Origin of the sequence: Microbacterium sp. 1.5R (assembly GCF_001889265.1) — a bacterium.
GTDB lineage: Bacteria > Actinomycetota > Actinomycetes > Actinomycetales > Microbacteriaceae > Microbacterium.
On sequence record NZ_CP018151.1, the window covers coordinates 1,535,178 to 1,590,482 of the forward strand.

The window sequence follows — 55,305 nt, forward strand, 5'->3', positions numbered from 1 at the left end:
TGACATGCGTCGAGAATACGGGCGATCCGGCACCGCCCGGGCCGATATGTCGCATCGTGACGATCCGACTCGACAGCCCCCAGGGCGGGTAGTCTGGCACACATGAGCGCAGCCGTCCCGACGCCGTACGAAGACCTTCTCCGAGACGTGCTGGAGTCCGGCACTCACAAGTCCGATCGAACAGGAACCGGCACCACCAGCGTCTTCGGGCGGCAGATCCGCTTCGATCTCTCCGAGGGCTTCCCGCTCATCACCACGAAGCGGGTGCACTTCAAGTCGATCGCCTACGAGCTCCTCTGGTTCCTCAGGGGCGACTCGAATGTGAAGTGGCTGCAGGAGCATGGCGTCACCATCTGGGACGAATGGGCGGATGCCGACGGCGATCTGGGTCCGGTCTACGGAGTGCAGTGGCGCAGCTGGCCGACGCCGGAGGGTGAGAGCATCGATCAGCTCGCTCAGGTGATCGAGCAGATCCGGCAGACGCCCGACTCCCGGCGACTCATCGTGTCTGCCTGGAACCCGGCGGACATCCCCGACATGGCGCTTGCTCCCTGTCACGCCCTGTTCCAGTTCTACGTGGCGGACGGCAAGCTCTCCTGCCAGCTCTATCAGCGCAGCGCCGACCTGTTCCTCGGCGTCCCGTTCAACATCGCGTCCTACGCCCTGCTGACGTTGATGGTCGCCCAGCAGGTGGGACTCGAGCCGGGTGACTTCGTCTGGACCGGGGGTGACTGCCACATCTACGACAATCACCTCGACCAGGTGAATGAACAGCTCACGCGCGAACCGTATCCATACCCGACGCTGAGGTTCGCCCGGACGCCCGAGTCGATCCTCGACTACGACTACGAGGACTTCGTCGTCGAGGATTACCAGCACCACGCTCCGATCAGGGCGGCGGTCGCGGTATGACCTGGGTCGGGCTGATCTGGGCAGAGGCGCACGGCGGCGTCATCGGAGCAGAGGGCGGCATGCCCTGGAACGTCCCCGAGGATCTCGCTCACTTCAAGGAAGTCACCCTCGGCGCTCCCGTGATCATGGGTCGCAAGACGTGGGACTCGCTCCCTGAGCGCTTCCGCCCGCTTCCAGGGCGAGAGAACATCGTCATCACCCGCCAGCAGGACTGGTCCGCGGACGGCGCCCGTCGTGCCGCGACCGTCACGGACGCGGTGCGGGGCCACGAGAAGGTATGGATCATCGGCGGCGCCGAGATCTTCCGCCTGGTGATCGCCGACGCCGACCGCCTCGAAGTCACCGAGCTCGACATCGAGGTCTCCGGCGACGCGTATGCGCCGTCCAAAGCCGGGTGGAGGCTCGTGAACGAGGGGGAGTGGCAGACGTCGCGCTCCGGCATCCGGTTCCGCTTCCTGGGATACGAGCGCTGATGCCCACCGCACTGATCACCGGAGCGAGCGCCGGCCTCGGCGCAGAGTTCGCGCGCCAGTTGGCCCGGCGCCGAGCCGATCTGATCCTCGTCGCACGTTCCGCCGGCGATCTCGAGGTCGTGGCGGCCGAGTTGCGCAGCGAGCACGGTGTCGCGGTCGAGGTGCTTCCCGCCGACCTGTCGATCGATGAGGATGTCGAGCGCGTCGCCGACCGTCTCCGTGATGCCTCCGATCCGGTCGACCTTCTCATCAACAATGCAGGCTTCGGCCTCCCGCTGCAGTTCGCCGACAACGACATCGACGACGAGGTGCGCCATCTGCGCGTTCACGTCGAGGCGTCGATGCGGCTCATGCACGCGGCGCTTCAGACGATGCGCGGCCGTGGGGGCCGGATCATCAACGTCGCGTCCGTCGCAGGGTTCATCTCGCGCTCCACGTATTCCGCGTGCAAGAGCTGGTTGATCGGATTCAGCCGCTGGGCGAATGTCGAGTACGCACCCGACGGAGTGACGGTCACCGCCGTCTGCCCGGGTTTCACGCACACGACCTTCCACGAGCGGATGGGACTCGAACCGGGGCACGAGGGCGTTCCCGGCTTCATGTGGCTCGACGCGCGGAATGTGGTCCGCGAGGCGCTCCGTGACGCGGCGCGCGGAAGGGCCGTCTCGATCCCGTCGCTGCGTTACAAGGCGATCGTCGCTGTCGCGTCCCTGCTTCCGAGCGCGCTGACCTCCGGCGTCGCACGTCGCGGCCGCGTCTGATCTGAACGTCGACCGCGTCCCGCTGCGGGCGCGCCGTGCGCGAATGAGGGCGCTAGGAGATCAGCGGAATCTGCCCAGACGGATACCGGCGTATCCGATCGCCGCCACGGTCTCTCCATCGGTGATGCGGCCATCGGAGATCATGCCGAGGACGTCGGAGAACGGTACCCAGGTGACGGCGTCGATGCCCTCCTCCGCCTGCGTGCGAGTGGAGTCGTCGGACGGAGTCAGACCCCGAGCGAGGAACACGTGCTCGGGGGCGTGGGCGATCCCGTTCAGGGCGTTCATCGTTCCGAGTTCCGTCCAGTCCTCGGCGACGAAGCCCGTCTCCTCGAGCAGCTCGCGCTGCGCTGCCGCGAGCGGTTCTTCGCCGTCGCTTCCTCCGGCAGGAATCTCGATCGAGACTCCGGTCGTGTAGCGCTCGAGAGTGATGAGGCAGACGCGGTCCTCGTCATCGAGTGCGACGACGAAGACTGCCGGATGCCGCATGGTCACCACGCCGTAGATGCCATCGCCCCCTGGCCCCGTGACCTGGTCCTCCCGAACCTCGATCCACCGGTTCTCGTACACCGTCGACGATTCGCGTGTGACCCATGCCATGGAGTCGAGCCTATGTGGATCCCAATCAAGATGATGGTCGCGATCGTCCGGGGAGATGTCATCCGCCGTCCCTCGTCTGGGTGAGCGGCATTCGAACCGATACGCTGGGGGCATGACGCACTCGGGCAACCCCTTCGGACAGGTTCTCGTCGCGCTCGTCACTCCGATGACGGCCGACGGCGAAGTCGATTGGCCCGCCGTCGAGAAGCACATCGATGACGTCATCACCGCCGGTGCTGACGGAATCGTCGTGACGGGAACGACCGGCGAGACCTCGACCCTGACGGACCCTGAGAAGCTCAAGCTCGTCGAGGTCGGAAAGTCGGTCTCGGCCGGACGCGCCAAGATCATCACCGGCGGTGGATCCAACGAGACCGCGCACGCGATCGAGCTCTACAAGGCGAGCGAGAAGGCCGGCGCAGACGCCATCATGATCGTCACGCCGTACTACAACAAGCCGACCCAGGCCGGGATCCTCACGCATTTCCGCCTGGTGGCCGACGCCACCGACCTGCCGGTGATCCTCTACGACATCCCCGGTCGCACCGGCGTGCCGATCAAGTACGAGACCATCCTGCGCCTCGCCAAGCACCCGAACATCCTCGCCGTGAAGGACGCCAAGGGCGACTTCTCCGAGGTGAGCCGCGTCCTGAACCAGACCGACCTCATGTACTTCTCGGGAGACGACGCGAATGTTCTGCCGCATCTCGCCATCGGCGCGACCGGCCTGATCGGCGTGACCGCCAACGTCGCGGCGGCTCCGTACCGCACCATCATCGACGCCGTCAACCGAGGCGATCTGACGACGGCCACGGCAGAGCACAAGAGGCTCGAGCCGCTCGTGCGCGCGGTCATGACGCATGTCCCGGGAACCGTCGCCGCGAAGTACATCCTGCACGGCCTGGGCCGGATCTCCAGCCCCCGCGTGCGTCTGCCCCTGGTGGGTCCCGAAGAGTGGGAGGCCGCGCTCATCGAGGACGAGCTCGATCTCGTGAGGGACGTTCCGGGAGCAGACTTCTCCAACTTCCGCCCCGACCGCAACGCGGCCGCGGGCGGCGCGCTGCCGAAGGTGCACGGCACGACCCGCTGAGAACGCACGCGCCGAGGCGCGTCACCATGAACGAACGGACGCGTGGAGTGTCCGACTGAGGAGACAGCATGTCCATCCCGCTCGCAGAACCCGCAGCTCTCGACGAGGGGACGCTGCGGGTCACTCCGCTCGGCGGACTCGGTGAGATCGGTCGCAACATGACCATCTTCGAGTTCGACGGCAAGATCCTGATCGTCGACTGCGGAGTGCTCTTCCCGGAGGAGCACCAGCCCGGAGTCGACCTGATCCTGCCGGACTTCGAGCCGATCAAGAGTCGCCTCGACGACATCGTCGGAGTCGTCCTCACCCACGGGCACGAGGACCACATCGGTGCCGTTCCCTACCTGCTGCGCCTGAAGAGCGACATCCCCGTGATCGGATCGGGCCTCACGCTCGCGCTGGTCGAGGCGAAGCTCAAGGAGCACCGCATCAAGGCCTACACCCTCACGGTGAAGGAGGGCCAGCGGGAGCAGGTCGGACCGTTCGACCTCGAGTTCGTCGCGGTCAACCACTCGATCCCGGACGCACTCGCCGTGGCGATCCGCACTCCCGCGGGCCTCGTGCTGGCGACCGGCGACTTCAAGATGGACCAGCTTCCGCTCGACGGACGCATCACCGACCTCCGCGCGTTCGCCCGCCTCGGCGAGGAAGGGGTCGACCTGTTCCTCGTCGACTCGACGAACGCCGACGTGCCCGGGTTCACTCCCACGGAGCGCTCGATCGGCCCCGTGCTCGATCAGGTCATCGGCAAGGCGCCTCGCCGGGTCATCGTCGCGAGCTTCTCGAGTCACGTGCACCGCGTGCAGCAGGTTCTCGACGCCGCGCATGCGCACGGCCGACGGGTCGCGCTGCTCGGACGCAGCATGCTGCGCAACATGACGATCGCCGAGGACCTCGGATACCTGAAGGTGCCGAGCGGTCTTCTCATCGACTACAAGAAGGCCCGCGACCTTCCGGACGACAAGATCGTCTACATGTCCACCGGCTCGCAGGGCGAGCCCATGGCCGTTCTGAGTCGCATGGCCAACCTCGACCATGCGATCGAGCCCGGACCGGGTGACACCGTCATCCTGGCCTCGAGCCTCATCCCCGGCAACGAGAATGCCGTGTACCGCGTGATCGACGGTCTGACCAAGCTCGGCGCGAACGTGGTGCACAAGGCGAACGCCAAGGTGCACGTCTCGGGCCATGCTGCAGCGGGTGAGCTCATCTACTGCTACAACATCCTGCGACCCAAGAACGTGCTGCCGGTGCACGGCGAGTACCGCCATCTGATCGCCAACGCCAAGCTGGCGCAGGACACGGGCATCGAGGCCGAGCGCACGATCATCGCCTCGAACGGCACGGTCATCGACCTGAAGGGCGGCGACGCCCGAGTGGTCGGCCAGCTCGATCTCGGTTTCGTGTACGTCGACGGCTCGACCGTCGGCGCGATCACGGACGCAGACCTCAAGGATCGTCGGATCCTGGCTGAAGAGGGCTTCGTCTCCGTGATCGTCGTGGTCGATGCCGCCACCGGTCGCATCATCTCCGGTCCGGAAATCCACGCGCGCGGCATCGCCGAAGACGATTCCGTCTTCGATGACGTCACCCCGAAGATCATCGCCGCCCTCAAGGAGGCCTCCGGCAACGGCGTGCGCGACACGCATGCGCTCTCGCAGGTCATCCGTCGGACCATCGGGCGCTGGGTCAACCAGAAGCTCCGTCGTCGTCCGATGATCGTCCCGCTGGTCATCGAAGCGTGATCGGAGCCCGGTGGTTCGCGGGTTCCCAGTCGACCGACACTCGGCTGTAACGCGAACGGCCTAGGCTCACTCCATGCCGGACGTCTTCTCGATTCGACCCGCCGACCAGGCGGACGGGAGCTTCCTCGGCGACATGGTCGTCGAGGCGGCGAACTGGCGCTCGGGCGGGGCACGCGCTCGGCATGAGATTCTCAGCGCCGTCGAGCACCGGCGCTACATCGCGGGGTGGATGCGGCCGGCGGATGCCGGTTTCATCGCGCTCGACTCCGATCTGCGACCCATCGGTGCGGCGTGGTATCGGATGCTCGCACCGGACGACGCAGGCTTCGGTTTCGTCGGAACCGCGGTGCCCGAGCTCATCATCGGAGTGCAGCCGATCTGGCGGGCGCACGGAGTCGGACGGACCCTGCTTCGACGCCTCGTCACCCACGCGCGCGAGCAGGGGCACCCTCGGATCAGCCTCAGCGTCGAACGGGACAACTTCGCGCACGCCCTGTATCGGTCGGAGGGCTTCGTGGTCACCGACGCGGGGGATCTCCGTGACACGATGGTGCATCGCACGTCCTGATCTCCCTTCGCGGGCCCGGGAACCGGCCGGAATGCCGCGTCATTACGGGTGAATGTCGGCCTCTGGCCGTAACGTGAGAGCATGGCCAGGAGTACCACGAAGTCCGCGCGCGCGTCCGAGAGCGCCACGCCTCGCCCGAAGCGGCAGGCTGCGCCGAAGGCCCAGGCTGCGCCGAAGAAGTACATCGACGAGATCGACAAGCCTCCGGTGGCGGTACGAGCGTGGAACGGGCTCGCCCACGGCGTCGGTGGTCTGTTCCGGGCATTCGGCCCGGAGACGCTCGAAAAGGATGACCGGCGCGACGGATTCCCCTTCCTGCTGGTGCTTCTGGCGATCGCCGGAGCGGTCAACGAATGGTTCTTCATCGGCAACGAGGTCGCGTCGAACATCAGCGCCTACTCGGTGGGGCTTCTGGTCGGGCGCGTGGCTTTCGTCATGCCCGTGCTGCTGCTGCTGCTGGCAGGGTGGCTGTTCCGCCATCCCTCGTCCGTCCACGACAACGGGCGCATCGGCATCGGCTTCGGACTCTTCGTGCTCACCCTGGCTGGCTTCTGCCACATCGCAGCGGGTCGAGTCGACTCCGCCGGACTGCTCGTTCGTGCGCAGCCCCGGGACGGCATGCCTGCGCTCAGCGAAGCGGGCGGTCTCTTCGGCTGGATGATCGGTGAGCCGCTCTCGTATCTCACTCCGGTGGGTGCCTATATCGTCCTGGCCCTGCTGGCGGGACTCAGCATCCTGATCCTGACCAAGACTCCGCCGAACCGTATCGGGCAGCGCCTGGGCGACCTCTACGCGTGGATGTTCGACGCTGAGCGCACCGAGAAGCCTGCGAAGGAAGCCGCGGCGATCGACGAGTCCGACAAGGTCGACGACCCCGACGTCCTTCCCTGGTGGCGGCGGAACAAGACCGGCCGTGAGGAAGACCCCGACGAGGGGACGCTGGGCTCCGACGACATCACCGCGCTGCTGACGACCTCCGAGCCGACTCCGGCTTACGATCAGGCCGTCGTCGTGGAAGATCCGTATGACGCGGCGACCGAGGTGCTGACGGACGTGCGGTCCGTGACGGAATCCCTGGCAGGGCAGCAGACCACCGCACTGCTAGACGACGAGTCCGACACCGGAGAGATGCCGGAGCTTCCGGGTCTCGACGGCTTCGGCACGGCCGGGCCGGGGGAGCGAGGCCCCCAGGCCCCCGTCGCCCCGTACGTGCTGCCGTCGCCAGGTCTTCTGGTCGAAGGGCCTCCACCGGTCGCGCGCTCCGAGGCGACCGACAAGGTGATCGAGCAGATCACGAGCGTGCTGACACAGTTCAAGGTCGACGCGAAGGTCACTGGTTTCTCGCGTGGCCCCACGGTCACCCAGTACGAGGTCGAGGTGGGGCACGGCGTCAAGGTCGAGAAGATCCTCCAGCTGAGCAACAACTTCGCGTATGCGGTCGCATCGAACGATGTGCGGATCCTCTCGCCGATACCCGGAAAGAGCGCGATCGGAATCGAGATCCCGAACGCCGACAAGGAGATGGTCGCGCTCGGCGATGTGCTCAGGTCTCCGGCAGCGCACAAGAGCACCCACCCGATGACGATCGGCGTCGGAAAGGACGTCGGTGGGAACATCGTCATCGCCAACCTCGCGAAGATGCCTCACCTGCTTGTCGCCGGTTCCACCGGCTCCGGAAAGTCGAGCTTCGTCAACTCGATGATCACGAGTCTGCTCATGCGCGCCCGACCCACGGATGTGCGGATGGTCCTGATCGACCCCAAGCGCGTGGAGCTGACGAGCTACGCCGGGGTGCCGCACCTGATCACACCCATCATCACGAACCCCAAGAAGGCGGCGGAAGCGCTGCAGTGGGTCGTGAAGGAGATGGACATGCGGTACGACGACCTCGCGTCGTTCGGGTTCCGTCACATCGACGACTTCAACCGTGCCGTCCGCGCCGGCGAGGTGGAGCTTCCCGTGGGAAGCGAACGCGTGCTCAAGCCCTACCCGTACCTCCTCGTCGTCGTCGACGAATTGGCGGACCTGATGATGGTCGCCCCGCGCGACGTCGAGGACTCGATCGTCCGCATCACCCAGCTCGCACGCGCGTCCGGTATCCACCTCGTGCTAGCGACGCAGCGACCCAGCGTCGATGTCGTGACCGGTCTGATCAAGGCGAATGTCCCCTCGCGCCTCGCGTTCGCCGTCACGAGCGTCACAGACAGTCGCGTGATCCTCGACAGCCCCGGCGCCGACAAGCTGATCGGACAGGGCGATGCGCTGTTCTCGCCCATGGGGTCGTCCAAGCCGTTCCGACTGCAGGGTGCGTGGGTCGATGAGAAGGAGATCGACGCGGTCGTCAAGCACGTGACGCGTCAGGCCCGTCCGGACTACCGCGCCGACGTCCAGGAAGCGCTGGAGCCCACGAAGAAGAAGGAGGTCGACGAGGACATCGGCGACGATCTCGAGCTTCTTCTCGCCGCGGCCGAACTCATCGTGTCGTCGCAGTTCGGGTCGACGTCGATGCTGCAGCGCAAGCTCCGCGTCGGGTTCGCGAAGGCCGGTCGCCTGATGGACCTCCTCGAGTCGCGAGAGATCGTCGGCCCGTCAGAAGGATCGAAGGCGCGCGATGTGCTGGCGACGGCCGAACAGCTGCCCCAGGTCATGGCGAAGCTGCGAGGCGACGACACTCCGCCGAAGCCGCCTGCCCCCTCCTCGGCCGCGACTGCTGCCGGGACGCCGCACGACCCGGTCGAGGCGCAGTTCCAGGGACTTCCTGTGGTCGAGGCTGAAGACGATGGCGACGAAGACGCCTGGGGACTGACGGGACGCGACTGATGGCCATTCCACGGCAGCTTCCCAACGCGATCACGGTCGCGCGCATACCGCTCGCGGTGATCTTCTTCGTCCTCCTGCTGATCGGTGGAACGTTCGGACTCGACGACATCGCTGTCCGCTGGATCGCCGCCGTTCTCTTCATCGTCGCGATCTCGACCGATTGGGTCGATGGCTATCTGGCCCGCCGCTACGAGATCGTCAGCGACTTCGGAAAGCTCTGGGACCCGATCGCCGACAAGCTGCTCACCGGCGCGGGATTCATCGGTCTCGCGATACTGGGCGAGCTGAACTGGTGGCTGGTGATCATCATCCTCATCCGGGAGTGGGGCATCACGATCCACCGTCTTATTGTCGCGAAGGAGCACGTCGTGGCTGCGGCCTGGATGGGCAAGATCAAGACTGCCGTGCAGGCGGTGGCCCTGTCCTGGGCGCTGCTTCCGTTGCACGTCGTGATCGGGCTGGAGCCGTGGCTGCTCGTGACCGCCATCCTGATGGTGCTCGTGCTGATCCTCACCGTGGCGAGCGGAATCGACTACATCGTCGCGCAGGTACGAGGCGCGCGGCAGCCCTCGTGACATCTGCGTCGGCCGTGCTCGCCGCGCTGGTCGAGCGTGGCTGGACGCTCGGTGTCGCGGAGTCGTTGACGGGCGGTGCTCTCGCTGCCGAGTTCGTCTCCGTGCCGGGGGCGTCGGCCTCCCTCCGCGGAGCGATCGTCGCGTACGCCACTCCGGTGAAGCACACGCTGCTGGGCGTCGACGACGCGCTGCTCGACGCGCACGGTCCCGTGCACCCCGACGTCGCTCTTCAGATGGCGGCGGGGGTGCGCGGTGCGTTGAACGTCGACGGGGCCCCTGCCGACGTCGGCGTCTCGACCACGGGTATCGCGGGGCCGGACTCACCTGACGGTCAGCCGGTCGGCACGGTGCATGTGGCCGTGGTGACGCCGGATTCGTCGGTGACCGAGTTGTTTCGATTCGACGGTGATCGTGCCGAGGTGCGGGCGCAGGCGGTCGATGCGGCGATCGATATGCTCGCTCGGGTTCTGCGGGAATAGGGGATGGGTGCGCTCCGTTATGTCCTATGTGCTCACACCGAAAGCACAGCGTGCGAAGGTAGATTTTGTGAAGGTCGGTAGGACTAGACTGGCGGTCTCTTCGAGGGAGACCTCGAGAAGGCGATCTGGGAGGAGGTTCCGATGATTCTTGTACGACAGGAAATCGGCGATGTGCTGAGGGACTTCCGCCTGCAGAAGGGGCGGACGCTCCGGCAGGTTGCAAGCAAGGCTTCTGTGGCGCTGGGCTATCTCAGCGAGGTCGAGCGGGGCCAGAAGGAAGCATCGAGTGAGATTCTCGCCTCGGTGGCTGACGCTCTGGATGTTCCCATCTCGATCATCATGCGCGAGGTCGGCGACCGGATCTCGGTCCTCGAAGGTATTCAGGTCTTCCCTGATGTCGTTCCGGACGACCTCGTGGCTTCTGTCGAGCCCGAGCTGTCGCTCCACTGAACGTCGGACTCTCATAGCCTCTGATGCGACGTAGTGAGTTCCTCCGCGCAGTCGACGCGGAATTCGGCGGTCGCGGGTCATCTCTGATCAGCGACCTCGTTCTGACTCAGCTCGCCGGGCGCACTGCCGACGAAGCGCTGGACGCTGGCGTCGCACCGCGCGAGATCTGGCTGGCGCTGTGCGCCGAGACGGATGTCCCCGTGGAGCGGCGACACGGTGCAGGTCGTCTGGAGCCGCGCAAGCGATGACCCTCTGAGGCGTTCGCGGCGAGGGCCGCGTTCGAGGCGGTTTCGATTTGCGACACGCCGCGACGGCGTGTCGTCGAATATGTGTTCGAAACGGGCGTAGTCTTCTGCACAAGTGGTTCAGAGACGTTTCTCTCCCTGTTTCGCGGTGCTGACGACGCAATGTCGGAGGCTCCTCCTACGGTGAAGAACAAGCCGAAGAGCCATACGCCTTGTCGGAGAGTTCCGCCCAGCCGGGAGGACCGCGACAGCCTACAGGCGGCACCACGCGAGCATAAGGAGCACGTCATGCCATCACCCGCTGACCGCGAGAAGTCCCTCGAGACCGCCCTCGCCCAGATCGATCGTCAGTTCGGAAAGGGCTCGGTCATGAGACTGGGCAGCGACGAGCGTGCGCCTGTCGCCGTCATTCCGACCGGTTCCATCGCTCTCGATGTCGCCCTCGGCGTCGGAGGACTGCCGCGTGGGCGAATCGTCGAGATCTACGGTCCTGAGTCGTCGGGTAAGACGACGCTCACCCTCCACGCGATCGCCAACGCTCAGCGCGCCGGCGGAATCGCTGCCTTCATCGACGCCGAGCACGCGCTCGACCCTGACTACGCCGCGAAGCTCGGTGTCGACATCGACGCCCTTCTCGTCTCGCAGCCCGACACGGGTGAGCAGGCGCTCGAGATCGCGGACATGCTCGTCCGCTCCGGGGCGATCGACCTGATCGTCATCGACTCCGTGGCCGCGCTCGTGCCTCGAGCCGAGATCGAGGGCGAGATGGGTGACTCCCACGTGGGTCTGCAGGCTCGTCTGATGTCTCAGGCGCTGCGAAAGCTCACCGGTGGGCTCAACCAGACGAACACCACGATGATCTTCATCAACCAGCTGCGAGAGAAGATCGGTGTCTTCTTCGGCTCGCCGGAGACCACCGCGGGTGGAAAGGCGCTGAAGTTCTACGCGTCCGTCCGAATGGACATCCGCCGAATCGAGACTCTGAAGGACGGCACCGACGCAGTCGGAAACCGTACGAGGGTCAAGGTCGTGAAGAACAAGATGGCTCCGCCGTTCAAGCAGGCTGAGTTCGACATCCTCTACGGCGTCGGCATCTCCCGTGAGGGCAGCCTGATCGACTTCGGTGTGGAGCACGGCATCGTCAAGAAGTCCGGGTCCTGGTACACCTATGACGGTGACCAGCTGGGACAGGGCAAGGAGAACGCGCGAACGTTCCTGCTGAAGAACCCCGACATCGCGCTGGCGATCGAGACCCAGATCAAGCAGAAGCTCGGCATCGGAGGAGCCACCGAGGCACCTGCTGACGAGCTCGCCGAGCGCCGCCCGGCATGATCGTGATGGTTCGCGGTTGTGGCGCAACCGGAGTGAACCATGAGTGATGGCGGGGGCGAGCCTCAGGAGCTCGCCCCCATCATCCCTCTGTTCGGCCGCGATTCCGCGCGGATGAAGCCGGTCGATCGAAGTACTGCCGGGTCCGATGCAGTCACCCCCCGCGCCGCGGAAGACGCAGGCCTCGTGGAATCGACGGCGGCAGGAGTCGCATCCACCGGCGACTCGGCTCCAGCTCCACTCGTCGACTCTCGTGGGCCCAGCGAACGGCATCCAGCTCGTGGCGCTGCGGCTCGGTCTGCTCCCCGATTGCGTGCACTGCAGCCGCACGAAGACTCAGCAGATGAGAGCGGAGTCGATCCGTCGAAGCTGCGTGTCGACGCCGAGGAGCTTCTCGTGCGCAAGCTGAGGGCTCGATCGCTCTCTTTGTCCGAGGCGCGGATGGTGCTCAGGGGCTACGAAGAGAACGGCGTCCGGCTCGACTCCGGATCGATCGACGACGTGATCGACGACTTCTGTCGCCGTGGCTACCTCGATGACGCGGTTCTCGCCGATCAGCTCGTGATGTCGGGAATCGAGCGAAAAGGACAGGGGCGGGTCGCTCTGTCGCGAGCGCTCTCGCAGCGGGGGATTCCCCGCGATGTGATCGACACGGCATTGGGCGACGTTCCCGACGACGACGCGGAGCGTGCACTCGAGTACGCTCGCTCGAAAGCACGATCGATGTCCCGTCTTGACCCGGATACTGCTCTGAGACGCCTCGTCGGTCAGCTATCACGTCGCGGGTACAACGGTTCCATCGCGATGACGGCTGCGAAGACGGCCCTCGCCGAGGGATCTTCCGGCTCGTCGTCGTCGCGGGTCCGATTCGTCGATTCGGACTGATACCGGGGAGGGCGCGCACCTGCCCGGTAGCCGGCCGGTCAGCGGCAGCGGCAGCGAGGGGGGAACCGCTCGTACAATGGGGAGATCATGACTATCCCGCGCAGTGAACCGACGATCATCGCGTCGTCGTCAGCCGCAATCGACCGTGACGGGCGCCAGCGTTCGTACGAGGTCCGCACCTTCGGCTGCCAGATGAACGTCCACGATTCCGAACGTCTCTCGGGCTCGCTCGAAAGTGCGGGATACGTCCGAGCCACGGACGGCGCCGAGGCCGATGTCGTCATCATCAACACGTGCGCAGTTCGCGACAATGCCGCGGGCAAGCTCTACGGGACCCTCGGCCAGCTCGCTTCGGTGAAGCGCCGCAAGGACGGCATGCAGATCGCCGTCGGGGGCTGTCTCGCCCAGATGGACAAGCAAGCCGTTCTCGACAAGGCCCCATGGGTCGATGTGGTCTTCGGCACGCACAACATGGGGTCGCTTCCCGGCCTCCTCGAGAGAGCGCGACACAACGGTGACGCCGAGCTGGAGATCCTCGAGTCGCTCGAGGTGTTTCCCTCGACGCTCCCGACCAAGCGCGACTCTGCGCACAGCGGGTGGGTGTCCATCTCGGTCGGATGCAACAACACGTGCACCTTCTGCATCGTTCCGAGCCTTCGCGGCAAGGAGAAGGACCGCCGTCCGGGTGACATCCTGAACGAGATCCGCCTCCTCGTGGAGGACGGTGCCATCGAGGTCACCCTGCTCGGACAGAACGTCAACTCCTACGGCGTGGAGTTCGGCGATCGCCAGGCATTCGGCAAGCTCCTGCGCGCGGCGGGCGAGATCGAAGGACTCGAGCGCATTCGCTTCACGAGTCCTCACCCGGCTGCGTTCACCGACGACGTGATCGACGCGATGGCTGAGACTCCCACTGTGATGCCGCAGCTTCACATGCCGCTGCAGTCCGGCAGCGATCGCATCCTCAAGTCCATGCGTCGTTCCTATCGCAGTGAGAGGTTCCTCGGAATCCTCGACCGCGTCCGTGATCGCATTCCGCATGCCGCGATCACCACCGACATCATCGTCGGGTTCCCCGGTGAGACCGAGGCGGACTTCGAGGACACGATGCGGGTGGTCGAACAGGCCCGCTTCTCGAGCGCCTTCACCTTCCAGTACTCGATCCGCGAGGGCACACCGGCGGCGACCATGGAAGACCAGGTTCCGAAGGCCGTCGTGCAGGAACGCTACAACCGGCTCATCGCGCTGCAGGAGCGCATCTCGCTCGAAGAGAACCAGAAGCAGATCGGCCGCGAGGTCGAGGTCCTCGTCTCGACAGGCGAGGGCAAGAAGGACGCCGAGACGCATAGGCTGACCGGCCGGGGAGAGGACAACCGCCTCGTGCACTTCGAGGTGACCCCGGGGTCGGCTGTTCCCCGGCCCGGTGACGTCGTCTCGGTGACCATCACCCATGCGGCTCCGTTCCACCTGCTCGCCGATGACCCGACGGGCTCCCCGCTCAAGATCCGTCGCACGCGCGGCGGGGACGCGTGGGATCGCGCCCAGGCGGAATCGTGCGCCGTGCCGGCGCCTGCGGCGCCCGACGGCACGCGGGCGGTGTCTCTCGGCCTGCCGACGCTGCGCGTCGGCAGGTGACCGCTGCTCGCGACGAAGCCGGTATCCAAGGGATGACGGGTACGGCGCCGGGCGGCACGCACGATGCGCCGCGGCTCTGGGCAGTCGTCGGCGCGACGGGGACGGGCAAGAGCGATCTCGCGCTCGATCTCGCCGAGGCGCTGCGCCGGCGGGGCAACGCAGCCGAGATCGTGAACGCCGATGCGATGCAGCTCTACCGCGGAATGGACATCGGCACGGCGAAGCTCGCCGCCGCAGACCGACGCGGCATTCCGCACCACCTCTTCGACGTGCGCGAGGTCGACGAGGAAGCGGCGGTCGCCTGGTATCAGCCTCTTGCGCGCTCGGTGATCATCGATATCCAGCGCCGTGGTGCTGACGCCATCCTCGTCGGCGGCTCCGGGCTCTACGTCTCCAGCGTCGTCTTCGACTTCGCCTTCCCGCCGCGCGACCCGGTCATCCGCGCTCGGCTCGAACGCGAGCTCGAGGACGAGGGTGCGGGGGCGATGCTCGACCGGCTGAGAGCGCTCGATCCGGCCACGGCGGCGCGCGTCGACCCCCACAACGGGAGACGGGTGATCCGCGCCCTCGAGGTGCTCGAACAGGGCAGCGCCACGCACGGTGCCGCTCTGCCGGAACAGCCGTCGCTCTGGCAGGCGGACACCCGACTGATCGGTCTCCATGTCGAGCGCAGCGTCCTCGTCGAACGGCTCGACGCACGGGTCGAACAGATGTGGCGTGCAGGCCTCGTCGACGAGGTGGCGGGGCTCCGGCGGCAAGGGCTCGAGGATGGCGTCACTGCGCAGCGTGCCATCGGCTACTCCCAGGCTCTGGGGCAGATCGACGGGCGGCTCAGTCAAGACGAGGCGATCGCCGAGACGCAGGCCCTCACGCGTCGGTATGCCCGACGTCAGGTGTCCTGGTTCAAGCGGTATCCGGGTCTCACCTGGCACGAACCCCCGGTCGACGCGACGGCACTCGTCGAGTCCTGAGTCGACATCTCCCTCACCGCCATCGCGCGATGTCGGTGACCGATGAGAAGGTGGATGCATGGCCACCCACTTCTACACGGCGAGCAGCCTCGACGGTTTCATCGCGACTGACCAGCACTCCCTCGATTGGCTCCTCAAGCAGGACATCGACGCCGAAGGACCGATGTCCTATGGGGCGTTCGAGAAGACGATCGGGGCGCTGGCCATGGGGGCATCGACCTACAACTGGGTCATGCAGCACGAAGAAGGGCGCTGGGGCTACGAGCAGCCGACCTGGGTGTTCACGCACAGGGAGCTCGAGATTCCCGTCGGCGCCGACGTCCGCAAGGCGCAGGGCGATGTGACCGCCGTTCACTCCGAGATGGTCACTGCCGCCGGCGGCAAGGATCTGTGGGTCGTCGGCGGCGGAGACCTGGCCGGGCAGTTCGCGGATGCGGGTCTTCTCGATGAGGTGTGGGTGCAGTACGCGCCGGTCACTCTCGGATCCGGGGCGCCCCTGTTGCCGCGGATGCTGGACCTCGAGCTTCTCGAGGTGGCTCGCAACCGCAACTTCATGTGCGGGCGTTACCGCGTGCGCCGTGGCTGAGGCGTCAGCTCCTCGGCGCGCAGTCGAGAGCTGGCCGGTCCGGGCGTTCGACCGGGCGGACACCGAGGCGGTTGTCGCGCTCTGGGACGAGGTCGGGCTCACGCGCCCGTGGAACGACCCGCGGCTCGACATCGAGCGCAAGCTCACGGTGCAGCCGGAGCTGTTTCTGGTCGTCGAGAGCACCGAGCCCGAATCGAGCTCAGCATCGATCCTCGGGACGGTCATGGCCGGCTACGACGGACACCGCGGCTGGCTCTACTACCTGGCGACCGCCAAGTCGCACCGCCAACGAGGGATCGCGCGAGCACTCGTGCGCGAGGCCGAACGGCTTCTCGTCGCCATGGGCTGCCCGAAGGTGCAGCTCATGGTCAGGGAGGGGAACGAAGGCGTCCTCGGTTTCTACGACGACCTGGGCTACGAACGATTCTCCGTGTCGAACACGGGCAGACGCCTGATCGTCGACGCCTAGCCGAGATCTCTAGACTGGACGAATGGTCGCATTCACCAAAGGGCACGGTACGGGCAACGATTTCGTGATCATCGCCGACCCCGACGGCTCACTGGAACTCAGCTCGGAACAGGTCGCAGTGCTCTGTGACCGGCACCGCGGCATCGGAGCCGACGGCATCCTTCGTGTCGTGCGCTCTGCAGCGATCGTGGACGGGCGGGCGTCACTCGCTGAGGAGCCGGCAGCTGAATGGTTCATGGACTACCGCAACGCCGACGGATCGATCGCCGAGATGTGCGGCAACGGCATCCGCGTCTTCGCGCACTATCTCGTGCGTTCCGGGCTCGCCACGATCCAGCCCGGCTCGACGCTCCCGATCGGAACCCGAGCGGGCGTGCGCGACGTGACCCGCAGTGAGACGGGATATCAGGTGGATCTCGGCCTGTGGAAGCTCTCCGGCGACGACCCTCTTGTCACGGCGGACGGGCTCCCCGTCACGCGCCCGGGGCTGGGCATCGACGTCGGGAATCCTCATGTGGTGGTCGCCCTCGCATCCGAGGCGGAACTCGCCTCACTCGAACTCCACCGTGCTCCGGTGCTCGAACCCACCCCGCCCGCGGGTGCGAACGTCGAGTTCGTCGTCCCGGGTGAGCCGCTTGTGCGGGACGGGATCGGGCACGTCTCGATGCGCGTCTCCGAGCGCGGTGTGGGGGAGACCCTCAGCTGTGGCACGGGTGTGGCGGCCACAGCTCTGGCGGTGCGCTACTGGGCAGGTGCGAAGGCGCCCGACAACTGGCGGGTCGAGGTGCCGGGTGGCACGCTCGGCGTGCGCATGTTCCCCGCGGAGGACGGCGAGCACGTCGCGCTGTCCGGCCCCGCGCAGCTCGTGTTCAGCGGCGAGGTCGACCTGATCTGATGGGCGCGACCGGTCCGATCGATCTGGTCATCTTCGACTGCGACGGAGTCCTCGTCGACAGCGAGCGGCTCTCGATCGAGGTGGACCGGCGGGTACTCGCCGATCTCGGGTGGGAACTGTCCTCGGACGAGATCGTGCACCGGTTCGTCGGACGTTCTGCCGCCTACTTCCGCTCGGAGATCGAGTCGTTCCTCGGGAGCCCGCTTCGCGATGACTGGGAGGCGACCTATCAGCCGTGGTACGTCGCTGCCTTCGCTGAGCTGATCGCGGTGGACGGCGTCGAGCGCGCACTCGACGAGATCGTGACGGCCACGTGCGTGGCTTCGAGCGGTACCCATGCGAAGATCCGGAGAACGCTCGGGATGACCGGTCTCCTTCCGCGATTCGAGGGAAGGATCTTCAGCGTGGATGACGTGGTCGTCGGTAAGCCCGCCCCGGATCTCTTTCTGCACGCCGCAGATCGGCTCGGGGTGCACCCCGAACACTGCGCGGTCGTCGAGGACAGCCGGTTCGGCGTCCGCGCCGCTCGAGCCGCCGGGATGCGGGTATACGGCTACGCCGGCGGGCTCACCCCAGCCGAGTGGCTCGAACAGGAAGGAGCCGTCGTGTTCGCCGACATGCGCGACCTTCCCGACCTTCTCGGTCGCTGATGTCGCTGCGGCGAGACGTCAGACGAGAGCGATCGGCTCGGTGGGTGGGGTGCCGTGCTTGCGCACCTTGAGGATGCGATAGCCCTTGGAGGTCGCGGTGCGGTGCACGCTGAAACCAGGATGGAACGTCGAGCCGATCCACCGTTGCAGCGAATCCGCGCCGAGGTTGCGCTGCACGACGAGCCACGCGTCGCTGCGCTCGTCGAGGCGGGGGATCCACTTCTCGAGCAGGCCGTGAAGCTCGTTCTTGCCGACGCGGATCGGAGGATTCGAGCGGATCGAGCGGAAAGTCACGTCAGCGGGAACATCCTCGGGCAGTGAGGCGTTGACATTCTTGAGACCATGAGCTGCGGCGTTGCGACGCACGAGATCCAGAGCCCGCTCGTTCACATCGACCGCCCATACGGTCGCATGGGGCGCGGCCAATGCCATCGACAGCGTGACCGGTCCCCACCCGCTTCCGAGGTCGAGAAGATGGCCTCCCGGCGGAACCGGAGGCGTGTTTGCGAGAAGGACGGCAGTACCGGCATCCAGCCGATCCGGGCTGAAGACGCCGCCAGCAGTGGTGACGTCCAGCTCTCGGCCTGCGAGCGTCACACGGATCGATCGCAGGTTCTCGGGGCTTGCCGGGGCCGCGGTGAAGTAATGGTCGGACCCCATACCGTGAGCGTAGCGGACAGCGCGGGCTAAGGTTAAGGCTCGCAACAAAACCCAGAGATAAGGGACGGATGACGGAGACCAGCACACACTCCACAGGTGACGAAGCAGTCGATCGCGTTCTCGCGAATGCGGAGAAGCGGACGGAGGCACGAGTCTTCGGCGCCGCTCAGGCGCTGCAGGACCAGTCCACCGCGTCACACGCGTTCTCGGACGGCGACCAGTGGGACCTCGAGGATCGTCATGCGCTGCGGCGCGTCGGCGGTCTCTCCACAGAACTCGAAGACGTCACGGAGGTCGAGTACCGCCAGCTCCGGCTCGAGAACGTGGTGCTGGTCGGCGTGTATCCGCAGGGCGCTCAGGAAGACGCGGAGAACTCGCTCCGCGAACTCGCAGCCCTCGCGGAGACCGCAGGAGCCGTCGTCCTCGATGGCGTTCTGCAGAGGCGACCGCACCCGGACGCCGCGACCTACATCGGGCGCGGCAAGGCGCAGGAGCTGAAGGACATCGTGGCGGCCACGGGCGCGGACACCGTGATCGCCGACACGGAACTCGCCCCCAGCCAGCGACGAGCTCTCGAGGACGTGGTCAAGGTCAAGGTCATCGACCGCACCACCGTCATCCTCGATATCTTCAGCCAGCACGCCAAGAGCCGTGAGGGCAAAGCCCAGGTCGAACTCGCGCAGCTCGAGTACCTCCTGCCGCGCCTGCGCGGCTGGGGTGACTCGATGAGCCGTCAGGCGGGTGGCCAGGTCGGTGCCGGTGGTGCCGGAATGGGCTCCCGTGGCCCCGGTGAGACGAAGATCGAGCTCGACCGTCGCCGCATCCGCACCAAGATGGCGCTCCTTCGTCGGCAGATCCGTGACTTCGGCCCGGCGCGAGAGGCCAAGCGCGCCGAGCGCAAGCGCAACACGATTCCTTCCGTGGCCATCGCCGGATACACCAACGCCGGCAAGTCGAGCCTCCTCAACGCTCTCACGAGCGCAGGGGTGCTCGTGGAGAACGCACTGTTCGCGACGCTGGATGCGACGGTCCGCCGCTCGGAGACGTCGGACGGGCGTGTGTACACGCTGACGGACACCGTCGGCTTCGTCCGCAACCTTCCGCACCAGCTCGTCGAGGCTTTCCGATCCACGTTGGAAGAGGTCGGCGACGCCGACGTCGTGCTGCACGTCGTTGACGGATCTCACCCCGACCCCGCCGGTCAACTGCAGACCGTGCGGGACGTCATGGGCGATGTCGGTGTGCGTGATATGCCCGAGCTCGTGGTGTTCAACAAGGCCGATCTGATCGACGACGACGAGCGTCTCGTGCTGCGAGGCCTCGAGCCCACGGCGCATTTCGTCTCATCCCGGTCGGGCGAGGGCATCGAAGAGCTTCGAGCGGCGATCGAAGAGGCGCTTCCGAAGCCGGCCGTGGAGGTGCACGCGGTCGTTCCCTATGACAGGGGTGATCTGGTCGCGGCGATCCACGAGACCGGGATGCTGCTGGCGGTGGACCACAGCGAGCAGGGCACAGTCGTGCACGCGCGTGTGTCGGAGCGACTCGCCGCCGATCTGGCGCCGTTCGCGATCGACGCCTGACCGCTTTGCGGTGCGGGGCGCGGTTCAGCGCGCGACGAATCGCGCCTCGACCGTTGCGGAGATGACGATCTCGTCGGGTTCGTAGTCCATTGACGGCCCGCCCACGTCCTGGGACTCCTGCATCATCGCCCCGCGCATCTTGGGCATGCCCGCGAGCGGCTGAACGGGTGCGGGGGCGATCAGCCCGACATCGGCGATCTCGACGGGAACGACGGAACCGAGTCCGAGCGCTGTGGCGTATGCCTGCGCGCGAGTCACGGCCGCTCCGACGGCCTGCGCCGCGACCTCCCGTTCGACCCGGGACCTCGTCTCGGCGGTGAGGTGCCAGTCGACCCAGCCGACCTCGACACCGTCCCATGCCGAGACCTCGGACACCCAGAGCGAGAGCGCCGAGGCCTCGGCGAACGTCGCAGTCAGATCCACGGCGGCGTAGTGAACGGGCGCGAGCTGCGTGCCCTCCGAGTTCCACGGGCGCTCGGCGCGGACGGACAACCGCTTGCTGGACCAGTCGACGACGATGCCCGTGTCCAGCCGCGCGGTGATGCTCTCGCGCACCGGCTCGGTGAGATGCATCACGCTATCGACCACTCCTGCGCGGTCGGCGCCGTCTGCGCGGACACTGACGTGGATGGTGGCGCGCTCGGGCGCAACTCGCGCCTCGTGCTCGCCGCGGACGGTGACGGTGACTTCGCTCATGTCGTGACTCTACGCCAGGGCATGGAATGGCGAAGGCCTCGCGAACGTTGTAGTCTGTGAGGCTCGGGGACTCCGGTTCCCGGGATGATAAGTACAAAGAGTGACAGCGGCTCCTTCGAGAGAAGGACCACGGGGCTGATCGGTTTCGACAGCGCCTGTGAATCCACGAGAAGCGGGCCGAGGATGCAGAGTTATCTCGTAAACGCTCTCTGCAAAAAAATAGTTGCCGAAACCAAGCGCAACGACTTCGCCCTCGCTGCATAAGCGAGCCCGATAGTCCGTCAGGCCGTATGTGATTCCGATACGGATCCTGGCGTCATTTAGGAATCTTGCTGCGTGATGGCGTCTGGACGTCACGTGGGACTCTTCCCAGGCTGGGCTCGTCGACTTAGGTGTCTGTGACAAAGGTCGGAGCCGAGCAGAACGTCTTCACAGACTGCGCCCGGAGAAGGCGTGGAGACTCAGCGTTGGACGGGGGTTCGATTCCCCCCAGCTCCACCACGTCGCTGTCACAAGCAAGAAGGCCCGCCTGCCTAGTGATGATCACTAGGGAGGCGGGTCTTTTGTGTGCGTGATCGGGAATCGACGCGGCTCAGGCTCGGCCTACGGCGCGCCAGGCAGGGTCTCGCAGGGGATGCCGTCGTTGTCGAAGTCGAGCTTTGCGACGTCGCCGTAGTAGGGGTAGAACCGGTCGAACCATTCCTTCGCTGCAGCGTAGTTCGCGAAGTCCGTGCAATTCCGCGTGTCCCCGGGGTTCCCCGGTTGCTGAGGCGGTTGAGGTTGCTGAGGCGGCTGAGGGACGGGGATGCCTGAGGACGGTACTCGGAAGTTGTCGCCTTCGTAGATCCACACCCGCCACCACTTGGCGAGGACTGCATCTCGTTCGGCCGCGTCCGCGGTGTAGAAGTGATGAGCCGCGGAGTTCGACCAGAACCGCGCGACGGGAACGGTGCCGGCCTGCGTGGAGTCGGCCGGGTAGACGTAGTACGCGATCCCTTCGTCTTTCCAGATGTTCGGCCACTTGGCGATGACAGCCGCGCGCTCGGCGGGGTCTGCGGTGTAGAAATGCCCCGAGTACGTGCTGCTCCAGAACCTGTAGAGCGGGATGGTTCCGGCGACCTGAGTCGTGAACGCGGTGTACCGCTGCCCCTCGTAGGTCCAGACGTTCGGCCAACGGGCGATGATCTGATCGCGCTCCGTCGGGTCAGTGGTGAAGAAGTGCCCCTGGTGGACGGGGCTCCAGAACCGGTACACGCCGACGGGGTCTGGCATCGGCGGCGCGGAGGGCCGTCCGACGGTGGGCGTCGCCGGCATCCAGGCGTCCCACTGGGGGCCGCATTCTTGGAGGAGCGTCTGGATGGCACTCTTCTCGACGGGGTCGACGGACAGGTTCCACCGCCACTTCACCGCGACCCACTCGGAGACATAGGTGCACCGCATCGGCCGGTATGGAGGCAACCACGATGCCGGATCCTTGTCGGCCTTCGCGGTGTTCACGGCGGCGGTGACCATGGTCAGGGTGCGCTGGTCGTCGAGGTCGTTGGAGTAGCTCTGTCGTTGCGCGTCGGTCCAGGCCCACGCGCCGGACGCCCACGCTTCCTTGAGCGCGACAAGGTGATCCATCTCGATCGCGGCGGGGTCGATGTGCGTGACGTTGTCGTAGTAGGAGAACCACTGACCTCCAGTGACGGTGCACGCGCCGGTGACGGTCGTCGGAATGTCGGACTCCTCGAGCAGCACCTCCTGACGGGTGCGGCATCCGTCCCCGTCGAGATCCGCGCCTTCGAAGAAGAGGTCGCGGTTGTACTTCACGGTGGACGGAGCCTCGACACGCAGCTGATCGAGGAGCGTGCCGACGGGTACCCTTTCCGTCGATGGCGGAGGCGCTGCCACCGCCGCTGACGGAGTGAGCGAGCCTGCGACGACCGCGGTCGCGACGAGAATGGCACTCAGGAACCGATTGCGCATGCCACTCCCTGTGAAATCGGCTCCGCCGTGGAGCCTCGCGCTCAGGATACACACAGAATACCGGTACGCTGTCGAGGTCGTTCGACGGCGCGTGCGTCCGCTGACACGTCCTCCCGCGTCGGTGGTCAGCCGGTGGTGAGCCGGTCGAGAGCGTCCTCTGCGGTGCGGAGATGCTCTTCCGACTCCCGCACTCGCTGCGCGAGCGATTCCTGTTCGGCCTTCGCCTCCTCGGCGTCTTCTCGCGCGCGCTTCGTTTCATGTCGGACCTTCGCCAGGTCAGCTTCGAGTTCACGCTCACGACGTGTGAGGGCTTCGATCCTCACCGCAGCATCGCGGAGTGCTCGGTCGGCCGTCGCCGCTTCGCGTGCCGCCGTGTCGTGAGCCTTCTGGGCTTCTCTGACGGCCCGTTCCGCGTCCCGTCGCTCTCTGCGTGACCGCACCTCGTCGACGGGTGTGGGCGAGATCGCGGGTGGTGCGGGTGCGCCTCCACCCACGAGGGTGTCGGCGATGTCGGCGAACGTGCCGGCCGGTTCCAGCTCGCGCACGAGCCTCGCCGAGGAGACGGCGGCGGCCGCAGTCGGATCGAAGAAGGCCGCGCTGATGGTCTGCTGAACCGCCTCTCTCGTCGAAGCCGTGACGCGCTGTCCGCGCGCTTCAGCGAGCGCAGCGGCATCTGCCGCGAGTCGGCTCGTGAGGGCGCGGCGGTCGCGACCGAGCTGCGCGAGCGCGCGAGCATCCAGGTCCGCCTGAGCTTCGCGGAGCTCTTCGGCGAGTTGAAGCGCTTCTCCGAGTTGCGCGGCGCGCTCGTGTGCGAAGACGTTGACCACCCAGGCGGCGACCGACGGCTTCTTCAGATCGCGAATCTGCGCGGCGAGGCCCGCGTCGTCGGCCTCGACGGCGCGCGCGTTGCGTGCGCTCACGAACTCTGCAGGTGACCCCGTGTACAGCTCCACTGCGATGTCAGCGAGCGGGGAGTCCATGCGTGCGACGATACACCGCGCAGGATGAGCTCCTCCCTGCCTCTTCAGATGCGCAGTCCGTGCCACCTGTGCCAGTATTCTGGTTCGCATGGCAACGCTGTTCTATGGCGCGTCGGACGTTCCGATCCACATCGAGGATCGATCACTCGCGCATCTGAAGATCGTCATCGCGACCAAGCTCCGCCGTCAGGAGAGCTTCACCCTGTCATGGCGTCATCCCGAGGGAGAGCCCGGCGGACGATCCACCATCTGGATCCATCCGTCCATCCCGCTGCGCTTCACCTTCGACGAGCCGGAGCAGCCTCAGTTGAACCCGCGGTGGATCGACGATCTGATGCAGTCGGTGAACTCGACAGGCGGCATCCTCCTCGTCGACGAAGTGATCGATTCTCCGGTCGAGTGAGCGTCAGCTGGCCCACTCGATCAGGATGAGGCCCTGGCGCGTGTCCGCGAACTTCACCCAGCCGTCGCCGAACAGATACGTCATGCCGTAGCCGTCTTCGTCGGTGCCCATCGCGAACTGCGGGTTCTCGGTGATGTAGATGCCGTCGGGGCCGTCCTCGCGGGTCCAGCCCTCTCCGAGGAGGGAGGTCTGTGCAGCAGTGGCGTCTTCAGCGCTGATCGTCGACCACCCGTAGAGCTGACCGTGATCTGAGGCGACGCTGTAGTCGGCCCAGAAGCAGAGGAGCCCGTCGGCGAGCGTCACGCCACCCACCACGAACTCCTTCTCCTCGAAGGTCCAGCCCTGATCGGTGAGTGCCTGCACGGTTCCGGCCGAGACGATCGTGTCGCAGGCTGGCTCCACCGCCGCGGAGGGTGTGGGAGTGGCTGCCGGCTCCGCAGTCGCCGTGGGGGAGGGCTTCGGCGAGTCGGGCGTGGGCGACGGCGCTCCCTCGGGCGTCGCTGCGCAGGAGACGAGCGCGACGGTGAGCAGGAGCGCACCGAGTGCGGCGGAGGTGAAGCGGTTCATCGCGCGTGCCTTCATCGGGGGTCAGTCGTGCAGAAGTGCGAGGAACGCGTCGTGGAGGATGCCGTTGGTGGCGAGCGCCGAGAGGTCGGAGATCGTCTCTGCGCCGTCGAAACCGGTCATCCGACCGCCCGCCTCGCGCACGATCGGGACTGCGGCCGCGACGTCGTACTCCTTGACGCCGAATTCCGCGACCATGTCGATCCGCCCCTCGGCCAGGAGCATGTAGGCGTAGATGTCTCCGTAGGCACGGTCGCGCCATACCCGGTCGGCCAGCTTCAGCAGTTGGTCGAGGTGACCGGACTCAGCCCATTGGGTGATGCTCTGGAAGCTCACGCTCGCGTCATCGAGAGACGACACGGAGGATGCCGAGACGCGGCGCGGTTCGGCATCCGTCGCCGTCCATGCCCCTGACCCTGACGCCGCCCACCAGCGGCGTCCGATCGCGGGCATGCTGACCACTCCGACCTGCGGTACGCCGTCGACCGCGAGGGCGATCATCGTGCCCCACAGCGGCACTCCGCGGAGGAAGTTCGCGGTGCCGTCGATGGGATCGATGATCCACTGCCGATGGGTGCTGCCCTCAGCGCCGAACTCCTCGCCGAAGATGCCGTCATCGGACCGTTCGGTCGACAGGATGGCGCGGATCGCCCGCTCGGTGGCGAGGTCCGCATCGGTGACATGAGAATTGTCCGCTTTGGTCGAGATCTCCAGGTCAGAGCTGTCGAACCGGGGGAGCGACTGCGCATCTGCGGCGTCGGCGAGTCGAAGGGCGAGTGCGAGGTCGCGAGAGAAGTCGTCGACGCGGGGGGAGGCGGTCACATCTCCAGGATAACCGCCCCGCCCGGGGACCCGAGGGCTCGTGACACGGGGCGACACGCGCGGCGAACACGTGGGACCCGACTCGATTTCGCACCGCGGCGATCGGCTGGTAATGTAATTCCTCGGCCGGGGAATACCGCGCCACGCACCTCTAGCTCAATCGGCAGAGCAACTGACTCTTAATCAGTGGGTTCTCGGTTCAAGTCCGAGGGGGTGCACGGATCAGCCCCGATGACTCTCGCCAGTCATCGGGGCTTTTCTGCGTCGCGGTGATGCCGCCGACATCGCTTTCCGTGCGCTAGTTTGATGCAAACGCTAAGGGGTGGCGATGCGCGCACGGGTGAAGAGATTCGCAGTCGGAGCGATCGTGGCCGTCTGCAGTCTTCCGCTCACCGCATGCTCGGCTGGGCTCGAGACGAGCATCGCCTATACGGCCTCCTCGGTGACGCTGGCCCCCGACGAGGCGCTCGTGGTCGACTTCGGTGACATCAATCCCACCGTCGGTGAGGAGTGGGTGCTGACGCGGGAGCCCGATCCGGCGGTTCTCGGACCGGGCGACGAGCGGTCGCGGTACCTGGGCGAGGAGGGTGAGACCGGAGCGCCGAGCGCGCTCACCTACCGCTTCGCGCCCGTGGGTGAGGGAACCACCGTGATCCAGTTCGAGTACCGATTCCGCGGCGCCGTTCCCGAGGACCTCGACGACCAGAAGACCGCGGAGATCACGGTCACCGTCAAGTAGGTCGATCAGGCGACTGCGATGACAGCGCCGCCGGTGGGCCTGCTGCGCTCTGAGAGCTCGCTCATCGCCCCACGGCATCGAACGCAGCAGGCTGGCGTGTCACCCGGCGTCGCCGAGCAGGATGGCCTGCGCGTCCTCGATCGCGGCGTCGTCGGGCTCGTCGTCGATGTGCGCGAGGATCTTCCTGCCGCAGAAGATCGTCGCCGCTGCGATGAGCACGGCGAGAGCGGCGACCAGATACGGGATCGTCGCGTTGAACGCGTGCCAGAGAGCCGCTGCGAGGGGCGGCGCGATGGCTCCGCCGAGGAACCTCACCGACGAGTACGCCGACGATGCGACCGAGCGGGGCAGGTCCGTCGCCTCCATCACCGCTTCGGTGAGCACGGTGTTCATCACACCCAGCAGCAGTCCGCCGATGACGATGCACACGACCAGCGCAGTGGCGGATTCGACCAGCAGGCCGGCGATGATCAGATCCACGGCGAGAAGCGGCAGGACGGTGAGGATCACGCTCGTGCGGGACATCCGGCGCATGAGCAGGGGAGCCACCCAGACGCTCGTGATGGCGAGGGCGAGGCCCCAGCCGAAGAACGTGAAGCCGATCCCCATGGCCCCGAAGCCCAGAGGGAACGGCGAGAACGCGAGCAGGATGAAGAAGCCGATGTTGTAGAAGAAGGCCGCGATCGCGAGAATCGCGAGCGCAGGACGACCCAGGGCCCTGAAGGGTGCCGAGAACGGGATGGGCGCGCGCTTGTCCTCGGGTCCGCGCAGAAGCACGAGCACGGCGAGGAAGGCGATCGCCATGAGCACCACCACTCCGAAGAACGGGGCGCGCCAGCTCTGCTCGCCCAGCAGGCCGCCCAGAAGCGGACCGATGGCGATACCGAGCCCGAGGGCTGCCTCGTAGAGGACGATCGCAGCTGAGCCGCCCCCCGATGCCGCGCCCACGATCGTCGCGAGAGCGGTGGAGATGAACAGCGCGTTGCCCAGACCCCATCCTGCGCGGAAGCCGATGACCGCGTCGACGCTGCCGCTGAGCGCGCAGAGCAGGGCGAACACCACGATGAGCGCCAGCCCGATCAGAAGCGTCTTCTTGGCGCCGATGCGGCTCGAGATCCAGCTGGTCACGAGCATCGCGAGACCGGTGACCGCGAGATAGCTCGTGAACAGGAGCTCCGTCTCGAACGGGGTCGCCTGCAGGGATTCCGCGATCGCGGGGAGGATGGGATCCACGAGTCCGATGCCCATGAATGCGACGACGCACGCGAAGGCGACGGCCCAGACCTGGGCTGGTTGCTTCCACACTGAGGTGGCGGGGGTGTTCACGCTGCTGCTCCTGTCGAGTCGGTGGTGGTGTGCGCCGCGAGGATCTCGGCGGCGCGCGTCAGGATGCTCCATTCGTCGCCGTCGAGGTCGGCGAAGCGAGGGGCGAGCGTGTCACGGAACTCTTCGCGCCATGACTGCAGCGCGTGGGACCCGGCCGCGGTGATGGCGACGGCCGTCGCGCGAGAGTCCTCGGCGACGGGGGAGCGAAGGACCAATCCCTCGCGCTCGAGATTCCCGATGAGCCGGGTCATCCCGGGCTGGGTCGTGCGTGCGGCTGCCGCGAGCTCTCCGACCCGCTTAGGGCCGGACTGCTCGAGCAGACTCAGCACCCGCCACTGCGCGGCAGGCGCATCATTGCCGGCGTCCTGTGCGGCGATCCGGCCGAGCGCATACCCGGAGAGCACGAGCGAGGGGATGACATCCTGACGATTCATACCAGAAAGTATATACCCACTGGTATGTATAAGTCCGGGTCAGCGCCGAGCCCCCGCGATCCGAGCCGAGAGCTGGTGCGCATGGGCGAGGAGCGTCCTGCCCAGCTCGCCGATCCGATCAGGGCCGAAGCGGAATCCCACGCCGGTCAGGCTCAAGGCCCATTCCGGTCGACCCGAGCGATCGAAGACCGCCGCGCCGAGACCCCAGCTGCCCTCCACGATCAGCCCCGGATTCACCGCATAGCCTCTCTCCTTCGTCTCGGCCAGCCGTGTTCGCAGAGGTGCGGCGCCGTGAGATCTGCCCCAATTGGCCTCGAGCTCCGGATGACGTTCCAGATAGGCGTCCACATCGTGGTCAGGGAGGAATGCCAGGATGGCGAGCCCGGCGCTTGCTACGCCGAGCGGAAACCGCACGCCCTCGCTCAGCACGAATGACCGGATCGGGAAGGAGCCCTCCTCGCGGACGAGGCACACCGTCTCATCGGCACGGCGCACCGAGAGGAAGGCGCTCTCCTCGGTCTTGACCGCGAGCGAGCGGACGATATCACGCCCCAGGGCAGTCACGTCGTAACGGGCTGCGGCGACGGATCCCATGAGATAGAGCTCCGGCCCGGGCATCCAGCGAGTGGAGGACTCGTCGCGGTCGACCAGACCCTCGGCGCGAAGTGCGGAGAGCAGGCGATGCGCGGTCGAGCGGGACAACCCGGCGGACGCGGACAGCTCCTGGAGCGACGCACCGTCGTGGCCGCTGGAGGTCACGAGCCTCAAGAGCTTCGCGGCGCGCGCGATCGCCTGCGTTCCGGGGATCGAGGCGGAGGGTTCCATAATGTGGACGTTATTCGTTGATGTGTCCACATCGCAAGAGTGTTCTTCCCTCGGGGATGCCGGAGAGCGGATGCTGAAGAAACGGGCGTCATTCGAAGGAGCATGCGTGATCGACAAACAGTGGGCGAGCGCCGAAGAAGCGGTCGCAGACATCGAGGACGGTGCGTCTCTCGCCGTCGGAGGATTCGGGCTCTCCGGGAATCCGACTTCGCTCATCGACGCACTGCTCGCCCGGGGCACGAGCGGGCTCAGCATCGTCAGCAACAACTGCGGAGTGGACGACTGGGGGCTCGGCATCCTGCTCGCCGCTCGCCGGATCCGCAAGATGACCTCGTCCTACGTCGGGGAGAACAAGGAGTTCGAACGGCAGTTCCTCTCCGGCGAACTCGAGCTCGAGCTGACACCGCAGGGAACCCTCGCCGAGAAGCTCAGGGCGGGAGGGTCTGGGATCGCCGCATTCTTCACCCAGACCGGCGTCGGCACGCAGGTCGCCGAGGGTGGGCTCCCGCGACGCTACAACCCCGACGGCAGCATCGCGGTGGCGTCTCCGGCGAAGGATGTTCGTACCTTCGACACCGCGGCAGGGCCGCGTGAGTATGTGCTCGAAGAGGCCATCACCACCGATTTCGCGCTGGTGCATGCGCTGGCGGGGGACAGGCACGGGAATCTGATCTTCAACAAGGCGGCGCGCAACTTCAACCCGCTCGCGGGGATGGCCGGACGAATCTGCATCGCGCAGGTGGAGCAGCTCGTCGAACCGGGGGAGCTGGATCCGGACCGCGTCCATCTGCCGGGTGTCTTCGTGCACCGCGTCGTCGAGGTCGGCACCGACATCCCGAAGCGCATCGAACGTCGAACCGTCACGCCGGAAGGAGTCTGACATGGCGCTCACACGCGATGAGATGGCCGCTCGCGCTGCCGCAGAGCTGCGGGACGGCTCCTATGTCAACCTCGGCATCGGGCTGCCCACGCTCGTGCCGAACCACGTGCCCGACGGCGTGACCGTCGTGCTGCAATCCGAGAACGGCATCCTCGGCGTCGGACCGTACCCGCACGAGGGCGCGGTGGATCCGGACCTGATCAACGCCGGCAAGGAGACCGTCACGGTGCTGGCCGGTGCCGCGTACTTCGACTCCGCGACGAGTTTCGGCATGATCAGAGGCGGCAAGATCGACGCGGCGATTCTCGGCGCCATGCAGGTGTCCGCCACCGGAGACCTCGCGAACTGGATGATCCCGGGCAAGATGGTGAAGGGACCCGGCGGCGCGATGGATCTCGTGCACGGTGCCGCGCGCGTCATCGTGCTGATGGAGCACACCGCGAAGGACGGATCGGCGAAGATCGTGCACGACTGCTCGCTTCCACTCACAGGCCGCGGGGTCGTCGATCGCATCATCACCGACCTGGCGGTGATCGACGTGACACCGGACGGTCTCTCGCTCGTCGAGCTCGCACCGGGCGTGACGGTGGAGCAGGTCGTGGCGGCGACGGAGCCGACACTCACGGTCCCCGAAGAACTGCACGACCGATGAACGCACAGAACGGAGAGGCGGAGATGAACGCCCCAGACCACTCGAGCGACGCGGACGTCGTGATCGTCGCCGCGGCACGCACTCCCCAGGGCCGCCTCAAGGGACAGCTGGCGAGCTTCAGCGCGCCGGAGCTCGGCGCATTCGCGATCCGAGGTGCCCTGGAACAGGGGTCCATCGATCCCTCGGACGTGGACGCCGTGATCGTCGGCCAGGTCCTCGCGGCCGGCTCGGGACAGAACGCAGCGAGACAGGCGGCGATCGGAGCCGGTATCGGCTGGGACGTTCCCGCCCATTCCGTGAACAAGGTGTGCCTCTCAGGTCTCACGGCGATCATCGACGCGGCTCGGATGATCCGGACGGGAGACGCGGCGGTCGTCGTCGCGGCGGGCATGGAATCCATGACCAGGGCTCCGCACCTGCTCATGGGGTCGCGGGACGGATGGACGTACGGCAGCGTGGAGGTGCTCGATCACATGGCCCACGACGGCCTCACCGACGCGTACGACAAAGAGAGCATGGGCGCGTCCACCGAGCGCCACAACGCCCGCTACGAGCTGACGCGCGGGGCTCAGGATCAGGTGGCGGCGCTGTCGCATCAGCGTGCTTCGGCGGCTCAGGCCGCCGGCGTCTTCGACGATGAGATCGTGTCCGTCGCCGTTCCCCAGCGGCGGGGGGAGCCGACGCTCGTCACCGCCGATGAGGGCATCAGGCCCGACACGACCGTCGAGTCCCTCGCGGGCCTTCGGGCGGCGTTCGCCGAGGGCGGCTCGATCACGGCCGGCAATTCGTCTCAGATCTCCGACGGAGCGTCGGCGGTCGTCGTGACGACCCGCGCCACGGCGGCGACCAGAGGCTGGCCGGTGCTCGTCACCGTCGGCGCCAGCGGGCAGACCGCAGGGCCGGACAACTCGCTGCAGGCGCAGCCCGCGCGGGCCATCGAACGCGCGTGCGAGAAGCAGGGCATCACGGCCGCAGACCTCGATGTCGTCGAGATCAACGAGGCCTTCGGAGCGGTCGTCGCCCGATCGCAGCTCGAGCTCGGGCTCTCCAGCGACATCGTGAACGTCCACGGCGGCGGCATCGCGATCGGTCATCCGATCGGCGCGTCAGGCACACGTCTGGTCGTCCACATGGCACACGAACTCGCTCGCAGAGGAAGCGGCGTCGCGGCTGTGGGGCTGTGCGGAGGAGGCGGTCAGGGCGAGGCGCTGATCCTCACCCGCTGAGACTCAGCGCTTGATCGGCTTGACGCCCTCGGAGCGCTGCTTCTTGGCTTCCTTCTCGCGCTCCTTCTGCTGCTTGGCATAGACCGGCGAATCGGGCGACACGGGGCGACCCTGCTTCGCGCGGCGGGTGTCGATGACAGCGCCGATCGACAGCGCGAGCGTGATTCCCCAGCTCACCCACGCGAGGGCGGAGCGCCAGGTGATCTTGGTGTCGCGGGATCCGCGGAGCAGAGTGACGCCCGTCATGATCGCGCCGACGATTCCGGTGCCCGAGAGGTAGTTCATGACTTCACGCTACCTGTCGACGGCTGCGTCGCGCCCCGCCTTGACAACTCGGCGGGGAATCTGTCAGAGCCGTTCGCCGATGAGGCGGCCCGGGAACCCAGGCGTCGTCCCGCCGACCGCGATACCATGGAAGGGTCGCGGCTGGTCCGCGGCCGCAATCCGTGTATCTACCGGCCGCCGGCTTCCCGGCGGACAGCGGCGGCACCCGACCCCGCGTCCGTGGACGCGCGAGAGCCCATGACACACGCAACTCCCATTCCCGAGCACCCTGCCCCGATCCCCGCGGCTGAGGAGCGAGGACTGCTCCGCATCGCGGGGCTCCCGTATTTCATCATCGCGTTCATCGCCCGGCTTCCGTTCGCGATGATGGTCGTCGGAGTGCTCACGGTCGTCGTCTCGGCGCGCGGTTCGCTCTCGCTCGGCGGACTCACCTCGGCGGCCGTCGGACTCGGCACAGCATGCTTCGGACCTCTGCTCGGCGCCGCCGCCGATCGGTTCGGACAGCGCATGGTGCTGCTGATCCTGGCGATCGCCAACGGGGCGATGCTGGTGCTCTTCACCGTCGTCGTCTACACGGGGGGAGCGGACGCGCTGGTGCTGATATCCGCGTTCGGCATCGGCGCCACCGCTCCGCAGGTCGCTCCGATGTCTCGATCCAGACTCGTGACGATGATCGCCGATCGGATGCCTGAGGCGGCGCGCACGCGCACCGTCTCGGGGACCATGGCGTATGAGTCCGCCGCCGATGAGACCGTGTTCGTGTTCGGCCCGTTCATCGTCGGCATCCTCGCCTCCGCCATCGCGCCGTGGGCCCCGCTCATCGGTGCGGCGGTGCTCACGGTCGTGTTCGTGGGCGCGTTCGCCCTGCATCCGAGCGCGCGTGTCGTCTCGGTGCACCGAGGCGAGGACGGGCGGGCGCCGTCGGCCGTGACCGAGCTCTTCAGCCCGCGTCTGCTGATCGTCGTCGTCGGCATCCTCGGCGTCGGCATGTTCTTCGGCACGATGCTCACATCGCTCACCTCCTTCATGGCGGACCGCGGCGCCGCAGAACAGGCAGGGCTCCTCTACGGCGTGATGGGTGTCGGGTCGGCGATTCTCGCGCTCGGCGTCGCGTGGCTCCCGGTGCGGTTCTCGCTCCGCGCGCGCTGGCTGCTGTTCGCCGGCATCCTGCTCGGCGGAAGCCTGCTGCTGCTCCTCGTCGACTCGCCGGCGACCATGATGATCGCTCTCGGGATCATGGGGATCGGCATCGGCCCGACCCTCGTCACGCAGTACAGCTTCGGGGCTGCACGCAGCCCTCTGGGGCGCTCGGCGACCGTGATGACGATGCTCGGCTCGGGGATCGTCGTCGGGCAGTCCCTCGGCGCGGCCGTGGCGGGAGAGCTCGCCGAGAGCGCAGGAACGACCAGCGCTCTCGTGCTGCCGATCATCTCTGCGGCGATAGCCTTCGTCGCCGGGCTTGTCAACTGGTGGCTGAGCGGCACCCGACCTCGCGTAGCCTCGGTCTGAGCTTCTGTAGCCTGAGGAGCACCCCCACTGCATCGTCAGGAGCACTCACCCATGTCAGTCGCAGATTTCGTCGTCGTCGCCAACCGACTTCCCGTCGACCGGGTCGTGGGTCCTGACGGAGACGAGGAGTGGCGGACCTCCCCGGGCGGTCTGGTCGCCGCACTCGAGCCGATGATGCGCAGTGCGCGCGGAGCCTGGGTCGGGTGGGCCGGCCAGCCGGATGTCGAGCTGGATCGATTCGAGATCAACGGCATCGACCTGATCCCGGTGCCGCTCAGCGCCGAGGAGGTCGCCGACTACTACGAGGGCTTCGCGAACGACACGATCTGGCCGCTGTACCACGACGTCATCGCGCCGCCGCAGTACCACCGCGAATGGTGGGAGGCGTACGTCAAGGTCAACCGCCGTTTCGCGGAGGCAGCCGCCGACGTCGTCGCACAGGACGGCACCGTCTGGGTGCACGACTACCAGCTGCAGCTGGTGCCGCAGATGATCCGCGAACTGAGGCCCGATGTCACGATCGGCTACTTCCACCACATCCCGTTCCCTGCGCACGGGCTCTATGCCCAGCTCCCGTGGCGTGATCAGGTGCTCAAAGGCCTGCTCGGCGCTGATGTCATCGGCTTCCAGCGCGCACAGGACGCCACCTACTTCCTGACCGCTGTGCGCCGTCGTCTGCGTCACGAGGTGAAGGGGTCGGCGGTCACCATCCCGACCGAGGGGGGCGGCACGCGCACCGCCGTCGCTCGGGCCTTCCCGATCTCGATCGACACCGCTCCGTACCTCGAGCTCGCGGCACGCCCCGATGTCCGAGCGCGCGCGGCCGAGATCAGAGCGAGCCTCGGCAACCCGAAGAAGATCCTCCTGGGCGTGGACCGCCTCGACTACACCAAGGGCATCCGGCATCGCATCAAGGCGTACGGCGAGCTCCTCGAAGACGGCAAGCTGAGCGTCGACGACGTCACCTTCGTGCAGGTCGCGAGTCCGAGCCGAGAGCGTGTCGACGCGTACGTGCATCTTCGCGATGAGATCGAACTCGCGGTCGGGCGCATCAACGGCGATCACGACACCATGGGGCACACCGCCATCCGCTATCTGCACCAGGGCTACCCGCGCGAGGAGATGGTCGCACTGTACCTCGCCGCCGACGTCATGCTCGTGACCGCGCTGCGCGACGGCATGAACCTCGTCGCGAAGGAGTACGTCGCGACGCGGGCCGACAATCGCGGGGTGCTCGTGCTGAGCGAGTTCACGGGCGCCGCCGACGAGCTGCGGCAGGCGGTGCGCGTCAACCCGCACGACATCGCCGGGTTGAAGGACGCGATCATGACCGCGGTCACCATGACGCCCGCTGAGCAGGGCAAGCGGATGCGGTCGCTGCGACGTCGCGTGCTGGAGAACGACGTGAACGCGTGGTCGTCGTCGTTCCTGCGCGCACTCGCGGACGTCCGCGGACGCTGATCGGCCGGGTCGCACCGTTCCGCCGGGTCATACTGGGAGGACACCGCCTCGATTGGAGACACTGTGACCCGTAGCTGGACCCCCGGAGCCGCAGACCCGGCGCTGAGCGCCATCGCCGCCACACCCAGACTGATCGTCGCGCTGGACTTCGACGGCACGGCATCTCCGCTCGTCCCCGATCCGATGGCCGCCAGGGCTCTGCCCGAGGTCGCCGTGCAGGTCGCCCGTCTCGCGGCGCTCCCCGACACGGTCGTCGCCTACGTCTCCGGGCGCAGCATGCATGACCTGCGGGTGATCACCGAGCACACGGATGACTCGCTGATCGCGCTGGCCGGATCGCACGGTGCGCAGTACTGGTATCCCGGGGTCGGCGCCAACGAGGCCGACGGCGACACCGCGGAGGGGTCGCGAGAGGAGCTGTGGGAGGCCGCGCGGCCGATCATCGATCGATACGAGGGGGCGGAGCTCGAGCCCAAGACCTTCGGAATGGGTGTGCACACCCGCACGGCCACACCGGAGGTCGAGAAGGCGGTGTTCGCCGAGATCGATGCACTCGTCGCGGAGCGCTTCCCGCACTGGCGACGCCGCTCGGGGCACCGTGTGCTCGAGTTCTCGTCGCGGAACGAGGGCAAGGATGCCGCGATGACCGCGCTGCGCGAGCATTTCGACGCCACCGCCATCCTTTTCGCCGGCGATGACGTCACGGACGAGGACGCCATGCGCGTGCTCAGCGGCGACGATCTCGGCGTCCGCGTGGGACCGGGGGAGAGCGCCGCCGAGCTTCGTGTGGAGAACCCACAACAGATCGCCCTGCTTCTGGAGGCGCTCGCGGACGAGCGCACCTCCCGGCGGGAATAGACTTCCGTCATGTCCTCGCATGATCCCTCCACCAGCGCGCCCATCGACATCAAGCCCCGCAGCCGCGTCGTCACCGACGGCATCGAGGCGACGACCTCCCGAGGCATGCTCCGTGCCGTCGGCATGGGCGACGCCGACTGGGACAAGCCCCAGATCGGAATCGCCTCCAGCTGGAACGAGATCACACCCTGCAACCTGAGCCTCGACCGGCTCGCGCAGGGTGCCAAGGAGGGCGTGCACTCCGGCGGCGGGTACCCGCTGCAGTTCGGCACGATCTCGGTCTCGGACGGCATCTCGATGGGCCACGAGGGCATGCACTTCTCGCTCGTGTCGCGCGAGGTCATCGCCGACTCGGTCGAGACCGTGATGATGGCCGAGCGACTCGACGGATCGGTGCTGCTCGCCGGTTGCGACAAGTCGATCCCCGGAATGCTGATGGCCAGCGCCCGGCTCGACCTGTCGAGCGTGTTCCTCTACGCCGGCTCCATCGCACCGGGCTGGGTCAAGCTCTCGGACGGCACCGAGAAGGACGTCACGATCATCGACTCGTTCGAGGCCGTCGGCGCCTGCCGCGCGGGACTCATGAGCGAAGAGGACCTCAAGCGCATCGAATGCGCGATCGCACCGGGTGAGGGCGCCTGCGGTGGCATGTACACGGCGAACACGATGGCGTCGGTCGCCGAGGCCCTGGGCCTGAGCCTTCCCGGTTCTGCCGCTCCGCCCGCCGCGGATCGTCGTCGTGACTACTTCGCGCACCGTTCCGGCGAGGCCGTCGTCAACCTGCTCCGCCAGGGCATCACGACCCGCGACATCCTCACCAAGGAGGCGTTCGAGAACGCGATCGCCCTCGCGATGGCCCTGGGCGGTTCGACCAACGTCGTGCTGCACCTGCTCGCGATCGCGCGCGAGGCCGAGGTCGAGCTGAGCCTGCACGACTTCAACCGCATCGGCGACAAGGTGCCGCACGTCGCGGACATGAAGCCGTTCGGCAAGTACGTCATGAACGACGTCGACCGCCATGGCGGCATCCCCGTGATCATGAAGGCGATGCTCGACGAGGGCCTGCTGCACGGTGACGCGCTCACCGTGACGGGCAAGACGCTCGCCGAGAACCTCGCGGACCTCGACCCGCAGCCGATCGACGGCGAGGTCATCCACACCTTCGACAACCCGATCCACGCGACCGGCGGCCTGACGATCCTGCACGGGTCGCTCGCGCCCGAGGGTGCCGTCGTGAAGACCGCAGGCTTCGACGCGGCCGTCTTCGAGGGCTCCGCCCGGGTGTTCGAGCGCGAGCGCGCGGCCATGGACGCCGTGGCCAACGGCGAGATCGAGGCGGGCACCGTCATCGTCATCCGCTACGAGGGTCCGAAGGGCGGACCCGGTATGCGCGAGATGCTCGCCATCACCGCGGCCATCAAGGGCGCGGGGCTCGGGAAAGATGTACTACTCTTGACTGACGGACGATTCTCAGGCGGCACAACCGGCCTGTGCATCGGCCACATAGCACCCGAAGCGGTGGACGCAGGTCCTATCGCCTTCGTGCGCGATGGTGATCTGATACGGGTCGATATCGCAGCTCGCTCTCTCGACCTACTCGTCGACGAGGCGGAGCTCGCCTCCCGCCGCTCTGGCTGGGAGCCGCTACCCCCGCGCTATACCCGTGGCGTTCTTGCCAAGTACTCGCGTCTCGTGCGGTCCGCCGCCGAGGGCGCGACGACCGGCTGATCCGCGTCGGCTCCGGCATCCCAGCCTCCGACGTCGCCAACAGACCACCAGAAGGAGTGTCATGACTGCTGACACCGTCTCGGCTGTGCCGAGGCCGCCCGCACCCAAGTCCGCCGCACCGGAGATCTCCGGAGCCGAGGCCGTGGTCCGCACGCTCGAGCTCCTCGGCGTCAAGGACGTCTTCGGTCTTCCCGGAGGAGCGATCCTCCCGGTCTACGACCCGCTGATGGACGCCGCCGAGCTGCGGCACATCCTCGTGCGGCACGAACAGGGAGCGGGACACGCCGCCGAAGGCTACGCGTCGTCCTCGGGCAAGGTCGGCGTCTGCATCGCGACGTCGGGTCCCGGTGCGACCAACCTCGTGACCGCGATCGCCGACGCCTACATGGACTCGGTGCCGCTGCTCGCGATCACCGGGCAGGTGTTCTCGACGCTGATGGGCACTGACGCGTTCCAGGAGGCCGACATCGTCGGCATCACGATGCCGGTCACGAAGCACTCGTTCCTCGTGAAGGATGCGTCGGAGATCCCGGGCGCCATCGCGGCGGCCTATGAGATCGCCTCGACCGGCCGACCGGGACCGGTGCTCGTCGACATCACGAAGGACGCCCAGCAGGCGATGGCGCCGTTCGTCTGGCCTCCCAAGTACGACCTGCCCGGATACCGCCCCGTGACCAAGGCGCACGGCAAGCAGATCCAGGCGGCGGCGGCCCTTCTGGCCGAGGCCAAGAAGCCGGTGCTGTACGTCGGCGGCGGTGTGATCCGCGGTCGCGCGTCTGCCGAGCTGCTCGCCCTCGCCGAGACCACGAATGCGCCCGTCGTGACCACACTCATGGCTCGCGGCGCATTCCCCGACTCCCACCAGCAGCACCTCGGCATGCCGGGCATGCACGGCACCGTTCCGGCGGTGCTGGCGCTGCAGGAGGCCGACCTGATCGTGTCCCTCGGGGCGCGGTTCGACGACCGCGTGACCGGCAAGGCCGCGCTCTTCGCGCCGAACGCCAAGGTCGTGCACGTCGACATCGATCCGGCCGAGATCTCGAAGATCCGCACCGCAGACGTGCCGATCGTGGGCGACGTCCGCGACGTGCTGGTCGATCTCGAGTCGGCGTTCCGCACCGCGATCACCACCACGACCCCTGACACCGAGGAGTGGTGGTCGTACCTCGACGGGCTGCGCAACGAGTTCCCGCTCGGGTACGCGCCGACGACCGACGGCCTCCTCGCTCCGCAGTACGTGATCCAGCGGATCGGTGAGCTGACCGGGCCGGAGGGCATCTACGCCGCGGGCGTGGGACAGCACCAGATGTGGGCTGCGCAGTTCATCAAGTACGAGCGCCCCAACGCCTGGCTGAACTCCGGGGGCGCAGGAACCATGGGCTACTCGGTTCCCGCTGCGATGGGCGCGAAGGTCGCCGAGCCCGACCGTGTGGTGTGGGCGATCGACGGTGACGGCTGCTTCCAGATGACCAATCAGGAGCTCGCCACCTGCACGATCAACAACATCCCGATCAAGGTCGCGATCATCAACAACTCGTCGCTGGGCATGGTGCGCCAGTGGCAGACGCTGTTCTACGACGGTCGCCACTCGAACACCGACCTCAACACCGGTCACGGCACCGTCCGCATCCCCGACTTCGTGAAGCTCGCGGAGGCATATGGCTGCCTCGCGATCCGCGTGGAGAAGGAGGAGGAGGTGGACGCGGCGATCAAGCTCGCCCTCGAGACGAACGACCGTCCCGTCGTCATCGACTTCGTCGTCAGCGCCGATTCGATGGTGTGGCCGATGGTTCCCCAGGGCGTGAGCAACAGCTACGTCCAGTACGCCCGCGAGCACGCGCCCGCATTCGACGAGGAGGACTGACCATGTCGACTCACGTGCTGAGCCTCCTCGTGGAGAACACCCCCGGCCTGCTGACCCGAGTCGCGGGACTGTTCGCACGCCGTGGCTTCAACATCGACTCTCTCGCGGTGGGCGTGACCGAGGTGCCTGGCATCTCGCGCATCACGGTCGTCGTCGACCTCGAGGATCTTCCTCTCGAGCAGGTGACCAAGCAGCTCAACAAGCTGATCAACGTCATCAAGATCGTCGAGCTCGACTTCCCGACCTCGGTGCAGCGCGAGCACATGCTCGTCAAGGTGCGCACCGACAACGCGACCAGGTCGAACGTCATCGAGGTGGCGAACCTGTTCCGCGCCTCTGTGGTGGACTACGCCTCCGACGCGCTGGTGATCGAGGTCACCGGTGACCGGGGCAAGGTCGATGCCATGCTCCGCGCCCTCGAGCCTTTCGGAATCAAGGAGATCGCGCAGTCGGGCCTCCTCGCCATCGGCCGCGGAGGCAAGAGCATCACCGAGCGCGTCCTGCGCGGCTGACCAGATTTCACACACGTACACGAACATCAATCAAGGAGAGAAACCAGTGAGCACCGAGATCTTCTACGACGCAGACGCCGATCTGTCGATCATCCAGGGCAAGAAGGTCGCGATCGTCGGCTACGGCTCGCAGGGTCACGCGCACGCGCAGAACCTTCGCGACTCGGGTGTCGAGGTCGCCATCGCCCTCAAGGAGGGGTCGAAGTCGGCGCCGAAGGCGGAAGAGGCCGGATTCGCGGTCAAGACCGTCGCCGACGCGACGCAGTGGGCCGACCTCATCATGATCCTCGCGCCGGACCAGCACCAGCGCACGATCTACAGCGAGTCGATCGCACCGAACCTCACTGAGGGCAAGACGCTCGCCTTCGCGCACGGCTTCAACATCCGCTTCGGCTACATCGATGCTCCTGAGGGCGTCGACGTGATCCTCGTCGCCCCGAAGGCTCCGGGTCACACGGTCCGTCGCGAGTTCGTCGCCGGCCGTGGAATCCCCGACATCATCGCCGTCGAGCGGGACGCATCGGGCAACGCGTGGGCCACGGCGCTCTCGTACGCGAAGGCCATCGGCGGCACCCGTGCCGGCGTCATCAAGACGACCTTCACCGAAGAGACCGAGACCGACCTGTTCGGCGAGCAGGCCGTGCTGTGCGGTGGCGTCAGCCACCTCGTGCAGGCCGGCTTCGAGACGCTCACCGAAGCGGGATACCAGCCGCAGATCGCGTACTTCGAGGTGCTGCACGAGCTGAAGCTCATCGTCGACCTCATGTGGGAGGGCGGCATCGCGAAGCAGCGTTGGTCGGTCTCCGACACTGCTGAGTACGGCGACTACGTCTCGGGTCCCCGCGTCGTGACCCCCGAGGTCAAGGAGTCGATGAAGGCGATCCTCGCGGACATCCAGAACGGCAACTTCGCGAAGCGCTTCATCGACGACCAGGACAACGGCGCCGAGGAGTTCCTGGCACTGCGCGCCAAGGAGGAGACGCACCCGATCGAGGCCACCGGCAAGGAGCTGCGTTCGCTCTTCGCATGGAAGCAGCAGGACGAAGACTACGTCGACGGCAGCGCTGCGCGCTGATCTGAGACGGTCGAAGAGAAGGGGCCCGGTGCGGATCGCACCGGGCCCCTTCTCGCGGTTCTGCGGGTCACTCCGCCGGAGCCTCCTCGACCTCGATCGGGGCGTCGGCGGGGTCGGCCCATACCGGCGCGGGCAGAAGAGTGTCGACCGCTCCGCCCTGGATCTCGCGCAACGCGTCCTCGATCTCGTCGGCGTTCTCGGGCACGGCGAGACCGCAGGTGCGCAGCTCGGAGGCGAACTTCAGCGTGAGGCGGCTCTTGCCGGCCTCCACGGCCTCAGCCGTGGTGCCGGTGCGCTTCTCGCTGCCGGTCTGGATGTCGGAGACCTCATCGCACACGTGGTAGACCGCACCGCCGTCGACCCACACGACCTCGTCCTTTCCGAGCATCAGGATGACCGCCGACTGGTCGGCCGTGTACTTCTCGACGGACGGCGGGTTGAAGTCGACACCGATCACCGTGGCGAGCAGGGCGAGGACCACACCGACGATGCCGGCCGTCGTCTTCTGCCCCTTGCTCATGTCCTTGTTGAGGAAGATCAGGATCACCAGGGGGAGGAAGGCCACGATCGCGATGATCGCGCCGAGCTGGTTCTGCACGAAGAAGCGCACGGTCTCGGATCGGCGCGCGGGGTCGAGCCTGTTGGCCTTCTTCCAGAGCACCGAGCCGGTGATCGCGAGCGCGGCGATGACCACGAGCAGGACGAGAAGCGTGACGAACGCCCACTGCGGGAACTGCGCCGTGACGCCCTGCTCTTCCAGGAGGCCCGTGTCGGGGTCGCGCAGGAGCGTGCCGTCCTCGCCGACGTACTCGCGCTGGCGGAGCAGCCAGAAGATCGACACCGCCTCGGCCGCGATGGCGAGACCCCACAGGACCGCGGCGATCCAGCGGAAGGTCGTCGCCCGCGACTTCGCCGCGGCTGTCGGCTTCCATCCCGCGGCGGGCTCGTCGGCTCCGCCCGGTGTGCTCTGGTCGACCCTGTCGTTCTGCTCGGCCACTGGCTTCCCTTCCGGAGAGGGCCGCGGTGGCCCAGATGCCCCCGAGCATAGTGGACGACGTGTCCTACGCTGGGGACATGACTTCCGACTCCGACGATGCCCTGAGCTGGGACGGCGACGACGGCGTCGCGCCGAAGGCGCGCACTCCGAAGCGCTCTGAGAGCGAGGCGTCCACCCAGCGGGATCACGCCGATGATGCGGCGCTGCCGGACGGCTGGAACGCCGTCGGCCGCGGCAGCGAGGCCGTCGGTCGCGTCGAGACCGACGGCACCGTCACGATGCCGGACGAGCAGGAATCAGCACACCTGAGCACCGCGATGCTGCTGACCCTCGGGGTCGTCGGCGGCGTGTACCTCCTGTACAGCATCGGCTGGGTCGTCGGAGGGATGCGGCTGAAGCCGCTGGCCAATCTGATCGTGGCCGATGCCATGTACGTGCCGTGGTTCGTGCTCGCGGTCGCGGCGCCCGCACTCTGGTTCCTCGCGGTGTGGGTCTTGACCCGTGCGAAGGCGACGTGGATCCGGGTCGGACTGCTGCTGCTCGGAGTGGTGCTGCTCGTGCCCTGGCCTTTCGTGACGGTGGGGGTGATCGGATCATGACCGAGCAGTCGACCTCTCCGGCGACCTCCGCCTCCCCGCGGTGGCTCAATGCACTCGTGCTCGGAGTCGCAGGACTCTTCTACGCCTATGCGATCTGGAATGCCGTCGCTCATCTCGTCTCCATGGCCCAGAGCGGACTCACCGGCATCGGCTGGGTGACCCTTCTCTTCGGAGTGGTGTTCCCGGCGCTCGTCTTCGTGTTCGCGTACGTGATCGGGCGACGGCGACGCGCGGGCGAGCTCGCTCTGGTGCTGCTGGCGGGTCTCGGCGTCGTGGCGGTGTTCTGGCTGAGCCTGATCGGCTACAGCATCCTCAACATGTCCGATCTCGTGACCGTCGCTCTCTGACAGACGGCGTCACACGGCACGGAGCAGCGGAGCCGCTCGGGTACAGTTGAAGTGATCGCGCCCCCACGGTGTGCGGCGCATCGGCCCCCTGTCGCGCTGCCCCGAAGGATCCCTGTGCCGAAGCCCGTCGTGCTCATCGCTGAAGTTCTCTCTCCCGCCACGATCGAGGCCCTCGGCCCCGACTTCGACGTTCGCAACGTCGATGGCACCGACCGCGAAGCGCTGTTCGCCTCGCTCGCGGATGCCGACGCGGTGCTCATCCGTTCGGCGACGCACATCGACGAAGAGGCGCTCACCCATGCTCCGAAGCTCAAGGTCGTCGCCCGCGCGGGCGTCGGGCTCGACAACGTCAACATCAAGGCAGCCACCGCAGCGGGTGTCATGGTGGTCAACGCGCCGACCTCGAACATCGTCTCGGCCGCCGAGCTGACGGTCGGCCACATCCTCAGCCTCGCCCGTCGCATCCCCGCCGCACACGCATCGCTCGCGGCCGGTCAGTGGAAGCGCAGCTCGTTCACGGGAGCCGAGCTCTTCGAGAAGACGGTCGGCATCGTCGGCCTCGGACGCATCGGAGCTCTCGTCGCCGCGCGCCTCGCCGCGTTCGACATGCGCGTCGTCGCTTACGACCCCTACGTCACCTCGGCCCGCGCGCAGCAGCTCGGTGTCCAGCTCCTCTCGCTCGACGAGCTCGTCGCAGAGGCGGACTTCCTCACGATCCACATGCCGAAAACGCCGGAGACGACCGGCATGATCGGTGCCGAGCAGTTCACGGCCATGAAGCCCACGGCCTTCGTCGTCAACGTCGCCCGCGGTGGCCTCATCGACGAGGAAGCGCTGCACGCGGCCCTCGTCGCCGGTGAGATCGCGGGTGCGGGTCTCGACGTCTTCACCTCCGAGCCCCCGGCCGAGGGCGGCACTGCTCGTCCGCTGCTCGACCTCCCGAACGTCGTCGTCACCCCGCACCTGGGTGCCAGCACCGAGGAGGCGCAGGAGAAGGCCGGCGTCTCGGTCGCGCGTTCCGTGCGCCTCGCGCTCGGCGGCGACCTCGTTCCCGATGCGGTCAACGTGGCCGGGGGAGTCATCGACCCGTATGTGCGCCCCGGCATCTCGCTCGTCGAGAAGCTCGGCCAGATCTTCGCGGCTCTCGCGACCTCGCCTCTCACGAGCCTCGATGTCGAGGTCCACGGCGAGCTGAACGACTACGACGTGAGCGTGCTGAAGCTCGCCGCGCTCAAAGGCGTCTTCACGAACATCGTCAGCGAGACCGTGTCGTACGTCAACGCACCGCTGCTCGCCGATCAGCGCGGTATCGCGGTCCGTCTGCTCAAGGACGACGTGAGCGACGAGTACCGCAACGTCATCACTCTGGCCGGAGCGCTCTCGGACGGTACGCAACTGTCGGTGTCGGGCACCCTCACCGGTCCCAAGCAGGCAGAGAAGCTGGTCGCCATCAATGACCACGCCCTCGAGCTGCCGATCGAGAAGCACCACGTCGTGATGCTCTACACCGACCGTCCCGGCATCGTCGCGGTCTACGGTCAGAAGTTCGGCGAGGCCGGCATCAACATCGCAGGCATGCAGATCTCGCGCCTGGGGGCGGGCGATCAGGCGCTCAGCGTTCTCACCCTCGACTCGCCGGTCTCGGACGATCTGCTCGACGACCTGCGCAACGAGATCGACGCAGACCTGTTCCGTCAGATCGAGATCACCGAGGTCTGATCGCAGGGGAGACTCCGACAGAGCGGGAGGAGCGGCCGGGAGGTCGCTCCTCCCGCTCTGTCGTTCCCGGCCTCAGGGAGCGGTGGCGCGCAACACGAGCGCGATCAGGTCGGACAGCTCGTCACTTCTCGGCACCAGGCGTTCGGGACCGTGCACATCGAGCGAGTTGTTGAAATACAGACCGTCGCTGAGCAGCATCACGAGATCGAGGCTCGCGGCATCCCGCACATGAGGACGGATCGTGTCCTCCCAGCGGTCGCGGTTGCGTCGCAGCGCGTCGGCAGCGGGTGCCGAGCCGCCTTGGGCCAGGCGGGTGGCGGCAATGAGGACGCGGTCCAGCGCGTCGTCCTCCATCACGGAGGTGCGCACGTAGTACGCGACGGGGCCCTCTTCGGCCGAGGTCATCCGCTCGAGATCCAGAGTGGTGAGCGCATCGAGGCGCTCGATGAGGCCCGCTGCCAGCTCGTCCTTCGAGCCGAAGTGATAGAGGAGGCCGCCCTTCGACACGCCGGCGGCCTTCGCTGTCGCATCCAACGTGGCCGCCCGCTCACCGTCTTCGATGACGATCGATTCGAAGGCGTCCAGGACGCGTTCGCGGGCGAGGGGAGGTCGGGGCATCGGGGATCCTCTGTTCGTCTCGATTCACAGTAGCGCGGCCGTATGACGATTCTGTTACTATACCATCTGGACGGTTTAGTAACGATGCCGTCGTGATCCTGAGAGGTGTTCCATGACCCGTACTGCGTCGATCCCGACGACAGAGACGGATGCTCCCCGCGTCGGCGCCCGTGGCTGGGCGGCACTCGTCGTGCTCATGCTGCCGGTGCTCCTGGTGTCGGTGGACAACACGGTGCTGAGCTTCGCGCTGCCCGAGATCTCCATCGCGCTCGCGCCCACCGGAGCGGAGCAGCTGTGGATCATCGATGTGTATCCGCTCGTGCTCGCCGGGCTGCTCGTGACCATGGGCACACTCGGAGACCGCTTCGGGCGTCGTCGGATGCTGCTGATCGGCGCGACCGGCTTCGCGGCCGTGTCGGCACTCGCTGCGTTCGCCCCCACGGCAGGTCTTCTCATCGCCGCGCGAGCGCTGCTCGGCTTCTTCGGTGCGATGCTGATGCCGTCGACCCTCTCGCTGCTGCGCTCGATCTTCACGAACCGCGATCAGCGGCGCCTCGCCATCGCGGTCTGGGCGTCGGCGTTCTCCGCGGGCTCGGCCCTCGGCCCGATCGTCGGCGGCTTCCTGCTCGAGCACTTCGACTGGGGCTCGGTCTTCCTGATCGCCGTGCCCGTGCTGATCCCGCTCCTCATCGCGGCGCCGCTGCTCGTTCCCGAAAGCCGCGACCCGCACCCCGGACGCATCGACATCGTCAGCATCATGCTCTCGATGGCAGCGATGATCCCGGTCGTCTACGCGATCAAGTCGCTCGCCGTCGACGGCCCCAGCCTCACTGCGGGGGCGTGGGCGCTGCTCGGCATCGTGATGGGGTATCTCTTCGTGCGGCGTCAGCTCGCTGCCGAGGTCCCGATGCTCGACATGCAGCTGTTCCGCCGGGGCTCGTTCTCGGGGGCGATCCTCGTGAACCTCCTGAGCGTCGTGGCGCTCGTGGGCTTCCTCTACTTCGTGTCGCAGCACCTGCAGCTCGTCCTCGGTCTCTCGCCGATGACGGCCGGCGCAGCGCTCGTGCCCGGAATGGCCGCGATGATCGTCGCCGGCCTCTCGGTCGTGCCGATCTCACGGCGAGTGCCACCGCACGTGCTCGTGCCCGCCGGTCTCGCGTTCTCTGTCGCCGGCTACCTCCTGGTCGCGTTCACGACGGCGGATCACGGCGTCGCTCCGCTGATCATCGCCTTCGTGGTGCTGGGCATCGGCATCGGGGCGGCGGAGACGATCTCGAATGAGCTGATCCTGTCCAGTGCTCCGGCCGAGAAGGCGGGCGCGGCCAGCGCCGTCTCCGAGACCGCCTACGAGCTGGGAGCGGTGCTCGGCACCGCCGTCCTCGGCGGCCTGATCACCGCGTTCTACCGCGGGGCGCTGGTGATTCCCTCCGGCATCCCAGCGGAGGCGGCGCACGCCGCGACGGAGACGCTGGCCGGCGCCTACACTGCCGCGAAGGATCTCCCCGCGCAGCTCGGAGACGCGTTGTGGGATGCGGCTGCCGCCGCCTTCGGATCGGGTGTCCTGGTGACCTCGCTGATCGGCGCGGGCCTGGTGATCGTGGCCGGGGTGATCGCCGCCGTCACACTGCGCAAGGCGCCCTCGCACTGACCAGTACGCTGGGAGGACCGGCCCGCTCGGCATGCATCCGAGCGTCGGCCGGTCCATCCCGATGCAAGGAGTGTCATGTCGCGTGTCGTGAAGCTGGCCGTCATCCCCGGTGACGGAATCGGCCCAGAGGTCGTCGCCGAGGCCGAGAAGGTCCTCGACGCGGTCACCGCATCGAGCGATGTGACGTTCGACAAGACGCGCTTCTCGCTCGGCGCCGCCCGTTTCCTCGAGACGGGCGACACTCTCACCGACGATGATCTGCAGTCGATCTCCGAACACGACGCGATCCTGCTCGGCGCGGTCGGCGGCACGCCAGGAGACCCGCGCCTGAAGGACGCGAACATCGAGCGCGGCCTGCTGCTGAAACTCCGCTTCACGCTGGATCATTACGTCAATCTGCGTCCGTCCAAGCTCTTCGCCGGTGCCTCGGGTCCGCTCGCGAACCCCGGCGAGATCGACTTCGTCGTCGTCCGCGAGGGCACTGAGGGGCCGTACGTCGGCAACGGCGGCGCGATCCGCAAGGGCACACCGCACGAGGTCGCCAACGAGACGTCCGTGAACACGGCATTCGGTGTCGAGCGGGTCGTGCGATACGCGTTCGATCTCGCCGAACGTCGCAGCAAGAAGATCACCCTCGTGCATAAGACGAACGTGCTCGTGCACGCCGGCGCCATCTGGCAGCGCGTCGTCGACGAGGTCGCGTCCGAGCATCCCGACGTGTCCGTCGACTACCTGCACGTCGATGCCGCGACGATCTTCCTCGTCACCGATCCCTCGCGCTTCGACGTGATCGTCACCGACAACCTCTTCGGCGACATCCTCACCGATCTCGCAGGCGCTGTCACCGGCGGCATCGGACTCGCCGCATCGGGCAACATCAACCCCGACGGCACCTTCCCGTCGATGTTCGAGCCGGTGCACGGCTCGGCTCCCGACATCGCGGGGCAGCAGAAGGCCGACCCCACCGCGGCGATCCTGTCGGTCGCGCTGCTGCTCGACCACCTCGGACTCGGAGCGGAGGCCGCTCGAGTGAGTGCCGCCGTCGAATCCGACATCGCGACCCGTACGGGTGCGCGCACGACCGCGGAGATCGGCTCCGCGATCGCTGCTCTGCTCTGACCGACAGGCGTAGGCTGAGACGGCGCGAGGATGCGCGCCGCATGAGGAATGGATGACGAGATGACGACCATCGACGCCGAGACCACCGTGGCTCCGCTGGAGTTCGCTGTGACCAAGAACCTGACCGCCGCGACGCCCGGTCGGGTCGCCGAGGTTCACGAGAACCCGGGGTTCGGTGTCGTGTTCACCGACCACATGGTCGACATCTGCTGGTCCGTCAAGGGCGGATGGCACCGACCGCGCGTGCAGCCCTACGGACCCATCCCGCTCGACCCGGCCGCGTCCGTGCTGCACTACGCCCAGGAGATCTTCGAGGGCATCAAGGCCTATCGTCACGCCGACGGCTCGATCCACACGTTCCGCCCCGACCGCAACGCGGCACGACTGCAGGCCAGCGCGCGTCGACTCGCGCTCCCGGAGCTGCCCACCGAGTACTTCATCCAGTCGCTGCGCGAGATCATCGCGGTCGACGGTCGCTGGGTTCCCTCAGGTGCCGACCAGAGCCTGTACCTGCGTCCGTTCATGTTCGCCAAGGAGGCCTTCCTCGGTGTTCGCGCGGCTCAGAAGGTCGCGTACTACGTGATCGCCAGCCCAGCCGGAGCGTACTTCACCGGGGGAGTGAAGCCCGTGCGGATCTGGCTCTCCGAGGACTACGCCCGTGCCGGCAAGGGCGGCACCGGCAAGGCGAAGACCGGCGGCAACTACGCCTCGAGCCTGCTCGCGCAGAGTGAGGCGAGCGCGAAGGGCTGCGACCAGGTCGTGTTCCTCAACGAGCAGCGCAACGTCGAGGAGCTCGGCGGCATGAACGTCGTGTTCGTCTTCAAAGACGGCCGCGTCGTGACGCCCGAGTCCGACAGCATCCTCGAGGGGATCACACGCGATTCGCTGCTGCAGCTCGCCGAAGACCGCGGCTACGCGGTCGAGAAGCGTCCGATCTCCATCGACGAGTGGCGCGAGGGTGTGGCCTCAGGCGATATCGTCGAGGTCTTCGCCTGCGGCACCGCCGCCGTCGTGACTCCCATCGGTGCTCTCGTCGGCGAGGGCTTCGATGAGCCGCAGCCGCTCGGCGAACTGGCCCTGTCGCTGCGCGAAGAGCTCACCGACATCCAGTACGGCCGCCGTGAGGACAAGCACGGCTGGCTTCTGCGGCTCGACGTCTGAGCCTTCGTACTCTCGAGACCCCGCTGCGCTTCCGTGCAGCGGGGTCTCGTCGTGCAGCACGCTGGATAGGCTGGTGGCATGAAGATCGCCCGATTCAGCCATGACGACGCCATCCTCTTCGGGATCGTCGATGACACCGACCTCGTCGTCCTCTCGGGCGATCCGCTCTTCGCGGGCTACGAGCCCACGGGTGACCGGGTGCCGATCGCAGACGCGGTGATCCTCGCTCCGGTGATCCCGCGCTCCAAGATCGTCTGCGTCGGCAAGAACTACCACGATCACGCCGCCGAGATGGGGGGAGTCGCCCCCGAGGAGCCGCTGCTGTTCCTCAAGCCCAACACCGCCGTCATCGGCCCGGGAGACGCCATCGTGCGCCCCTCGATCTCGGAGCAGACAGAGTACGAGGGTGAGCTCGCTGTCGTGATCGGTAGGGTCGCGAAGAACGTGAAGGCCGCGGATGCCCTCGATCACGTGCTCGGCTACACGATCGCCAACGACGTCACCGCGCGTGACCTCCAGCGCAAGGACGGTCAGTGGGCTCGGGCGAAGGGCTTCGACACCTTCTGCCCTCTCGGCCCGACCATCAGCACCGACTTCGACCCCTCGGTCGCGACGATCGAGACCCGCATCAACGGCGAGGTGCGGCAGAAGGCCCCGCTCACCGACATGATCCACTCGGTCGAGGCGATCATCGAGCATGCCTCGGCGGCCTTCACGCTGCTCCCCGGCGACGTCATCCTCACGGGTACGCCGGCAGGTGTGGGGGAGTTCGTCGCCGGGGACACCGTCGAGGTCGAGATCACCGGACTGGGTATCCTGCGCAACACCGTGCGCGACGCCGTGCGCGCGTCATGACCGTCGTCGCCCTCACGGCTGCTCAGCAGGCGGCGGTGCAGCGGCGAACCGTGCTGGTTCTCTCCACAGGGCAGGTGCTGGGCGGGATCGCCTTCGGGGCGACGGTGTCTCTCGGCGCTCTGCTCGCGGCCGACATCTCGGGCAGCGACGCCCTCTCGGGGCTCGCGACGGCGTCGGTCACCCTCGGGGCCGCGCTGTGCGCCATCCCGCTCGCGCGCCTGGCTGCCAAGATGGGCCGACGCCGAGCCCTCACCTTGGGAAATCTTTTCGCACTCGTCGGCATCGCGGTGGTGATCCTCGCGGCGTCGTTGCGGGTGTTCCCGCTGCTGCTCGTCGGCATCCTGATGATCGGCGCCGGCAATGCGGGCAATCTGCAGTCGCGGTTCGCCGCGACCGACCTCGCCGCACCACGGCATCGCGGAAGGGATCTCTCGATCGTGGTCTGGGCGACCACCATCGGCGGTGTCGCTGGGCCGTTGCTGCTGGGGCCGGGGGAGATCGTCGGGGCGGCGATCGGCATGCCGCCACAGACCGGTTCCTACGCCTTCTCGTTCGTCGCTCAGTGCGTCGCGCTCGTCCTGTACCTCGTGGCGCTCCGGCCCGACCCGCTTCTGGCAGCGCAGCGGCTCGCCTCGGCGGCCGCGAAGGCGACGGGCGCCGTCGTCGCTGACCGACCTGTGGTCGCGCGCTACGCGATGTTCGCGGTGGCCGGTTCGCACGTGGTGATGGCCTCCGTCATGGCGATGACCCCGGTCCACCTCGCCCATATGGCGCACGGTGCACACGGCATGGCGCCCACCCCGGCCGATGTCTCGGCTCTCGTGGGCATCACGATCGCCCTGCACGTCGGAGGCATGTACGCGCTGTCGCCCGTCTTCGGCATCCTCGCCGACAGATGGGGCCGGCTGCGCGTGGTTCTGCTGGGGCAGATCCTTCTCGGCGGGGCGCTCGCGTTCGCCGTCTTCGCGAACGATCGGGAGTGGGGCGTGATCGTCGCTCTCATCCTGCTGGGACTCGGATGGAGCGCGGCGACGGTGGCAGGGGCCGCGCTGCTGACCGAGTCGAGTGCCCCCGAGATCCGCACGCGCAGGCAGGGCCGCAGCGATTCGCTGATGAGCCTCTCGGCCGCAGCAGGCGCTGTGCTCGCGGGTGTGGTGCTCGCGAACTTCCAGTACGCAGGGCTCGGGATCGCGGCATCGGTGATCGTCATCGCCATCGTCGCGCTGTCGCCGCTCGGCCGCTCGCGCGGATGAAGGACTGGACGGGCACCGGGCGCGCATACGCCGACTCCTACGCGTCGCTCTGCGTCGGGACCGCGGAGGCCCTGCTCGGAGCGTTCGGAACCCCTGGGGAGCGGACGCTGCTCGACGTGGGGTCGGGCACGGGAATGCTCACGGCCGCATTCGCCGATGCCGGCTGGGATGCGACCGGATGCGAGCCCGAGCCGACGATGCGAGACGTCGCGCTGCGCGAGCATCCCGCGATTCCGGTGCACGACGGAACGCTGCCTGACCTGCCTTTCGAGGACGGCCAGTTCGACGTCGTCGTGGCGAACTTCGTGCTGAACCACGTCGCCGACCCCCGAGCATCCGCGGCGGAGCTCCTCCGCGTCTCCGCAGATCTGGTGTCGGCGACGATCTGGACGAACTCGCCCACCTGGCTCTGGCGGGAGGTGTGCGAGCGTGCGGCACTCATTCCTGCGACGGGGGAGCGACTGCCGCCGGAGAAGGACTTCGAGCGCACCGTCGACGGCTTCGCGAGGATGCTCGACGACGCGGGCTGGCCGCGCCCGCAGGTGTCTGAGATCACCTGGACGTGGTCGGCCGATGCGACTGCGCTGTGGGCGTCCGCCGAGGGAGGCGTCGGGGGAGCCGGTCAGTTCTACCGTGCGCTCGACGACACCGATCGGCGCTCGTTCCGCGCGGCCTTCGAGCTCGTGTGCGCCGAGCGGTCGATCGCCGGACGCCTGCCGCTGGCGCATTCTGCGGCGGTCGCCGTCGCGCCGCGAGGCTGAGACCGCCCAGGGCAGAATGCCCAGGGCTCCCCGGTGCCGCGACCGCCTCCGTGAGCGCGGCACCGAGGAGCACCTGAATCGCGGCGATCAGGTGTACCAGGTCGGCTCAGGCACCTCGTTGCGCAGCACGTAGTCGCCGACCTCCCGCTTCTTGTACGCGATCGGGTCGTGCAGGCTGTGCGTGCGCAGGTTGCGCCAGAAGATGTCGAGGCCGACCGAATTGGCCGAGGCCCTGGCGCCGGTGAGCTCGTAGATCTTCGTGGCGACCTCCAGGCCGTCGTCGACGATGCGCAGCTTCCCCGCCGCGATGCGCACGGCGATCTCGCCACGTCGACGTGCAGTGAGTTCTTCGCGCGGGGCGTGCAGCACCGCACTGATCTCGGCGCCCACGGCATCGAGCAGCGCTTCGTCGGCCCACAGCTTCGATGCCAGCTCGCCATAGCCTTCGAGCAGATACCACTCGTCTGTCGCGTGCTGCTTGTCATCGCCGCCGTACGGCCACGGGCGGGTCACAGATCGCGTGTAGGCGGATGCCGTCTCGAGGGCGCCCTGTGCGATGCCGAGGTAGAAGTTCGCGAAGACGAGCTGGATGGTCGGCACGTTCAGAGTGTTGTAGGTCAAGGGGCGGAACACCCGGTCGACGAAGCCGGCTGCCGCCGCCCAGGGGACGCGGACGTCGCGGATCTCGACCGAGCCCGATTCGGTGAGTCGCTGCCCCAGGTTGTCCCAGTCGTCTCCGAAGACGATCCCCTCCTGAGCCGTGGGGACGATCGCGAAGATGTGCGTCTCGGTGCCTTCGAGGACGCCTTCGAGGACGGTCAGGTCCGAGATCTGGCCGCCCGTCGAGAAGGACTTGCGCCCGGAGAACACGAGATCATCGCCGTCTTCGCGGATCACCAAGTCGGAGTCGCGCGGGTTGACCGCGCCGCCGAAGACGAAGTCGTTCGCGGTGTACAGCTCCTCGACCGCGGCGATCTGCTCTTCGGTTCCGACGAGACGGGCCGCCCACGCCCAGAGGTAGTGATACCCGAGGACCTGTCCGATCGACCCGTCGCCGCGGGCCACCGCCCTGATCACCTTGTAGGCGGTGTCCCAGCTCTCACCGGCGCCGCCGTGGGCGCGAGGGCCGAGCAGGGTGACCAGCCCCGAGTCCTTGAGCAGCTGGACCTCGGCCCGAGGGGTCGCATTCGCGCGGTCCCGCTCGACGGCATCCACCGCGAGGATGTCGGCCACCTCCTCGGCGCGGTCGATCCACTCGAGGCTGGTCTGAGGTCTTGGCGTGCCGCGCCAGCGATCGCTGAGGCCCGTCGTCACTGCATCCGTGATTGTCATGTTGTCACCCTTCCGGTTGGTCGATGCGGCAACGATAGGAGCGCGTCGGCGTCGAATGCGGGTTGTTACCCAGGGTGAGGGACTGTTACCCACGGTGACCCCTCCTGAGCGGCCCGCGACCGCTGGCGATCGGGGAGGTCGAGACGCCACCCGGCAACTAGAATCGAGGGGATATGGCTACCCCGCACCCCCTCACCACGACCGCCAGCGGCTCCGACGTACGCGTCCGCTTCTGCCCCTCGCCCACCGGACTGCCGCACGTCGGCATGGTCCGCACGGCCCTCTTCAACTGGGCGTACGCCCGCCACAACGGCGGGAAGATGGTGTTCCGCATCGAGGACACCGACGCCGCGCGCGACAGTGAGGAGAGCTTCCGCCAGCTCGTCGACGCTCTGACCTGGCTCAAGATCGACTGGGATGAGGGCGTCGAGGTCGGAGGGCCGCATGCCCCGTACCGCCAGTCCGAGCGTCACGACATCTATCGCGGCGTGATCGACAAGCTCCTCGCCTCCGGCGCCCTGTACGAGAGCTTCTCCACGGCGGAGGAGATCGACGCCCGCAACGAGGCGGCCGGACGCGCGAAGCAGCTCGGCTACGACAATCACGACCGGGATCTCACGACCGAGCAGAAGGACGCCTTCCGCGCGGAGGGTCGTCAGCCGGCACTCCGACTGCGCGTGCCGGACGAGGACCTCACCTACGTCGATCTGATCCGCGGTGAGGTGACCTTCCCCGCCGGTTCCTTCCCGGACTTCGTGGTGGTGCGTCCGAACGGGATCCCGCTCTACACGTTCGTGAATCCCGTCGACGACGCGCTCATGGGCATCACGCACGTTCTGCGCGGCGAAGACCTGATGCCCTCCACGGCTCGTCAGCTCGCGCTGTACGCGGCCCTGATCGACGCCGGCGTCACCACGTTCGTCCCGCGGTTCGCTCACATGCCGCTCGTGCTCGGCGAGACGGGTAACAAGAAGCTCTCCAAGCGCGACCCTCAGGCGGATCTTTTCCTCCACCGGGATCGCGGATTCATCCACGAGGGTCTCCTGAACTATCTGGCGCTGCTCGGCTGGTCCATCGGTCACGACCGCGATGTCTTCACGCTCGAGGAGTTCACCGAGGCGTTCGACATCGTGGACGTCAACCCGAACCCGGCTCGGTTCGACCAGAAGAAGGCCGAGTCGATCAACGGCGACCACATCCGCAAGCTCGACGAGAAGGACTTCGCCGAGAGGACGATCCCGTACCTCGCGGCCGCCGGCCTCTTCGACGAGCCGACTCACGAAGAGCTCGTGCTCGCCTTCCGGGTCGCCCCGCTCGTGCAGGAGCGCGTGCAGTTGCTCGGCGACGTGCCCGGCATGGTCGGCTTCCTCTTCTCCGACGACGTCTCGTATGACGCCGACGCGCTCAAGGGGCTCCCTGCGAACGCCGGCGAGGTGCTCGACGCGTGCGTGGTGGCTCTCGAGCCGGTGACCGGCTTCACGCCCGAGAAGATTCAGGAGGCTCTCGCAGCGGCGCTCGTCGAGAGCCTCGAGCTCAAGCCGCGTGTCGCCTACGGTCCTCCGCGTGTCGCGATCACGGGACGCCGCATCTCGCCGCCGCTGTTCGAATCCATGGAGCTCCTGGGCAAGGACGAGTCGCTGCGACGGCTCCGGTTGCTGTCGGAGTTCCTGGCCGGCTGAGACGGCCTGGTCGACGAGGGAGAGTCGCCGAT

Annotated in this window: 57 protein-coding genes, 1 tRNA gene and 1 other RNA gene (1 of these 59 cut by a window edge); 44 read left to right on the top strand and 15 right to left on the bottom strand. The window is 67.2% G+C overall.

The features are described from left to right. Nucleotides 1-6, bottom strand: partial view of a thioredoxin family protein gene (locus tag BMW26_RS07135; protein ID WP_053095824.1) — the start only. 408 nt of this gene lie to the left of the window's left edge; the window shows 6 of its 414 coding nt (coding positions 1-6); its start codon is at nt 4-6; its stop codon lies off the left edge, out of view. Nucleotides 7-102: 96 nt separating this feature from the next. Between BMW26_RS07135 and BMW26_RS07140 the strand changes: the two genes are divergently transcribed. From BMW26_RS07140 to BMW26_RS07150, 3 genes are read left to right on the top strand one after another with little or no spacing between them, the layout of a single operon-like run. Beyond that, nucleotides 103-912, top strand: coding sequence for a thymidylate synthase (locus tag BMW26_RS07140; RefSeq protein WP_072591149.1), 810 nt, complete (start codon nt 103-105; stop codon nt 910-912). Next, nucleotides 909-1,385: a dihydrofolate reductase gene (locus BMW26_RS07145; protein WP_053095826.1), complete on the top strand. Its 477-nt coding sequence runs from the start codon at nt 909-911 to the stop codon at nt 1,383-1,385. The genes BMW26_RS07140 and BMW26_RS07145 overlap by 4 nt, the downstream gene beginning before the upstream one ends. Beyond that, nucleotides 1,385-2,146, top strand: coding sequence for an SDR family NAD(P)-dependent oxidoreductase (locus BMW26_RS07150; protein ID WP_056278502.1), 762 nt, complete (start codon nt 1,385-1,387; stop codon nt 2,144-2,146). Before BMW26_RS07145 ends, BMW26_RS07150 begins: the two co-directional genes overlap by 1 nt. Before the next feature lie 60 nt (nt 2,147-2,206). Here BMW26_RS07150 and BMW26_RS07155 read toward each other — a convergent pair whose 3' ends face one another. After that, nucleotides 2,207-2,746, bottom strand: a complete 540-nt coding sequence (locus BMW26_RS07155) for an NUDIX domain-containing protein (RefSeq protein WP_072591150.1) — start codon at nt 2,744-2,746, stop codon at nt 2,207-2,209. Between the two features lie 112 nt (nt 2,747-2,858). Between BMW26_RS07155 and dapA the strand changes: the two genes are divergently transcribed. From dapA to BMW26_RS07235, 16 genes are all read left to right on the top strand, one after another. After that, nucleotides 2,859-3,836, top strand: coding sequence for a 4-hydroxy-tetrahydrodipicolinate synthase (gene dapA / locus BMW26_RS07160; protein ID WP_053095829.1), 978 nt, complete (start codon nt 2,859-2,861; stop codon nt 3,834-3,836). A gap of 68 nt (nt 3,837-3,904) precedes the next feature. Next, nucleotides 3,905-5,581 (top strand): ribonuclease J, encoded by a 1,677-nt coding sequence (locus BMW26_RS07165; protein WP_053095830.1) that lies wholly within the window; start codon nt 3,905-3,907, stop codon nt 5,579-5,581. Nucleotides 5,582-5,654: 73 nt separating this feature from the next. Next, nucleotides 5,655-6,149 carry a GNAT family N-acetyltransferase gene (locus BMW26_RS07170; RefSeq protein ID WP_056278507.1) on the top strand — a complete coding sequence of 165 codons (495 nt, stop codon included), beginning with the start codon at nt 5,655-5,657 and terminating at the stop codon, nt 6,147-6,149. 81 nt (nt 6,150-6,230) lie between these two features. After that, a complete protein-coding gene (locus BMW26_RS07175; RefSeq protein WP_056278509.1) occupies nt 6,231-8,969 on the top strand; it encodes an FtsK/SpoIIIE family DNA translocase in 2,739 nt (912 codons plus the stop codon). After that, nucleotides 8,969-9,544 carry a CDP-diacylglycerol--glycerol-3-phosphate 3-phosphatidyltransferase gene (pgsA, locus tag BMW26_RS07180; RefSeq protein WP_072591151.1) on the top strand — a complete coding sequence of 192 codons (576 nt, stop codon included), beginning with the start codon at nt 8,969-8,971 and terminating at the stop codon, nt 9,542-9,544. The genes BMW26_RS07175 and pgsA overlap by 1 nt, the downstream gene beginning before the upstream one ends. Then, nucleotides 9,541-10,023, top strand: a complete 483-nt coding sequence (locus BMW26_RS07185) for a CinA family protein (protein ID WP_072591152.1) — start codon at nt 9,541-9,543, stop codon at nt 10,021-10,023. The genes pgsA and BMW26_RS07185 overlap by 4 nt, the downstream gene beginning before the upstream one ends. Nucleotides 10,024-10,164: 141 nt before the next feature. Beyond that, on the top strand, nt 10,165-10,473 hold the full coding sequence (locus BMW26_RS07190) for a helix-turn-helix domain-containing protein (protein ID WP_042541772.1): 309 nt from the start codon (nt 10,165-10,167) through the stop codon (nt 10,471-10,473). 23 nt (nt 10,474-10,496) lie between these two features. After that, nucleotides 10,497-10,721, top strand: coding sequence for a DUF3046 domain-containing protein (locus tag BMW26_RS07195; protein WP_072591153.1), 225 nt, complete (start codon nt 10,497-10,499; stop codon nt 10,719-10,721). Between the two features lie 285 nt (nt 10,722-11,006). Continuing rightward, on the top strand, nt 11,007-12,050 hold the full coding sequence (gene recA / locus BMW26_RS07200) for a recombinase RecA (protein ID WP_053095836.1): 1,044 nt from the start codon (nt 11,007-11,009) through the stop codon (nt 12,048-12,050). Nucleotides 12,051-12,356: 306 nt separating this feature from the next. After that, on the top strand, nt 12,357-12,932 hold the full coding sequence (locus BMW26_RS07205; protein WP_232224547.1) for a regulatory protein RecX: 576 nt from the start codon (nt 12,357-12,359) through the stop codon (nt 12,930-12,932). An 87-nt stretch (nt 12,933-13,019) separates the two neighbouring features. After that, the gene (gene miaB, locus BMW26_RS07210) at nt 13,020-14,567 is read left to right on the top strand and encodes a tRNA (N6-isopentenyl adenosine(37)-C2)-methylthiotransferase MiaB (protein WP_072591155.1); all 1,548 of its coding nucleotides are present in this window, start codon (nt 13,020-13,022) and stop codon (nt 14,565-14,567) included. A gap of 32 nt (nt 14,568-14,599) precedes the next feature. Continuing rightward, on the top strand, nt 14,600-15,538 hold the full coding sequence (miaA, locus tag BMW26_RS07215; protein WP_072592265.1) for a tRNA (adenosine(37)-N6)-dimethylallyltransferase MiaA: 939 nt from the start codon (nt 14,600-14,602) through the stop codon (nt 15,536-15,538). A 58-nt stretch (nt 15,539-15,596) separates the two neighbouring features. Then, a complete protein-coding gene (locus tag BMW26_RS07220; protein ID WP_056278524.1) occupies nt 15,597-16,124 on the top strand; it encodes a dihydrofolate reductase family protein in 528 nt (175 codons plus the stop codon). Next, nucleotides 16,117-16,593 carry a GNAT family acetyltransferase gene (locus BMW26_RS07225; RefSeq protein ID WP_072591156.1) on the top strand — a complete coding sequence of 159 codons (477 nt, stop codon included), beginning with the start codon at nt 16,117-16,119 and terminating at the stop codon, nt 16,591-16,593. The genes BMW26_RS07220 and BMW26_RS07225 overlap by 8 nt, the downstream gene beginning before the upstream one ends. 22 nt (nt 16,594-16,615) lie before the next feature. After that, entirely contained in the window at nt 16,616-17,488 is an 873-nt protein-coding gene (gene dapF / locus BMW26_RS07230) for a diaminopimelate epimerase (protein ID WP_053095842.1), read from the top strand. After that, nucleotides 17,488-18,138 carry an HAD family hydrolase gene (locus BMW26_RS07235; RefSeq protein ID WP_072591157.1) on the top strand — a complete coding sequence of 217 codons (651 nt, stop codon included), beginning with the start codon at nt 17,488-17,490 and terminating at the stop codon, nt 18,136-18,138. The genes dapF and BMW26_RS07235 overlap by 1 nt, the downstream gene beginning before the upstream one ends. An 18-nt stretch (nt 18,139-18,156) precedes the next feature. Here BMW26_RS07235 and BMW26_RS07240 read toward each other — a convergent pair whose 3' ends face one another. Then, the gene (locus tag BMW26_RS07240; protein WP_053095844.1) at nt 18,157-18,798 is read right to left on the bottom strand and encodes a class I SAM-dependent methyltransferase; all 642 of its coding nucleotides are present in this window, start codon (nt 18,796-18,798) and stop codon (nt 18,157-18,159) included. A 245-nt stretch (nt 18,799-19,043) separates the two neighbouring features. Here BMW26_RS07240 and hflX point away from each other — a divergent pair, with 245 nt between their 5' ends. Beyond that, the gene (gene hflX / locus BMW26_RS07245) at nt 19,044-20,378 is read left to right on the top strand and encodes a GTPase HflX (RefSeq protein ID WP_372983662.1); all 1,335 of its coding nucleotides are present in this window, start codon (nt 19,044-19,046) and stop codon (nt 20,376-20,378) included. A gap of 24 nt (nt 20,379-20,402) precedes the next feature. Here the strand turns inward: hflX and BMW26_RS07250 are convergent, their stop codons facing one another. Continuing rightward, entirely contained in the window at nt 20,403-21,074 is a 672-nt protein-coding gene (locus BMW26_RS07250; protein WP_072591158.1) for an SIMPL domain-containing protein, read from the bottom strand. 131 nt (nt 21,075-21,205) lie between these two features. On the opposite strand from BMW26_RS07250, the gene ssrA reads away from it, so the two are divergent. Then, nucleotides 21,206-21,575, top strand: a transfer-messenger RNA (tmRNA) gene (ssrA, locus tag BMW26_RS07255). Nucleotides 21,576-21,677: 102 nt separating this feature from the next. Here the strand turns inward: ssrA and BMW26_RS07260 are convergent. Further along, nucleotides 21,678-23,042 (bottom strand): GmrSD restriction endonuclease domain-containing protein, encoded by a 1,365-nt coding sequence (locus tag BMW26_RS07260; RefSeq protein WP_072591159.1) that lies wholly within the window; start codon nt 23,040-23,042, stop codon nt 21,678-21,680. 125 nt (nt 23,043-23,167) lie between these two features. Continuing rightward, on the bottom strand, nt 23,168-24,022 hold the full coding sequence (locus BMW26_RS07265; protein ID WP_072591160.1) for a hypothetical protein: 855 nt from the start codon (nt 24,020-24,022) through the stop codon (nt 23,168-23,170). An 88-nt stretch (nt 24,023-24,110) separates the two neighbouring features. Between BMW26_RS07265 and BMW26_RS07270 the strand changes: the two genes are divergently transcribed. After that, a complete protein-coding gene (locus BMW26_RS07270) occupies nt 24,111-24,425 on the top strand; it encodes a DUF7882 family protein (RefSeq protein ID WP_056278625.1) in 315 nt (104 codons plus the stop codon). Nucleotides 24,426-24,428: 3 nt separating this feature from the next. Here BMW26_RS07270 and BMW26_RS07275 read toward each other — a convergent pair whose 3' ends face one another. After that, a complete protein-coding gene (locus BMW26_RS07275; protein ID WP_072592266.1) occupies nt 24,429-24,992 on the bottom strand; it encodes a hypothetical protein in 564 nt (187 codons plus the stop codon). 21 nt (nt 24,993-25,013) lie between these two features. After that, entirely contained in the window at nt 25,014-25,811 is a 798-nt protein-coding gene (locus BMW26_RS07280; protein WP_072591161.1) for an inositol monophosphatase family protein, read from the bottom strand. Between the two features lie 145 nt (nt 25,812-25,956). Between BMW26_RS07280 and BMW26_RS07285 the strand changes: the two genes are divergently transcribed. Continuing rightward, nucleotides 25,957-26,029, top strand: a tRNA-Lys gene (locus BMW26_RS07285). Nucleotides 26,030-26,139: 110 nt separating this feature from the next. Continuing rightward, nucleotides 26,140-26,550, top strand: a complete 411-nt coding sequence (locus BMW26_RS07290) for a protease inhibitor I42 family protein (protein WP_072591162.1) — start codon at nt 26,140-26,142, stop codon at nt 26,548-26,550. Nucleotides 26,551-26,649: 99 nt separating this feature from the next. Here BMW26_RS07290 and BMW26_RS07295 read toward each other — a convergent pair whose 3' ends face one another. The 3 genes from BMW26_RS07295 to BMW26_RS07305 are packed head-to-tail and all read right to left on the bottom strand — an operon-like array spanning nt 26,650 to nt 29,135. Continuing rightward, nucleotides 26,650-27,876: an MFS transporter gene (locus tag BMW26_RS07295; protein WP_072591163.1), complete on the bottom strand. Its 1,227-nt coding sequence runs from the start codon at nt 27,874-27,876 to the stop codon at nt 26,650-26,652. Next, the gene (locus tag BMW26_RS07300) at nt 27,873-28,310 is read right to left on the bottom strand and encodes a MarR family winged helix-turn-helix transcriptional regulator (protein WP_056278629.1); all 438 of its coding nucleotides are present in this window, start codon (nt 28,308-28,310) and stop codon (nt 27,873-27,875) included. Before BMW26_RS07300 ends, BMW26_RS07295 begins: the two co-directional genes overlap by 4 nt. Before the next feature lie 39 nt (nt 28,311-28,349). Further along, the gene (locus tag BMW26_RS07305; protein ID WP_053095854.1) at nt 28,350-29,135 is read right to left on the bottom strand and encodes an IclR family transcriptional regulator; all 786 of its coding nucleotides are present in this window, start codon (nt 29,133-29,135) and stop codon (nt 28,350-28,352) included. 106 nt (nt 29,136-29,241) lie between these two features. On the opposite strand from BMW26_RS07305, the gene BMW26_RS07310 reads away from it, so the two are divergent. The 3 genes from BMW26_RS07310 to BMW26_RS07320 are packed head-to-tail and all read left to right on the top strand — an operon-like array spanning nt 29,242 to nt 31,893. Continuing rightward, nucleotides 29,242-30,015: a CoA transferase subunit A gene (locus BMW26_RS07310; RefSeq protein ID WP_072592267.1), complete on the top strand. Its 774-nt coding sequence runs from the start codon at nt 29,242-29,244 to the stop codon at nt 30,013-30,015. 1 nt (nt 30,016) lies between these two features. Then, on the top strand, nt 30,017-30,667 hold the full coding sequence (locus tag BMW26_RS07315) for a CoA transferase subunit B (RefSeq protein ID WP_187249537.1): 651 nt from the start codon (nt 30,017-30,019) through the stop codon (nt 30,665-30,667). Between the two features lie 23 nt (nt 30,668-30,690). After that, entirely contained in the window at nt 30,691-31,893 is a 1,203-nt protein-coding gene (locus tag BMW26_RS07320) for an acetyl-CoA C-acetyltransferase (protein ID WP_053099088.1), read from the top strand. Between the two features lie 3 nt (nt 31,894-31,896). On the opposite strand, the gene BMW26_RS07325 is transcribed toward BMW26_RS07320, so the two are convergent. Then, the gene (locus BMW26_RS07325; protein ID WP_053095855.1) at nt 31,897-32,178 is read right to left on the bottom strand and encodes a hypothetical protein; all 282 of its coding nucleotides are present in this window, start codon (nt 32,176-32,178) and stop codon (nt 31,897-31,899) included. A gap of 237 nt (nt 32,179-32,415) precedes the next feature. Between BMW26_RS07325 and BMW26_RS07330 the strand changes: the two genes are divergently transcribed. The 7 genes from BMW26_RS07330 (at nt 32,416) to ilvC (ending at nt 41,185) form a co-directional block, all read left to right on the top strand. Continuing rightward, complete coding sequence (locus tag BMW26_RS07330) at nt 32,416-33,687, top strand: MFS transporter (RefSeq protein ID WP_072591164.1); 1,272 nt, start codon at nt 32,416-32,418, stop codon at nt 33,685-33,687. A 51-nt stretch (nt 33,688-33,738) separates the two neighbouring features. Continuing rightward, nucleotides 33,739-35,148 carry an alpha,alpha-trehalose-phosphate synthase (UDP-forming) gene (locus BMW26_RS07335; RefSeq protein WP_056278630.1) on the top strand — a complete coding sequence of 470 codons (1,410 nt, stop codon included), beginning with the start codon at nt 33,739-33,741 and terminating at the stop codon, nt 35,146-35,148. A gap of 63 nt (nt 35,149-35,211) precedes the next feature. Next, a complete protein-coding gene (gene otsB / locus BMW26_RS07340) occupies nt 35,212-36,006 on the top strand; it encodes a trehalose-phosphatase (RefSeq protein WP_083569323.1) in 795 nt (264 codons plus the stop codon). A gap of 9 nt (nt 36,007-36,015) precedes the next feature. Beyond that, nucleotides 36,016-37,734, top strand: a complete 1,719-nt coding sequence (ilvD, locus tag BMW26_RS07345) for a dihydroxy-acid dehydratase (RefSeq protein ID WP_053095858.1) — start codon at nt 36,016-36,018, stop codon at nt 37,732-37,734. Between the two features lie 61 nt (nt 37,735-37,795). Then, a complete protein-coding gene (locus tag BMW26_RS07350) occupies nt 37,796-39,598 on the top strand; it encodes an acetolactate synthase large subunit (protein ID WP_053095859.1) in 1,803 nt (600 codons plus the stop codon). Nucleotides 39,599-39,600: 2 nt separating this feature from the next. Further along, nucleotides 39,601-40,110, top strand: a complete 510-nt coding sequence (gene ilvN / locus BMW26_RS07355) for an acetolactate synthase small subunit (RefSeq protein WP_056278631.1) — start codon at nt 39,601-39,603, stop codon at nt 40,108-40,110. After that, nucleotides 39,998-41,185 (top strand): ketol-acid reductoisomerase, encoded by a 1,188-nt coding sequence (gene ilvC / locus BMW26_RS07360; protein WP_261987737.1) that lies wholly within the window; start codon nt 39,998-40,000, stop codon nt 41,183-41,185. Before ilvN ends, ilvC begins: the two co-directional genes overlap by 113 nt. A gap of 67 nt (nt 41,186-41,252) precedes the next feature. Here ilvC and BMW26_RS07365 read toward each other — a convergent pair whose 3' ends face one another. Then, on the bottom strand, nt 41,253-42,182 hold the full coding sequence (locus BMW26_RS07365; protein ID WP_072591166.1) for a hypothetical protein: 930 nt from the start codon (nt 42,180-42,182) through the stop codon (nt 41,253-41,255). A gap of 77 nt (nt 42,183-42,259) precedes the next feature. Here BMW26_RS07365 and BMW26_RS07370 point away from each other — a divergent pair, with 77 nt between their 5' ends. The 3 genes from BMW26_RS07370 to serA all read left to right on the top strand — a co-directional run bounded on the left by BMW26_RS07370 (nt 42,260) and on the right by serA (nt 44,847). After that, nucleotides 42,260-42,781, top strand: a complete 522-nt coding sequence (locus BMW26_RS07370; protein WP_072592269.1) for a hypothetical protein — start codon at nt 42,260-42,262, stop codon at nt 42,779-42,781. After that, entirely contained in the window at nt 42,778-43,128 is a 351-nt protein-coding gene (locus tag BMW26_RS07375; protein WP_056278633.1) for a hypothetical protein, read from the top strand. Before BMW26_RS07370 ends, BMW26_RS07375 begins: the two co-directional genes overlap by 4 nt. A gap of 114 nt (nt 43,129-43,242) precedes the next feature. After that, nucleotides 43,243-44,847, top strand: a complete 1,605-nt coding sequence (serA, locus tag BMW26_RS07380; protein ID WP_072591167.1) for a phosphoglycerate dehydrogenase — start codon at nt 43,243-43,245, stop codon at nt 44,845-44,847. Nucleotides 44,848-44,919: 72 nt separating this feature from the next. Here serA and BMW26_RS07385 read toward each other — a convergent pair whose 3' ends face one another. Beyond that, nucleotides 44,920-45,465, bottom strand: a complete 546-nt coding sequence (locus BMW26_RS07385) for a TetR/AcrR family transcriptional regulator (RefSeq protein WP_053095865.1) — start codon at nt 45,463-45,465, stop codon at nt 44,920-44,922. Nucleotides 45,466-45,577: 112 nt separating this feature from the next. On the opposite strand from BMW26_RS07385, the gene BMW26_RS07390 reads away from it, so the two are divergent. From BMW26_RS07390 to BMW26_RS07415, 6 genes are all read left to right on the top strand, one after another. Continuing rightward, nucleotides 45,578-47,113: an MFS transporter gene (locus BMW26_RS07390; RefSeq protein WP_072591168.1), complete on the top strand. Its 1,536-nt coding sequence runs from the start codon at nt 45,578-45,580 to the stop codon at nt 47,111-47,113. A gap of 75 nt (nt 47,114-47,188) precedes the next feature. After that, nucleotides 47,189-48,232, top strand: coding sequence for a 3-isopropylmalate dehydrogenase (locus tag BMW26_RS07395; RefSeq protein ID WP_053095867.1), 1,044 nt, complete (start codon nt 47,189-47,191; stop codon nt 48,230-48,232). A 60-nt stretch (nt 48,233-48,292) separates the two neighbouring features. After that, on the top strand, nt 48,293-49,393 hold the full coding sequence (locus BMW26_RS07400) for a branched-chain amino acid aminotransferase (RefSeq protein ID WP_056279045.1): 1,101 nt from the start codon (nt 48,293-48,295) through the stop codon (nt 49,391-49,393). Between the two features lie 78 nt (nt 49,394-49,471). Continuing rightward, entirely contained in the window at nt 49,472-50,248 is a 777-nt protein-coding gene (locus BMW26_RS07405) for a fumarylacetoacetate hydrolase family protein (protein ID WP_072591169.1), read from the top strand. After that, complete coding sequence (locus BMW26_RS07410) at nt 50,245-51,501, top strand: MFS transporter (RefSeq protein WP_072591170.1); 1,257 nt, start codon at nt 50,245-50,247, stop codon at nt 51,499-51,501. The genes BMW26_RS07405 and BMW26_RS07410 overlap by 4 nt, the downstream gene beginning before the upstream one ends. Continuing rightward, on the top strand, nt 51,498-52,262 hold the full coding sequence (locus BMW26_RS07415; RefSeq protein WP_072591171.1) for a class I SAM-dependent methyltransferase: 765 nt from the start codon (nt 51,498-51,500) through the stop codon (nt 52,260-52,262). Before BMW26_RS07410 ends, BMW26_RS07415 begins: the two co-directional genes overlap by 4 nt. Before the next feature lie 87 nt (nt 52,263-52,349). On the opposite strand, the gene BMW26_RS07420 is transcribed toward BMW26_RS07415, so the two are convergent. Further along, the gene (locus tag BMW26_RS07420; protein WP_072591172.1) at nt 52,350-53,594 is read right to left on the bottom strand and encodes an acyl-CoA dehydrogenase family protein; all 1,245 of its coding nucleotides are present in this window, start codon (nt 53,592-53,594) and stop codon (nt 52,350-52,352) included. A 173-nt stretch (nt 53,595-53,767) separates the two neighbouring features. Between BMW26_RS07420 and gltX the strand changes: the two genes are divergently transcribed. Next, a complete protein-coding gene (gene gltX / locus BMW26_RS07425; protein WP_072591173.1) occupies nt 53,768-55,273 on the top strand; it encodes a glutamate--tRNA ligase in 1,506 nt (501 codons plus the stop codon). The last annotated feature ends 32 nt before the right edge of the window (nt 55,274-55,305 follow it).

Coding starts and splice junctions, on each gene's coding strand:
- BMW26_RS07140 (WP_072591149.1), top strand. CDS start 103: ATGAGCGCAGCCGTCCCGACGCCGTACGAAGACCTTCTCCGAGACGTG.
- BMW26_RS07145 (WP_053095826.1), top strand. CDS start 909: ATGACCTGGGTCGGGCTGATCTGGGCAGAGGCGCACGGCGGCGTCATC.
- BMW26_RS07150 (WP_056278502.1), top strand. CDS start 1,385: ATGCCCACCGCACTGATCACCGGAGCGAGCGCCGGCCTCGGCGCAGAG.
- BMW26_RS07155 (WP_072591150.1), bottom strand. CDS start 2,746: ATGGCATGGGTCACACGCGAATCGTCGACGGTGTACGAGAACCGGTGG.
- dapA (WP_053095829.1), top strand. CDS start 2,859: ATGACGCACTCGGGCAACCCCTTCGGACAGGTTCTCGTCGCGCTCGTC.
- BMW26_RS07165 (WP_053095830.1), top strand. CDS start 3,905: ATGTCCATCCCGCTCGCAGAACCCGCAGCTCTCGACGAGGGGACGCTG.
- BMW26_RS07170 (WP_056278507.1), top strand. CDS start 5,655: ATGCCGGACGTCTTCTCGATTCGACCCGCCGACCAGGCGGACGGGAGC.
- BMW26_RS07175 (WP_056278509.1), top strand. CDS start 6,231: ATGGCCAGGAGTACCACGAAGTCCGCGCGCGCGTCCGAGAGCGCCACG.
- pgsA (WP_072591151.1), top strand. CDS start 8,969: ATGGCCATTCCACGGCAGCTTCCCAACGCGATCACGGTCGCGCGCATA.
- BMW26_RS07190 (WP_042541772.1), top strand. CDS start 10,165: ATGATTCTTGTACGACAGGAAATCGGCGATGTGCTGAGGGACTTCCGC.
- BMW26_RS07195 (WP_072591153.1), top strand. CDS start 10,497: ATGCGACGTAGTGAGTTCCTCCGCGCAGTCGACGCGGAATTCGGCGGT.
- recA (WP_053095836.1), top strand. CDS start 11,007: ATGCCATCACCCGCTGACCGCGAGAAGTCCCTCGAGACCGCCCTCGCC.
- miaB (WP_072591155.1), top strand. CDS start 13,020: ATGACTATCCCGCGCAGTGAACCGACGATCATCGCGTCGTCGTCAGCC.
- miaA (WP_072592265.1), top strand. CDS start 14,600: ATGACGGGTACGGCGCCGGGCGGCACGCACGATGCGCCGCGGCTCTGG.
- BMW26_RS07220 (WP_056278524.1), top strand. CDS start 15,597: ATGGCCACCCACTTCTACACGGCGAGCAGCCTCGACGGTTTCATCGCG.
- dapF (WP_053095842.1), top strand. CDS start 16,616: ATGGTCGCATTCACCAAAGGGCACGGTACGGGCAACGATTTCGTGATC.
- BMW26_RS07235 (WP_072591157.1), top strand. CDS start 17,488: ATGGGCGCGACCGGTCCGATCGATCTGGTCATCTTCGACTGCGACGGA.
- BMW26_RS07240 (WP_053095844.1), bottom strand. CDS start 18,798: ATGGGGTCCGACCATTACTTCACCGCGGCCCCGGCAAGCCCCGAGAAC.
- BMW26_RS07250 (WP_072591158.1), bottom strand. CDS start 21,074: ATGAGCGAAGTCACCGTCACCGTCCGCGGCGAGCACGAGGCGCGAGTT.
- BMW26_RS07260 (WP_072591159.1), bottom strand. CDS start 23,042: ATGCGCAATCGGTTCCTGAGTGCCATTCTCGTCGCGACCGCGGTCGTC.
- BMW26_RS07265 (WP_072591160.1), bottom strand. CDS start 24,022: ATGGACTCCCCGCTCGCTGACATCGCAGTGGAGCTGTACACGGGGTCA.
- BMW26_RS07270 (WP_056278625.1), top strand. CDS start 24,111: ATGGCAACGCTGTTCTATGGCGCGTCGGACGTTCCGATCCACATCGAG.
- BMW26_RS07275 (WP_072592266.1), bottom strand. CDS start 24,992: ATGAACCGCTTCACCTCCGCCGCACTCGGTGCGCTCCTGCTCACCGTC.
- BMW26_RS07290 (WP_072591162.1), top strand. CDS start 26,140: ATGCGCGCACGGGTGAAGAGATTCGCAGTCGGAGCGATCGTGGCCGTC.
- BMW26_RS07300 (WP_056278629.1), bottom strand. CDS start 28,310: ATGAATCGTCAGGATGTCATCCCCTCGCTCGTGCTCTCCGGGTATGCG.
- BMW26_RS07305 (WP_053095854.1), bottom strand. CDS start 29,135: ATGGAACCCTCCGCCTCGATCCCCGGAACGCAGGCGATCGCGCGCGCC.
- BMW26_RS07315 (WP_187249537.1), top strand. CDS start 30,017: ATGGCGCTCACACGCGATGAGATGGCCGCTCGCGCTGCCGCAGAGCTG.
- BMW26_RS07320 (WP_053099088.1), top strand. CDS start 30,691: ATGAACGCCCCAGACCACTCGAGCGACGCGGACGTCGTGATCGTCGCC.
- BMW26_RS07325 (WP_053095855.1), bottom strand. CDS start 32,178: ATGAACTACCTCTCGGGCACCGGAATCGTCGGCGCGATCATGACGGGC.
- BMW26_RS07330 (WP_072591164.1), top strand. CDS start 32,416: ATGACACACGCAACTCCCATTCCCGAGCACCCTGCCCCGATCCCCGCG.
- BMW26_RS07335 (WP_056278630.1), top strand. CDS start 33,739: ATGTCAGTCGCAGATTTCGTCGTCGTCGCCAACCGACTTCCCGTCGAC.
- ilvD (WP_053095858.1), top strand. CDS start 36,016: ATGTCCTCGCATGATCCCTCCACCAGCGCGCCCATCGACATCAAGCCC.
- BMW26_RS07350 (WP_053095859.1), top strand. CDS start 37,796: ATGACTGCTGACACCGTCTCGGCTGTGCCGAGGCCGCCCGCACCCAAG.
- ilvN (WP_056278631.1), top strand. CDS start 39,601: ATGTCGACTCACGTGCTGAGCCTCCTCGTGGAGAACACCCCCGGCCTG.
- ilvC (WP_261987737.1), top strand. CDS start 39,998: ATGCCATGCTCCGCGCCCTCGAGCCTTTCGGAATCAAGGAGATCGCGC.
- BMW26_RS07370 (WP_072592269.1), top strand. CDS start 42,260: ATGACTTCCGACTCCGACGATGCCCTGAGCTGGGACGGCGACGACGGC.
- BMW26_RS07375 (WP_056278633.1), top strand. CDS start 42,778: ATGACCGAGCAGTCGACCTCTCCGGCGACCTCCGCCTCCCCGCGGTGG.
- BMW26_RS07385 (WP_053095865.1), bottom strand. CDS start 45,465: ATGCCCCGACCTCCCCTCGCCCGCGAACGCGTCCTGGACGCCTTCGAA.
- BMW26_RS07390 (WP_072591168.1), top strand. CDS start 45,578: ATGACCCGTACTGCGTCGATCCCGACGACAGAGACGGATGCTCCCCGC.
- BMW26_RS07395 (WP_053095867.1), top strand. CDS start 47,189: ATGTCGCGTGTCGTGAAGCTGGCCGTCATCCCCGGTGACGGAATCGGC.
- BMW26_RS07400 (WP_056279045.1), top strand. CDS start 48,293: ATGACGACCATCGACGCCGAGACCACCGTGGCTCCGCTGGAGTTCGCT.
- BMW26_RS07405 (WP_072591169.1), top strand. CDS start 49,472: ATGAAGATCGCCCGATTCAGCCATGACGACGCCATCCTCTTCGGGATC.
- BMW26_RS07410 (WP_072591170.1), top strand. CDS start 50,245: ATGACCGTCGTCGCCCTCACGGCTGCTCAGCAGGCGGCGGTGCAGCGG.
- BMW26_RS07415 (WP_072591171.1), top strand. CDS start 51,498: ATGAAGGACTGGACGGGCACCGGGCGCGCATACGCCGACTCCTACGCG.
- BMW26_RS07420 (WP_072591172.1), bottom strand. CDS start 53,594: ATGACAATCACGGATGCAGTGACGACGGGCCTCAGCGATCGCTGGCGC.
- gltX (WP_072591173.1), top strand. CDS start 53,768: ATGGCTACCCCGCACCCCCTCACCACGACCGCCAGCGGCTCCGACGTA.